The sequence below is a fragment of the Citrobacter portucalensis genome (assembly GCF_002042885.1).
Lineage (GTDB): Bacteria > Pseudomonadota > Gammaproteobacteria > Enterobacterales > Enterobacteriaceae > Citrobacter > Citrobacter portucalensis.
Genome location: NZ_MVFY01000003.1, coordinates 57,672 through 115,342, shown reverse-complemented (window position 1 = coordinate 115,342; position 57,671 = coordinate 57,672). Strand labels below are relative to the sequence as shown.

Sequence of the window (57,671 nt, the reverse complement as noted above, 5' to 3'; positions counted from 1 at the left end):
CTGGACAATAAAGCGGTGTTTGAAACGCCGATGACGCTGGTTCCCGGCACGCAGTTGCTGGAGAACATGAAATACATCTGGGTCAACGGTGTGGGCGTCAACAGCGCGCCGTTCTGGTTGATGATGCTTAACAGCTTCATCATGGCGTTCAGTATTACGGTAGGGAAAATCACCGTCTCCATGCTCTCCGCATTCGCCATCGTCTGGTTCCGTTTTCCGCTGCGCAACCTGTTCTTCTGGATGATTTTTATCACCCTGATGCTGCCGGTTGAGGTGCGAATCTTCCCCACCGTGGAGGTTATCGCCAACCTGAAAATGCTCGACAGCTATGCGGGTCTGACGCTGCCGTTGATGGCATCGGCTACTGCGACCTTCCTGTTCCGACAGTTCTTTATGACCCTGCCGGATGAGCTGGTTGAGGCCGCGCGAATTGACGGTGCGTCACCGATGCGTTTTTTCCGCGATATCGTACTACCACTGTCAAAAACCAATCTGGCGGCGCTGTTCGTTATCACCTTTATCTACGGCTGGAACCAGTATTTGTGGCCGTTGTTAATTATTACCGACGTCAATTTGGGCACTGCGGTGGCGGGTATCAAAGGCATGATTGCCACTGGTGAAGGCACCACCCAATGGAATCAGGTAATGGCAGCCATGCTGCTGACGCTTATCCCTCCGGTAATCATCGTGTTAGCCATGCAGCGTGCCTTCGTACGCGGTCTGGTCGATAGTGAGAAATAAAAATGGCTGGTTTAAAACTACAGGCAGTAACCAAAAGCTGGGACGGCAAAACCCAGGTGATTAAACCGCTGACGCTGGACGTCGCGGACGGGGAATTTATCGTGATGGTTGGCCCATCCGGCTGCGGAAAGTCTACGCTGCTGCGGATGGTGGCTGGGCTGGAGCGGGTGAGCGGTGGCGATATCTGGATTGATAATAAACGCGTCACCGAGATGGAGCCGAAGGATCGCGGCATTGCGATGGTCTTTCAAAACTACGCGCTCTACCCGCATATGAGCGTGGAAGAAAACATGGCCTGGGGGCTGAAAATCCGCGGGATGGGCAAGGAGCACATTGCTGAACGGGTAAATGAGGCGGCGCGTATTCTCGAGCTGGGTGAGCTGCTCAAACGTCGTCCGCGCGAACTTTCTGGCGGTCAGCGCCAGCGCGTAGCGATGGGGCGAGCGATTGTGCGTGACCCAGCGGTATTCCTGTTCGATGAGCCGCTTTCTAACCTCGATGCCAAGCTGCGCGTGCAGATGCGTCTGGAGTTACAACATCTGCATCGCCGCCTGAAAACCACTTCGCTATACGTGACGCACGACCAGGTTGAAGCGATGACCCTCGCCCAACGGGTGATGGTGATGAACAAAGGCATTGCCGAGCAGATAGGTACACCGGTTGAGGTGTATGAAAAGCCTGCCAGCCGCTTTGTGGCGAGTTTTATCGGCAGCCCGGCGATGAACCTGCTGGACGGGTGCATCAGTACCTCGGGCACCCATTTTGAACTGGAGGGCGGCATGACGCTACCCATCGGCAGAAGCGCGAGAGAGTCTATTGGGCGTAAAATGACGTTGGGTATCCGCCCAGAGCATATTGCGCTAAGCTCGCAGGCCGAAGGCGGCGTGCCGTTGGTTGTTGATACACTGGAAATGCTGGGCGCAGATAACCTGGCACACGGACGCTGGGGCGAGCAAAAGCTGGTGGTGCGACTGGCGCATCAGCATCGCCCAACGGCAGGCAGCACGCTGTGGCTGCATCTGCCGGAAAATCATCTGCATCTTTTTGATGGCGAAACAGGACAACGCGTATGAGTAACTGGCCTTACCCCCATATTGTCGCCCATCGTGGCGGCGGTAAGCTGGCCCCGGAAAACACCCTGGCGGCGATCGACGTGGGGGCGCGATACGGGCATACCATGATCGAGTTTGACGCTAAATTGTCGAAAGACGGTGAGATCTTCTTACTGCATGATGACAACCTGGAGCGAACCAGCAACGGCTGGGGCGTGGCAGGCGAGCTGAACTGGCAGGATTTATTGCGCGTGGACGCCGGCGGCTGGTTTAGCGGTGAGTTTAAAGGTGAACCGCTGCCGCTGCTCTCGCAAGTGGCCGAGCGCTGCCGTCAGCACGGTATGATGGCGAATATTGAAATTAAACCCACAACCGGCACCGGAACGTTAACCGGCAAAGTCGTGGCGCTGGCCGCGCGGGAACTGTGGGCGGGAATGACGCCGCCACTATTGTCATCCTTTGAAATTGATGCACTTGAAGCGGCGCAGCTGGCGGTACCTGAACTGCCGAGAGGCTTGCTGCTTGATGAATGGCGCGAGGACTGGCGCGAGCTGACCATGCGGCTTGGCTGCGTCTCTATTCATCTTAATCACAAAATGCTGGATGAAGCGCGTGTGGATGCGCTGCGCGATGCGGGGCTACGTATTCTGGTATATACCGTCAACCGACCCCAGCGCGCGGCGGAACTGCTGCGCTGGGGCGTGGACTGCATCTGTACCGATGCCATTGATACGATTGGTCCGGATTTCCAACCTTTTTAAGGCCCAATCGTTTTTAACGGAACGTTAGGCTGCGGCGTGCTGGAGGGCTTCAGCATGTCGCCGTTCTTTTTCTCTGACAGCATATGTTGCTTATTCAGAGAGCTGTCCGGGTTACGGGTTCCACTCAACATCCCACCGTTGCTGTTGGGCAGCATTTGCTGCTGGCTGGGATTCAACTCGCCTGGCTGAGACTGAAGGACCCGCTGGGAGTTGGTGTTAATTTGGTTTTCCAGATGCTGTTGCTGCATACGCGTCTGGGTTTGCAACTGTTGGTTGAGCATCCCTTTCTGCTGAATTTGCTGCGTTTGCATTTGGGTTTGCATACGCTGCTGACTCGGGATCTGATAACCGGGTTGGTTCGGGTTATTCATGGTGTTGATGGGCTGTGCAAAGCCTGCAAACGGCAACAGCATGGCTAAAAGTAAGAGTCGTTTCATCGCTTTTCTCCTCTCGGGGATCTCTTAAGTTTACTCCTTTCTCGCCGTTACGATGATTATTTCAGAGTTATGCACCAGGCTTAGTGGGGGCCGACCCCTATACATCTGGAGAATAACGATGATAAAACCGACGTTTTTACGCCGGGTAGCCATTGCTGCTCTGCTCTCAGGAAGTTGTTTTAGCGTTGCTGCCGCGCCGGCTGCGCCACCGCCGGTATCTTACGGAGTCGAGGAAGATGTGTTCCATCCCGTACGCGCTAAGCAAGGGATGGTGGCCTCCGTGGATGCTTTAGCTACCCAGGTTGGGGTGGACATTCTTAAACAGGGCGGGAATGCCGTTGATGCCGCCGTGGCCGTTGGCTATGCGTTGGCGGTGACGCATCCCCAGGCGGGCAATCTGGGCGGCGGTGGTTTTATGCTGCTGCGTACCAAAGACGGTAACACCACAGCGATCGATTTTCGTGAAATGGCGCCTGCTGGCGCGACCCGTGATATGTTCCTTGATGAGCAGGGCAACGCCGATGCGAAAAAGTCGCTGACGTCGCATCTGGCATCCGGTACGCCGGGTACCGTGGCGGGTTTCTCGCTGGCGCTGGAGAAATACGGCACGATGCCGCTGAACAAAGTGGTGCGCCCGGCGATGAAGCTAGCGGAAGAGGGCTTTGTGGTTAATGACGCGCTGGCCGACGATCTGAAAACCTATGGCAGCGAAGTGCTCCCTAATCACGAGAATAGCAAAGCCATTTTCTGGAAGGACGGCGAGCCGCTGAAAAAGGGCGACAAGCTGGTGCAAAAGAATCTGGCGAAAAGCCTGGAAATGATTGCCGAAAACGGCCCGGATGCGTTTTATAAAGGGGCGATTGCCGACCAGATTGCCGGGGAAATGCAGAAGAACGGCGGGCTGATGACCAAAGAGGATTTAGCCAGCTATAAAGCCGTGGAGCGCACGCCGATCAGCGGTGACTATCGCGGGTATCAGGTCTTCTCCATGCCGCCGCCGTCCTCTGGCGGTATTCACATCGTGCAGATCCTCAATATTCTCGAAAACTTCGATATGAAGAAGTACGGATTTGGCAGCGCCGATGCTATGCAGGTTATGGCTGAAGCGGAGAAATATGCTTACGCCGACCGTTCAGAATATCTGGGCGACCCGGATTTTGTGAAAGTGCCGTGGCAAGCGCTGACCAACAAAGCCTATGCTAAAACGCTTGCCGATCAGATTGATATCAACAAGGCTAAGCCTTCCAGCCAGATCAAACCGGGCAAACTCGCCCCGTATGAAAGCAACCAGACTACGCACTTCTCGGTAGTGGATAAAGACGGCAATGCCGTGGCGGTAACGTATACCCTGAATACCACCTTCGGGACCGGCATCGTGGCGGGTAACACCGGTATTCTGCTGAATAATGAAATGGACGACTTCTCCGCTAAGCCGGGCGTGCCGAACGTTTATGGACTGGTGGGCGGTGATGCCAACGCGGTTGGACCGAAGAAGCGTCCGCTGTCGTCGATGTCGCCGACTATCGTGGTAAAAGACGGGAAAACCTGGCTGGTTACCGGCAGCCCAGGTGGAAGCCGAATCATCACTACCGTATTGCAAATGGTGGTCAACAGCATTGATTTTGGGATGAACGTCGCCGAAGCGACCAACGCACCGCGCTTCCATCATCAATGGTTGCCGGATGAACTGCGCATCGAGAAGGGCTTCAGCCCGGATACAATCAAGCTGCTGGAGCAAAAAGGACAGAAAGTAGCGCTGAAAGAGGCGATGGGCAGCACGCAGAGCATTATGGTTGGACCGGATGGCGCACTGTATGGTGCTTCTGACCCGCGTTCCGTGGATGACTTAACGGCGGGGTACTGATTTTTGATTAATAGCCCGGTGTCAGGCACCGGGCGTTTTGTTGGCTATGCCGTGAGTAACCGCGCTGGATTATCAATACAGAGCTTGCGAAGAGTATCGTTGTCTACTCCACGGGCAGCCAGATAGGCGAGGAAAACATTCGGGACAAACCCCCAACCGTTCCCCCCATTTATTGCCCACATCTGTTTGAGAAAAACATCATGGCTTAAAACTATCTGATCGGCGTAACCCAGTTCAATCAGATGAGCTACCGCATCTGCGGTCTCCTGAACGCCTGGGGCGATACCTTCTTTAGGGAAAGTGATGTCCAGGCCAATCATGTCAAATTCAAGCCATACGCCACGGTCGAGCATTTTACGTTGATAGGCAACATCTTTTCCTGACGGGTCCGAGTGTGCCAGCGAAACTTTTGCCGGAGAGACGTTCATCTCTTCAAGGACAATATCCAGCACCTCATCACCCAGTCGCAGCCACCCTGGCATATGGATATTCATCGCCGTATGGGGATTATTACGTTGTGCCAGAGACGCTGCCCGCAGACTGTTACGCTCCGCTTGGGTAAATGCGGGTGACACGCCAATTTCACCGATCATACCGGCGCGAATATCTGTCTCGCCAATCCCTTGATTCAGTTCCTTATCAATCAGTGCGGCTAATGAATCGACAGGTTTATGGATCCTGGTGCTTTCAAACTTCTCCAGATAAGGTCCTGATGAAGCAACGATATTCAAACCGGTTTTTATTGCCACTTCCCGTAACGATGAGGCGTCCCGACCGATAGACTCAGAACCCGTCGCGTCGACAATCGTCCTGCCTCCTAGTGACATAAAATTATTGATTTCAAAGATGACATCATCAATCTCTTTTCTGTCCATGTTATCGGCGCAGCAGTATGGGTCGTGTTTCAGTCCCCACTGTAGGTCAGCACTGACTTTTTTTCCTACCAGTTGCTGTGAAAAAGCATAATGTGGTTCATCAACAACGGATGACAGATCGTTAAACAGATGCTCATGCGGGAGCGTTAGCCCCATATCAGTGTGCGCCACTGGGCCTGTCACGGTTTGCAGGAAACCTTTCATCCTGACACCTCCATTTTTTGCGCCATTTTGGATGCTCTGTATTCAGGAATGGTGGTAACAATTGCGCCCACTAACGCGAACAACGTGCCGATGATGGTGACCAGATAGACCGTATTGCCTAAGGATGGGATCAATTCATCAATCAATACCGACCCAAGCAACTGGCCTGCGGTAGATGCTACACCCAGCATTAGCAGACCTAAGCCTCTGACCAGAATCGCCATCAGCCCGATGGACAGCAGACCCAGCGGGCCACCGAGATACATCCACCACGTATCGGGTAACTGGACGGTGACATGGCCTAATGCGACACGTATTGCCAGTGCAGCGCCCAGCACACAAAAGCCGACAATGAAGTTCCAGGTAATGGAAACCAGCATAGAACCCGTGGCCTCGGCAACTTTGGCATTTCCAGCAGGCTGCCAGCCAGCGAGTAATCCTGCCAAAAATGGAAGGATAGCGAGCAGGATAAAGGAGGTTGAATGCCATTGTGGCGACACGACAAAAATCGTGGCGATAACCGCGAACAATGCGCCAGCAACGCGCCATGGGGTGAAGTATTTCTTCTCATCAACACCGACACCAAAACGGTCGCACAGCAGGCCGGAAAGGAGCAGGGCGGAAATTAATGCAGTTTGAAAGGTGGCCACGCCCAACGCGCTGGCAGATGCGCCTTCAGAAAATACGACCATCGCACCACATAATCCTGCAAACCAATTCCATAGCGGGATTTTTCTCTTTTTAATCAGCGTCGGGATCGAGGCGAATTGCTGGCGTGTTTCTTTACGCGCAATAATAATGAAAAACATGACGACCAGACCGCTGGCGAACGAGATTACTGCACAAGCATTACCATCTTGCAACCAGTGTCCCAATTGCCCATTAACGGCAGACTGCATTGGGGAAAGCATACCGGCTAAGATGGTTGCAAGCATCAGTAAGGGAGTTGAGTACTTATTTTTGTTCATACATCAATCCTTGTATTTTATAAAAGGAGTAACTTTCGTTACTCCATTGTTTTTTATTTTCTGGCGATGAATTGAAGCGTGTTAACCCACAGGTCGGTATAAAACGGCCAGGACATAAATTGCTGTGTTCCCCAGTGTGGCGAACAGTCGCTCATGAAGCAGGCGGTTTTACCCTGTTGGTATTCACCGAACACTAACAGCGGGTCATTATTTATTGTTAAAACGACATCGGCATCTTCTCTGGCGACAACCTGGTTATATCCAAGAAATACAGGGTAGTCTGAGAATCCGTTAACGACAGGATGTTCCGGGGAGATAGCCTCAGCGTAGATACCCTCTGGTTTTTCTACCCGGTCATCGCCGTCAAGCATAATAACTGGCAAAACCTCGGCAAGAATGGTGTTCTTGTAATTAGCCTTGGCCTCAATGCCCATAAATGACAGATAACCGCCAATCATGAGCAGACCACCACCATTTCTGACATACTCTTTAATTGATTCCAGAGCATTTGGCTTTATTTTTAGCTGATAGAACGTCTCGTTTTGCAACAGGAACGTATTGCTGCCGATATCGCTAATGACAATGACATCATAACGGTTTAGTTCATCAATGCTTTCTGGAAATGCAATTTGCACGGTGTGAGCCGGCATATAATCAATTTCTACACCACCTTTCTTTAAGCATTCAAGCAACCATGTAGCACCTTCTTCATATTTACTGGAGGTAAAACTGTCATAGCCTTTTGAATGAATCATGTGAATATGCCAGGATTCTCCAATAAAGAGCACCTTTAGTTTTTTCTGCGTATTGTTCATAGTCTGCTCCTTGATTTAGTGAGTAGAGATAGTTTGTTTGTAATGTGAGCCCTGAATGCGATGAAGAACGGATTCGTTTTCTGGCATGTCAGAGGCATTCGGTGTTTCAACAGCAAGCGAGGCGAATGCGCTGGCGTAGCACAATGCAGATGCCAGTGATTTTCCTTTAGCAAGGCCAGACGCGAGTGCGCCATTGAAGGCATCGCCAGCGCCAGCAGTATTTTTTACAACAGCCGGAAATGCCGGAGAATAGATGAATTGCGTTCCGTCATAAGCGAGAGAACCTTTGCTACCCAATGTGATAATGGTATTTTTGACGCCTTTCTGATGAATAATCTTTGCTGCACATTTGGCTGATTCAATATCGTTGACGGACATGTTTGCCAGCAGACCAGCTTCGGTTTCATTTGGCGTGATATAATCGATATCATCAATGATGGTATTAACCATTTCATTATATGGCGCTGGATTGATAATGACCGGGATATCATTTTTCTGCGCGAGGCGAATGGTTTGTTGAAGTGCCTCGTAATTTGTCTCCAGTTGTACGAGAACAATATCTGAATGAACGATGGCTTCTTTTTGTATGGTTATTTCATCAGGTGAAATTGTCATGTTAGCACCTGGATAGATAGCGATGACGTTATCCCCGGTATCTCCATTCACCATAATAGTCGCTGTACCTGTTTGTGTTTCTTTAGTCTGATAGATAACGCTGTTATGGATCTTTGATGAGTTTATAAAATTAATGGCGTAATCACTGAAATGGTCTGATCCTACTTTAGTAATAAAATGCACATCAGAATCGGCATAGCTTGCCGCTAATGCCTGATTGCATCCTTTACCTCCGGGCGAAAAAATAAATTTATCAGCAAGTAATGATTCGCCTGTCGAGGGTAGCCTCGGTAGGTAACTGATAATATCAACATTAAACGAGCCAATAACACATACATTATTCTTCATGGCAGAGAGACCTTTTTTTATTTTCTGCGCTGATTCATATTTTTCCAGCACATAAGCAATTTCGTTTTTTGCAACGTTATCAAGAGAGTCAAGGGTAATAAATGCACCACCATGACAGCGAGTGAGATATCCCTGCCCGGCAAGTTCATTGAGATCTGAGCGAATAGTTTCCTTTGTTACCTTGAGACTTTTCGCCAGATTTGAAACTTTTACAACTCCCGAAATACTGATTTCTTTCAATATTCTATGATGGCGTTCAAATTTCATTTTTTACCTCACCGTGGTTAAGTTAGTCCCAGGGGAAGTATATTGTTGTGATTGTCACCATAAAGTGATGGCAGAAACCAAAAAAAAACAAAAATGTAATATTAATATTATTAAAGTTACGAAAAATAGCGATGAAGATAGAAAGCTGAATAACCATATAATTCAGGTGGTTGTTAAGCCGAAACATGGCGGTGGGGGAAGGCGATAGGCTGTAATCAACAACTCTATGCCAGGACTGGATGGCGCTTCCGTTCTTGAATTTTTCGGTGGGATATAAAATAGATTGGCCTACAGCGTTCTGAACGATGTAGGCCTGACCGGTAGGTTATGGTGCATATCGCTGCAGTGATTCGGACCAGCGGAATATTTGGCTGCTTTTATCCTGTAGGCTAACGCGCTCTAAGTCATAAAATCCGTGCGTCTTTGCCGAGCGCATTTTGAGAATGTACTTACTTTCGCTGATGTCGTGCTGCCTTGTGCCGTCTTTATTCCAGTCTCCAGCAATGTCCGAATAGTAATAAACAAGGTCAGAAAACACGTTGATTATCTTGCTGTCTTTGATGGTGTAGAGTTCCAGCACTTCATAAAATGCGCCGCCGCCGGAATACGCATCAGAGTATCCACCCCGCACCCCGAATGCCAGGGTATCGGGTGCTATCCGGTACGGTGCCAGATCCAGCTTTGTATAATAAGCCAGCGGTCTGACGGACTCATCATCGCTCTCTTTTTCAGCGGCTTTATTCCACTCTGAGAGCTGGTTTAACGGTCTTTCCGAGCGTGCAATCGGCGTTAGCTGTGGATTCTGCCAGGAAAAAACGCCGAGATATAATTTATTAGCGCGCCCGTTGCTGTAGTTTTCCGGGCAGGTGTTATCCGCGTATTTATTTGCTTGCTCGGCGTCAGCCTTATTATCGGCAAAACAGGCAATGCCAATATATTTACCGTCTTTTCCCCAAGATTTAGCACCAGTCAGGATCAGGTTGTCAGGATCTTCATTCGGTGCAACCCAGGCAATCCACTGCTTTTCAGATAAGCCCTGAGGAAGCTCACCAAATCCTTTTGCAGGGGTTGCTCCTGCCATTTGCTCAGCAAAAATCTGTTTACCTTCAGTATGTTGGATAGCACTGGGTATGGAATCGAGATTTTGTACGGTAGTGGCAAAAGCAGGGGAGAGCGAGGCCAGCAAAACCAGGGGAAGAAACTTTTTCACTATTGCGTCCTTTCAATAATCAGGGCGATATGACTCGCCCTTAAATTTATTTCACGCGCGCCATAAAGTAGGCATCAACGTACTCACCGTTGCGCAGGCCGTATTTCTTACCGGTGCCTTCGATTTCAAAGCCGTACTTCTTATAGACTGCTACCGCAGGCTCATTATCAACAAATACCGTCAGCTCAATGCGCTCGACGCGCAGCCAGTTGTCGCACATGTCGATCATCGTACGAATCAGCGCGCTGGCAACGCCACGATTGTGCCACCTGCCATCCACGCAGATACCAAAATCGGCCACGTGGCTGCGGCGCGGGCGCTGCGCGACCTCAATACAGAGATGCCCCACGACGATATCGTCAATGCAGGCAACCAGCTGTTTGACACCGGCTTGCTCGGTTAGCCGCGCTTGCCACATTTCGAGGGAAGGATGAGGAACCTGTAGCGTATTGTGGTACACCTCCGGCTGGGCGTGGATCTGACGAATTGCGTCGTAATCTTTCGGTTCAGCGTGGCGTATCACTATCTCACTCATTCCTTATCTCCTGCAGGGTTAATTATGCATTTACACTCGCTGAGAAAGAAAAATCCGTCAACTGCATTTTTTTGCAAAAAGAAGTAGACAAGTGCGAATGAGAATGATTATTATTGCTCTGCATTCAGGGGAACCCCTACGGAGAACCTGAAAGCACGACATTGCTCACATTGCTTCCAGTATTACTTTAGCCAGCTTTTGCTGGCTTTTTTTTGGCTGGGTTTCGGGCTAGTTTGCTTGCCAGCTTAATCCCGGGCTGTGCTCGCAATCCTCACGTACTCTGTGTACGCTCCGGTTGCTGCGCGCAGGCCGTGAATAATCTGCCTACGCCACTTACGCCCGATCTTTTGGCTGTATAATGCGGTAGGCCGGATAAGGCAACGCCGCATCCGGCACGATGACAGGATGGATTCAGTCTCCAGCCGCTTTGCGCTATGGTGTAGACAATCACCTTCAAAAGGATCGTCTCATGACCTTACACTGCGCATTTATTGGTTTTGGTAAAAGCACCACCCGCTACCATTTGCCGTACGTCCTCAACCGCAAAAATAGCTGGCACGTCGCGCACATTTTCCGCCGCAACGCCAGGCCGGAAGAGCAGGCGCCGCAGTATTCGCATATTCACTTCACCAGCGACCTCGACGAGATCTTAAACGATCCACAGGTGAAACTGGTGATCGTCTGTACCCATGCTGACAGCCATTTTGAATATGCTAAACGCGCGCTGGAAGCGGGTAAAAATGTGCTGGTTGAGAAACCCTTCACGCCGACGCTTGCGCAAGCAAAAGAGCTGTTCGAACTGGCGCGAAGCAAAGGACTGACCGTTACGCCGTATCAGAATCGCCGTTTTGACTCCTGCTTCCTCACCGCGAAAAAAGCCATTGAGAGCGGCAAGCTCGGCAAGATTGTTGAGGTTGAAAGCCATTTCGATTACTACCGTCCTGAAGCAGAAACCAAGCCGGGACTGCCGCAGGACGGCGCGTTTTATGGTCTGGGCGTACACACCATGGATCAGATTATCTCGCTGTTCGGACGTCCCGATCATGTGGCCTATGACATCCGCAGCCTGCGCAACAAAGCGAACCCGGACGATACCTTTGAAGCGCAGCTGTTTTACGGCGACCTGAAAGCCATTGTTAAAACCAGTCATCTGGTGAAAATCGACTATCCGAAGTTTATCGTCCATGGCACCAAAGGCTCGTTTGTGAAGTACGGCATCGACCAGCAGGAAACCAGCCTGAAGGCCAATATCATGCCGGGTGAGCCAGGTTTCGCTGCTGATGATTCCATTGGGATGCTGGAGTACGTCAACGATGACGGCATCACGGTAAAAGAAGAGGTAAAGCCGGAAGTGGGGGATTACGGTCGCGTGTATGACGCGCTGTACCAGACGCTGACCACCGGTACGCCTAATTACGTCAAGGAATCTGAAGTTCTTACCAACCTGGAGATCCTCGAACGCGCCTTTGAACAGGCAACGCCTGCCACGATAACCCTCGCCAAATAGCCTGCACAGACTCCTCTGGGCTTGTTCATATTTTTTGAACAGAGGAGTCAATTTTCACCCTCTATGATCCCAGACGGATTGAGTCCACACTTACTCCATCGAAAACATCTGGGGGTGAACACAATGATCTACTTACGCAAAGCTAACGACCGTGGCCACGCTAATCATGGCTGGCTTGATTCCTGGCATACCTTCTCTTTTGCCAACTACTATGACCCGAACTTTATGGGGTTCTCGGCACTGCGCGTGATTAACGATGACGTGATCGATGCAGGTCAGGGATTTGGTACTCACCCCCATAAAGACATGGAAATCCTGACCTACGTGCTGGAAGGCGCGGTGGAGCATCAGGACAGCATGGGCAATAAAGAGCAGGTTCCGGCCGGTGAGTTTCAGATTATGAGCGCCGGGACGGGGATCCGTCACTCGGAGTACAACCCGAGCAATACTGAGAAGCTGCATCTGTATCAGATCTGGATCATGCCGCAGGAGAACGGTATTACACCGCGCTATGAACAGCGTCGTTTCGATGCCGCTCAGGGTAAACAACTGGTGCTGTCGCCGGATGCCCGTGATGGTTCACTGAAAGTGTACCAGGATATGGAGCTGTACCGTTGGGCGCTGGTCAAAGATGAGCAGTCGGTGCATCAGATTGCCGCGGAACGCCGCGTCTGGATCCAGGTGGTAAAAGGCAACGTGACGATTAACGGCACCAAAGCGACCACCAGCGACGGTCTGGCAATCTGGGATGAACAGGCAATTTCTATTCATGCCGACAGCGACAGTGAAGTGTTACTGTTTGACCTGCCGCCAGTCTAAAAATACACGTCATCCTTCAAGCCGCATCTGTGTTGGCTTTCCTCGCTCACCCCGGTCGCGTACTTAATGTACGCTCCCGGGGATTCACTGCGTCGCCGCCTTGATGCAACTCGAATGATTTTGTGTATTTATCACAATAAAAACTCCTTTTTTTCTCTGCAAAGGTTCACGCACGTCCGTGGTAAACTGGGAGAATCTATCCCTTTTTAACGCTTCAGGACGATGAAAAAGAAAAGACCCGTACTTCAGGATGTAGCCGACCGCGTGGGCGTGACCAAAATGACGGTCAGTCGCTTTTTGCGTAACCCGGAGCAGGTCTCCGTGGCGCTGCGGGGCAAAATTGCCGCTGCACTTGATGAGCTGGGTTATATTCCCAATCGCGCTCCTGATATCCTTTCTAACGCTACCAGCCGCGCTATCGGCGTGCTGTTACCGTCTCTCACTAACCAGGTTTTTGCTGAAGTGCTACGCGGCATTGAGGCTGTCACCGACGCCCATGGTTATCAAACGATGCTCGCGCACTACGGCTATAAGCCTGAGATGGAACAAGAGCGCCTGGAATCGATGCTGTCGTGGAATATTGATGGCCTGATCCTCACCGAACGTAGCCATACGCCCCGTACGCTGAAAATGATTGAAGTTGCCGGTATCCCGGTGGTTGAGCTGATGGACAGCCAGTCTCCGTGTCTGGATATCGCCGTCGGTTTCGACAACTTCGAAGCCGCGCGTCAGATGACTGCCGCTATTATCGCCCGCGGGCACCGTCATGTAGCCTATCTTGGCGCACGTCTTGATGAGCGTACTATCATCAAACAGAGAGGCTACGAGCAGGCAATGCGCGATGCCAACCTGGTGCCATACAGCGTGATGGTCGAACAGTCTTCTTCCTACTCCTCCGGTATTGAACTCATCCGTCAGGCGCGGCGTGAATACCCGCAGCTCGACGGCGTTTTCTGTACCAACGATGACCTGGCGGTAGGGGCGGCCTTCGAATGCCAGCGTTTAGGGCTGAAAATCCCGGATGACATGGCGATTGCCGGATTCCACGGTCACGACATCGGGCAGGTGATGGAGCCGCGTCTGGCGAGTGTGCTCACGCCACGTGAACGGATGGGCAGCATTGGCGCAGAACGCCTGCTGGCGCGCATTCGTGGTGAAGCAGTCACGCCTAAAATGTTAGATTTAGGTTTCACCTTGTCACCGGGCGGATCTATTTAAGCCAACAAGTTTGAAGTAGCTCACACTTATACACTTCGAGCACGAATGGATATTGCTTCTCTATTTATCCGGCTGGACAATGTTACCGATAACAGTTACCCGTAACAATTTCCTGATTCTTGTACCAGTGGGGGCAACGCTTTGAGCACGACTAATCATGATCACCACGTTTACGTTCTGATGGGCGTATCGGGCAGCGGTAAATCTGCTGTCGCCAGCGAAGTGGCGCATCAACTGCAGGCCGCGTTTCTTGATGGCGATTTTCTCCATCCGCGCAGCAACATCATGAAAATGGCTTCCGGTGAGCCACTCAACGATGACGACCGTAAACCGTGGCTACAGGCGCTGAATGACGCCGCTTTTGCGATGCAGCGTACCAATAAGGTTTCGCTGATCGTCTGTTCTGCCTTGAAAAAAGTATACCGCGACCAGTTGCGCGACGGTAACCCGAACCTCTCTTTCATTTATCTGAAAGGGGATTTTGACGTTATCGAAAGCCGTCTGAAGGCGCGTAAAGGCCACTTCTTCAAAACGCAGATGCTGGTTACCCAGTTTGAAGCGCTGGAAGAACCGGGTGCGAATGAAAACGATGTACTGGTGGTCGATATCGATCAACCACTGGACGGTGTGGTCGCCAGCACCATTGAGGTTATTAACCAAGGCAGTAAGTAGTGAGCACATTAACGCTTGTTTTAACAGCAGTAGGGTCCGTTTTATTACTGCTGTTTTTAGTGATGAAGGCGCGTATGCACGCCTTCGTTGCTTTGATGGTGGTATCCATTGGTGCAGGTCTCTTTTCCGGTATGCCGCTCGATAAAATCGCGGCGACCATGGAAAAAGGGATGGGAGGCACGCTCGGTTTCCTGGCGATTGTGGTGGCGCTGGGGGCGATGTTCGGCAAGATTTTGCATGAGACCGGCGCGGTCGATCAGATTGCCGTCAAAATGCTGAAATCCTTCGGTCATAGCCGCGCACATTACGCGATTGGCCTGGCCGGTCTGATTTGCGCGCTGCCGCTGTTCTTTGAGGTGGCGATTGTGCTGCTGATTAGCGTAGCATTCTCAATGGCGCGCCATACCGGTACTAACCTGGTTAAGTTGGTCATTCCGCTGTTTGCGGGCGTGGCGGCTGCCGCAGCGTTCCTGCTGCCGGGGCCTGCGCCGATGCTGCTGGCCTCTCAGATGCACGCCGACTTTGGCTGGATGATCCTGATTGGCCTGTGCGCCGCGATTCCGGGCATGATTATCGCCGGGCCGCTGTGGGGTAACTTCATCAGCCGTTACGTTGAGCTGCACGTACCGGAAGACATTACCGAGCCGCATCTGGGCGAAGGCAAAATGCCCTCCTTTGGCTTCAGCTTATCGCTTATCCTGCTGCCGCTGGTGCTGGTTGGTCTGAAAACCATCGCCGCACGCTTTGTTCCGGTCGGTTCTTCAACCTACGAATGGTTCGAGTTTATCGGTCATCCGTTTACCGCGATTCTGGTTGCCTGTCTGGTGGCGATTTACGGTCTGGCGGTGCGCCAGGGCATGCCAAAAGACCGCGTGATGGAAATCTGCGGCCATGCACTGCAGCCAGCGGGGATTATTCTGCTGGTGATTGGTGCTGGCGGCGTGTTCAAACAGGTACTGGTAGATTCCGGCGTTGGTCCTGCACTGGGCGAAGCGTTAACCGGTATGGGCTTGCCGATCGCTATCACCTGCTTCGTGCTGGCGGCGGCGGTGCGTATCATTCAGGGGTCCGCGACAGTGGCCTGCTTAACGGCGGTCGGTCTGGTGATGCCAGTGATTGAGCAACTGAACTACTCCGGTGCCCAGATGGCGGCGCTGTCTATCTGTATCGCGGGCGGCTCTATCGTGGTCAGCCACGTTAACGACGCTGGTTTTTGGTTGTTCGGTAAATTTACCGGCGCGACCGAAGCGCAAACGCTGAAGACCTGGACGATGATGGAAACCATCCTCGGTACGGTCGGCGCGATTGTCGGTATGATTGCTTTCCAGCTGTTGAGCTGATGGCATTGCCCGGTGGCGCTAGCGTTTACCGGGCCTGGAAACGAGCACATATCGACACCGTAGGCCGGGTAAGGCGAAGCCGCCACCCGGCTTTTTTACAGCACCATCACCCCATCCTCGGTTTTCAACCAACGCGGCGCTTTTAGCGTATCGGCGAAATAGCCCACTAAATCCTGCAGTAAATCACCCGCCACGCGTTCCATCTCGTCAGACAGCGTTTTACTCATCAGTAAATGCGTCAAAAGCTGGCAGTAACGCCCCATCTGATCTGGTTCGGGTTCAAAGAGGGGAGAGCGGGTCGGTAAGGTTTCTACCGTCAGGCTGGCCTGTAGATGCTGCGGTACAGGCTCCGTTAAGGTTGGTTGCAGTAGTGCCAGACAGGCCGACAGGCGCGCACAAATCGCCAGTTTTTCAACAGGGTCATGACATTCAACAAGCTCTTCGACAAAACGCTCACAGTTATCCGCCAGCTCGGTGAAGTCCGTGGCATGGCTAAAGGGCAGGGTAAATAAAGAGTGTGAAAAGAGAGGGGTCGTTGCCATAGGGCAGCCTCCGATGAGTGATTTTCATCCACCACTGGAGAGGCTAATCTCACTGGAGGTGGAGCCGAACAGGGTTAGCCTTACCGGCCTCATCGGATACCGGCGCGTCTTGCGACGCCCCCGCCCGGTCCACCATTGGAGTGTACCTAAGCGTGCGACACAAAAATACTTGCGTCACCGATGAAGGAGTTCAGAAGGCTAATTCTGGCACCTGATTTTGCAGGTGCAGCGAGAAGATAATGCTTATCCGTGATGCTGACAAGAGGGCATTCCGGAAGGCGCTTCGCAGAAATGAAAATACGTTTTCTCAGCGGTTTAAAAGCATAAGGAATACCTGGTATTACAGTGCAATGCCGTTCAGTTAAGCATGTAGGGTGAACATGTGATTATTGCTCAGGGTTCCGTTCACCTCAGTGGTGTCATTTCTCTGAAGCGCTGATGCCCGTGAACGTGCAAGGGAGGCTCACCGCCGCCTCCCTTGCAACCCAGGCTCCCGGCGGGAAAATCGTCGCTGCGCGAGTTATTCGTCTTATTCCGTCTGCCTGTCGGGTCGGGGCCGAGCCTGCATCCATGCAGGCCGTCCCCTCTGCCCGCGTCCCTGCGGGCAGACCCGGTCAGCCGTCAACACCTCATCGATTTTCAGCCGGACCAGGGTGTCGCTTCAGCGCTCTGGCTTTCAGCTATATCCGTTTTGCTGTTCACAGGTATTCAAGTAAAAGCTCAGGTGGTCAGGTGTGAGCTGGTCCGGCTGAAAATTGCCGACACGTTTCCGTAAGGCCGGGAGAACCCGCAGGGATGCGGGTTCAGGGCGCGTTTTGCATGGACGCTGCCTCGCGCCCGGCCCGGTAGCCTGGAGGAATAAGTGGAGGGAACCACGAAGTGGCAATTTTCCTGCCGGGAGCCGGGATTGCTAAGGGGGCTGCGTAGCCCCCTTAGCACGTTCACTGGTGACGAGATCTCAGAGAAGCAATGAGCATAACGTGAACGGAATCGTTCTCTGAAATGCCATGTTCTCCAGCTTCAAAACGGTTGCCCGGTGGCGCTTACGCTTACCGGGCCTACAAAATCAAAGAAAATACGGTTACCCCTTCATCCACATCCGCACGCCGTCGAGGAACATCTGGGTTGCCATCATCACCAGAATCAGCCCCATCAGGCGCTCCAGCGCGTTAACCCCTTTCTCTCCCAGCAGACGTAAAAACAGCGAAGACTGCAGCAAAATCACGAATGTACCGCCCCAGGCGATCAGCAGCGCAATCACCAGATGCCCCATCTGGTTTGGGTACTGATGCGACAACAGCATTAATGAGGCCAGGATTGTCGGACCGGCGACCAGCGGAATCGCCAGCGGTACGATAAATGGCTCTTCACCAGCCGGAAGCCCGGTGCTATTCCCGGTGGCGCTGGGGAAAATCATCTTAATGGCGATCAGGAACAAAATGATGCCCCCGGAGATCGATACGGTTTCTGCACGCAGGTTAAGAAATGCCAGAATTTTCTCGCCCGCAAACAGGAATATCAGCATCACCAACAGCGCAATAAACAGCTCGCGAATCATAATCGCGCGGCGACGTTTTGGTTCGGTATGTTTCAATACGGACATGAAAATGGGCAGATTTCCGAGCGGATCCATAATCAGGATCAATAAAACTGCCGCTGAAATGATTTCATTCATAACTCAAATTCCCTGATAATTACCGCGGACTTTCTGCTTGCTTGCGCAGCGGGATAAGTCGCATTACTGATGGCTTCGCTATCATTGATTAATTTCACTTGCGACTTTGGCTGCTTTTTGTATGGTGAAGGATAGGCCAGTAGGATACTGGTTAGCATACACAGCACACATCTCTGCAGGAAAAAACGCTATGAAAAATGTTGGTTTTATCGGCTGGCGCGGTATGGTCGGCTCTGTTCTCATGCAACGCATGGTTGAGGAGCGTGACTTCGACGCCATTCGCCCTGTTTTCTTTTCTACTTCCCAGCTCGGGCAGGCGGCACCGACGTTCGGTGGCACCGCGACCGGCACACTTCAGGACGCTTTTGATCTGGATGCGCTGAAGGCGCTCGATATCATCGTGACCTGTCAGGGCGGCGATTATACCAACGAAATCTATCCAAAGCTTCGTGAAAGCGGTTGGCAGGGTTACTGGATTGATGCAGCCTCTTCGCTGCGTATGAAAGACGATGCCATCATTATTCTCGATCCGGTTAACCAGGATGTCATCACCGACGGCCTGAACAAAGGTATTAAGACCTTTGTCGGCGGCAACTGTACCGTTAGCCTGATGCTGATGTCCCTCGGTGGCCTGTTTGCCAATGACCTGGTTGACTGGGTTTCCGTAGCGACCTATCAAGCGGCTTCCGGCGGCGGCGCGCGCCATATGCGTGAACTGCTGTCTCAGATGGGTCATCTGTATGGCCATGTGGCCGAGGAACTGGCGACCCCTTCCTCTGCTATTCTCGACATCGAACGTAAAGTGACGACCCTGTCCCGCAGCGGCGAACTGCCGGTTGATAACTTTGGCGTACCGCTGGCCGGTAGCCTGATTCCGTGGATCGACAAACAGCTCGATAACGGTCAGAGCCGTGAAGAGTGGAAGGGACAGGCGGAAACCAACAAAATTCTCAACACGTCTTCCGTGATCCCGGTTGATGGTTTGTGCGTGCGCGTCGGCGCGCTGCGCTGCCACAGCCAGGCGTTCACCATTAAACTGAAAAAAGATGTGTCTATTCCGACCGTGGAAGAACTGCTGGCGGCGCACAATCCGTGGGCCAAAGTTGTACCAAACGATCGGGATATCACCATGCGTGAGTTAACCCCGGCGGCCGTTACCGGCACGCTGACCACGCCAGTAGGCCGTCTGCGTAAGCTGAACATGGGACCGGAGTTCCTGTCAGCCTTTACCGTGGGCGACCAGTTGCTGTGGGGTGCTGCGGAGCCATTGCGCCGTATGCTACGCCAATTGGCGTAATAGTTTGTTAACGATCAAGGGGTGAGGAATCACCCCTTTTTTTGCGTAATACAGGAGTAAGCGCAGATGTTTCATTTTTTACCAGGAGTAAGATAAAGCATTGGCTATTCTTTAAGGGTGACTTAGTACCGGAGGTATTAAGTTGTTGCCTGAAGGTGGGACGACGCAGAGAGGATGCACAATTGTGCTGCGCCGTTCAGGTCAAAAAAAGTGTCACTACCTGATGTCGAAAATCAGTTGGAAGGGGTGACGCCATAAAACAGGATGACAACCATGTCCGTTCGTATCGATAGAGACGTGATTAATGCGCTAATTGCAGGCCATTTTGCGGATCCTTTTTCCGTACTCGGTATGCACCAAACTGATGCTGGACTTGAAGTCCGCACCCTATTACCTGACGCCACCGAAGTGTGGGTGATCGAACCCAAAACCGGACGCAAAGTCGGCAAGCTGGATTGCCTCGACTCTCGCGGTTTTTTCTGTGCTGTACTTCCCCGCCGTAAAAATTTCTTTCGCTATCAGTTGGCCGTTGTCTGGCATGGACAGCAGAATCTGATTGATGACCCTTATCGTTTTGGCCCGCTGATCCAGGATATGGATGCCTGGCTGTTATCTGAAGGTACGCACCTGCGACCTTATGAAACGCTGGGTGCGCATGCGGATACCATGGATGGCGTAACCGGTACGCGCTTCTCAGTCTGGGCACCTAACGCTCAACGCGTGTCAGTGGTTGGGCAGTTCAACTACTGGGATGGTCGTCGCCACCCGATGCGCCTGCGCAAAGAAAGCGGTATTTGGGAGCTGTTTATCCCCGGTGCGCAGCATGGTCAACTGTATAAATACGAGATGATCGATGCGAACGGTAAGCTGCGAATCAAAGCGGACCCTTACGCCTTCGAAGCGCAAATGCGTCCGGAAACCGCGTCGCTTATCTGTGGTCTGCCGGAAAAAGTAGTGCAAAGCGAGGCGCGCAAAAAAGCCAACCAGTTTGATGCACCGATCTCTATCTATGAAGTTCACCTGGGGTCATGGCGTCGTCATACCGATAACAACTTCTGGCTGAGCTACCGCGAGCTGGCGGATCAGTTGGTGCCGTACGCCAAATGGATGGGCTTTACCCACCTCGAACTGTTGCCGATTAACGAGCATCCGTTCGACGGTAGCTGGGGCTACCAGCCTACCGGCATGTATGCGCCGACCCGTCGCTTCGGGACGCGCGATGATTTCCGTTATTTCGTGAATACCGCGCATCAGGCGGGGCTGAACGTTATTCTCGACTGGGTGCCGGGCCACTTCCCGTCGGACGACTTTGGTTTGGCTGAGTTTGATGGCACCAACCTGTATGAACACAGCGACCCGCGCGAAGGATATCACCAGGACTGGAACACGCTGATCTACAACTATGGTCGCCGTGAAGTCAGCAACTACCTGGTGGGCAACGCCCTGTACTGGATTGAACGCTTTGGTATTGACGCGCTGCGCGTGGATGCCGTGGCGTCGATGATTTATCGCGACTACAGCCGCAAAGAAGGGGAATGGATCCCAAACGAATTTGGTGGTCGTGAAAACCTCGAAGCCATTGAATTTTTGCGCAATACCAACCGCATTCTTGGCGAGCAGGTGCCTGGTGCGGTGAGCATGGCGGAAGAGTCGACCGACTTTGCCGGCGTTTCAAGACCACAGGATATGGGCGGTTTAGGGTTCTGGTATAAGTGGAACCTCGGCTGGATGCACGACACGCTGGACTACATGAAGCTGGATCCGATTCATCGTCAGTACCATCACGACAAGCTGACCTTCGGCATGCTGTACAACTACACCGAAAACTTTGTCCTGCCGCTGTCGCATGATGAAGTGGTACACGGTAAAAAATCCATTCTCGATCGCATGCCGGGAGACGCATGGCAGAAGTTTGCCAACCTGCGCGCCTACTACGGCTGGATGTGGGCCTTCCCGGGCAAGAAACTGCTGTTTATGGGCAACGAGTTTGCGCAGGGACGTGAATGGAACCATGACGCCAGCCTCGACTGGCACCTGCTGGAAGGTGGCGATAACTGGCACCACGGCGTACAGCGTCTGGTGCGCGATCTGAACCACACCTACCGTCATCACAAAGCGCTGCACGAGCTCGACTTTGACGCCTATGGCTTTGAGTGGCTGGTGGTAGATGACAACGAACGTTCGGTGCTGGCTTTCGTGCGTCGTGACAAGGTCGGCAATGAAATCATCGTGGTCAGCAACTTTACGCCTGTGCCCCGCCACGGCTATCGCTTCGGTATCAATCAGCCAGGCAAATGGCGTGAGATCCTCAATACCGACTCGATGCATTACCACGGTAGCAATACCGGCAACGGCGGTGCGGTGCACAGCGATGAAATCGCCAGCCATGGTCGTCAGCACTCACTGAGCCTCACGTTACCGCCGTTGGCAACGATCTGGCTGGTTCGGGAGGGGTAATGACGCAACTGGCAACCGGCAACGCCACCCCCCATGGTGCAACGTATGACGGCCATGGTGTCAATTTCACACTCTTCTCAGCCCACGCTGAACGCGTTGAATTATGCGTATTCGATGAGCAAGGGTGCGAACTTCGCTATGACCTGCCGGGGCGTAGCGGTGATGTCTGGCACGGCTATCTGGCCAACGCCCGGCCCGGTCTGCGCTATGGCTATCGTGTTCATGGCCCATGGCAACCGCAGCAGGGCCACCGGTTTAATCCGGCCAAGCTGCTGCTTGACCCTTGCGCCCGTCGGGTGGATGGCGAGTTAAAAGATAACCCGCTGCTGCACGGTGGGCTAAATGAACCGGATCATCATGATAATGCCACCATCGCGCTGAAGGGCGTGGTGGTGTCCGATCATTATGACTGGGAGGATGATACCCCGCCGCGCACGCCGTGGGGCAATACCGTGATTTACGAAGCGCATGTCAAAGGGTTGACATATTTGCATCCTGAGCTGCCGGAAGAGATTCGCGGAACCTACAAAGCGCTGGGCCATCCAGTGATGATCGATTACTTCAAGCGCCTCGGCATTACCGCGCTGGAGCTGCTGCCGGTGGCGCATTTTGCCAGCGAACCACGGCTTCAGCGGCTGGGGCTGTCGAACTATTGGGGCTACAACCCGGTAGCGATGTTTGCACTGCATCCGGCCTATGCCTGTTCGCCGGAGAGTGCGCTTGATGAGTTTCGCGACGCGGTAAAAGCGCTGCACAAAGCGGGGATTGAGGTCATTCTCGATATCGTTTTGAACCACAGCGCCGAACTGGATCTCGAAGGCCCCGTCTTCTCGCTGCGCGGAATTGATAACCGTAGCTATTATTGGATCAGGGACGATGGTGATTACTACAACTGGACCGGTTGTGGGAACACCCTCAATCTGAGCCATCCGGGCGTTGTGGAATACGCATGTGAATGCCTGCGCTACTGGGTTGAAACCTGCCATGTGGATGGTTTTCGTTTTGATTTGGCTTCCGTCATGGGGCGTACACCTGCGTTTCGTCAGGATGCGCCACTGTTTACCGCGATCCAAAACTGTCCGCGGCTCTCACGCGTTAAGCTGATTGCGGAACCGTGGGATATTGGTGAAGGCGGGTATCAGGTGGGGAATTTCCCCCCGCCGTTTGCCGAGTGGAATGACCATTTCCGCGATGCGACCCGACGCTTCTGGCTCCAGCGTAATCTCTCGTTGGGTGAGTTTGCCGGGCGTTTTGCCGCATCAAGCGACGTGTTTAAACGCGATGGTCGCAAGCCCAGCGCGACGGTCAATCTGGTGACTGCGCACGACGGTTTTACGCTACGCGACTGTGTGTGCTTCACAAATAAGCACAATGAAGCGAATGGTGAGGAAAATCGCGACGGCACTAGCAATAACTACAGCGACAATCATGGTAAAGAAGGATTAGGCGGCACGCTGGACCTGATTGAGCGGCGGCGCGACAGCATTCATGCGCTGTTATCCACGCTGTTGCTCTCCCAGGGGACGCCGATGTTGCTGGCGGGCGATGAGCATGGTCATAGCCAGCACGGCAACAATAACGCTTACTGCCAGGATAACGCCCTGACTTGGCTGGACTGGCAGCAGGCAAACAGCGGACTAACCACATTTACCGCTGCCCTGATCCATCTTCGCCAGCAAATTCCTGCACTAACGGGTGATCGCTGGTGGGAAGAGGGCGATGGCAATGTTCGTTGGCTGAATAAGTACGCACAACCCTTAAGTGCGGATGAGTGGCAAAACGGCCCGAGGCAGATGCAAATCCTGCTTTCAGACCGTTTTCTGATTGCAATAAATGCCACGCTTGAGGTGACAGATATCGTTTTACCTGAAGGGGAATGGTGCGCCGTTCCCCCATTTGCCGGAGAGGATAATCCGGTGCTTACGGCTGTCTGGCAGGGACCTGCGCACGGACTGTGTGTGTTCCAGAGAAGATAAAAAAGGAGTTAGTCATGGTGAGTTTAGAGAAGAACGATCGTGTAATGTTGGCGCGCCAGCTGCCATTAAAATCTGTTGCCCTGATCCTGGCCGGTGGCCGCGGTACCCGCTTAAAAGATTTAACCAACAAACGTGCCAAACCTGCTGTGCACTTTGGCGGTAAGTTCCGCATTATCGATTTTGCCTTATCCAACTGTATTAACTCCGGGATCCGCCGTATTGGCGTGATCACCCAGTACCAGTCCCACACGCTGGTGCAGCATATTCAGCGCGGCTGGTCGTTCTTTAGCGAAGAGATGAACGAGTTTGTCGATCTGCTGCCTGCCCAGCAGAGAATGCAGGGTGAAAACTGGTATCGCGGTACGGCGGATGCGGTGACCCAAAACCTGGACATCATTCGACGCTATAAAGCGGAATATGTGGTGATCCTCGCGGGCGATCATATCTACAAGCAGGACTACTCACGCATGCTTATCGACCACGTCGAGAAAGGCGCGCGTTGCACCGTGGCCTGTATGCCAGTGCCTATTGAAGAGGCCAGCGCGTTTGGCGTAATGGACGTGGACGACAGCGACAAAATTATCGAGTTTGTTGAAAAACCCGCTAACCCGCCAGCCATGCCAGGCGACCCGACCAAATCTCTTGCCAGTATGGGGATCTACGTTTTCAACGCCGATTATCTGTATGAATTGCTGGCGGAAGATGACCTCGATGAAAACTCCAGTCACGATTTCGGTAAAGACATTATCCCGAAAATCACCGAAGCTGGCATGGCGTATGCACATCCATTCCCGTTGTCCTGCGTGCAGTCTGACCCGGAATCCGAGCCGTACTGGCGTGACGTGGGTACGCTGGAAGCCTACTGGAAGGCGAACCTCGATCTGGCTTCGGTGACGCCTGAACTGGACATGTACGACCAGGACTGGCCAATCCGTACGCACATGGAATCGCTGCCACCGGCGAAATTTGTTCAGGACCGTTCCGGCAGCCACGGAATGACGCTGAACTCGCTGGTTTCTGGCGGATGCATAATTTCAGGTTCGGTGGTGGTGCAGTCCGTTCTGTTCCCGCGAGTGCGGGTGAATTCATTCTGTAACATTGATTCGGCAGTGTTGTTACCTGAAGTGTGGGTGGGACGTTCGTGCCGCTTACGTCGTTGCATTATCGACCGCGCCTGCGTTATTCCCGAAGGCATGGTGATTGGTGAAAACGCGGAAGAAGATGCGCGTCGTTTCTACCGTTCAGAGGAAGGTATTGTGCTGGTCACGCGTGAAATGCTACGCAAACTGCAGATCAAACAGGAGCGATAATGCAGGTTTTACACGTTTGTTCAGAGATGTTCCCCCTGTTAAAAACCGGGGGACTGGCGGATGTTATTGGGGCGTTACCCGCAGCGCAAATAGCGGACGGCGTGGATGCCCGCGTGCTGCTCCCGGCGTTTCCTGATATCCGTCGCGGCATTCCCGATGCGCAGGTTGTAACGCGTCGGGATACCTTCGCCGGACGTATCACGCTGCTGTTCGGGCATTTCAACGGCGTGGGTATTTACCTGATTGACGCGCCGCATCTCTATGACCGCCCCGGTAGCCCGTATCACGACACTAACCTGTTTGCGTATACCGATAACGTGCAGCGTTTTGCATTGCTGGGCTGGGTTGGCTGTGAAATGGCCTGTGGCCTTGACCCATTCTGGCGCCCGGATGTGGTGCATGCGCACGACTGGCATGCGGGTCTGGCTCCGGCGTATCTGGCGGCGCGCGGCCATCCGGCGAAATCGGTGTTCACCGTCCACAACCTGGCGTATCAAGGCATGTTTTATGCAAAGCATATGGATGACATCCAATTGCCATGGTCGTTCTTTAATGTGCACGGACTGGAGTTTAACGGGCAGATTTCGTTTTTGAAGGCAGGATTGTACTACGCCGACCACATTACGGCGGTCAGTCCGACATACGCACGGGAAATTACCGAGCCGCAGTTTGCCTACGGCATGGAAGGTCTGTTGCAGCAGCGTCATCGTGAAGGCCGTCTTTCCGGCGTGCTGAACGGCGTTGATGAAAAAATCTGGAGCCCGGAAACCGATCTCCTGCTGGCATCGCGATATACGCGCGACACGCTGGAGGAGAAGGCAGAAAACAAACGTCAGCTTCAGATAGCGATGGGACTTAAGGTCAACGATAAAGTACCGCTGTTTGCCGTGGTGAGCCGTCTGACCAGTCAAAAAGGGCTGGATCTGGTGCTGGAAGCGCTGCCGGGGTTGTTAGAGCAGGGTGGACAGTTGGCATTGCTAGGCGCGGGCGATCCGGTATTACAGGAAGGATTCCTCGCCGCGGCGGCGGAACATCCAGGACAGGTGGGTGTGCAGATCGGCTATCACGAAGCCTTCTCGCACCGCATCATGGGTGGGGCCGATGTGATATTGGTTCCCAGCCGTTTTGAGCCGTGTGGCTTAACGCAGTTGTATGGACTGAAGTACGGCACGCTGCCGCTGGTGCGGCGCACCGGTGGGCTGGCTGATACAGTCTCTGACAGTTCGCTGGAAAACCTGGCGGACGGTATCGCCAGTGGGTTTGTATTTGAAGATAGTAATGCCTGGTCGCTGTTACGCGCGATCCGGCGTGCTTTCGTATTGTGGTCCCGGCCTTCGCTTTGGCGGTTTGTACAACGTCAGGCCATGACCATGGATTTTAGCTGGCAAGTCGCGGCGAAGTCATACCGTGAGCTTTACTATCGCTTGAAATAGATATCCAGGAATCACCTATATGAATGCTCCATTTACTTATGCATCGCCCACACTCAGCGTAGAGGCACTTAAGCATTCTATTGCCTATAAGCTGATGTTCACGATTGGTAAGGACCCGGTCATTGCCAATAAACATGAGTGGCTGAACGCCACGTTGTTCGCGGTGCGCGACCGTCTCGTGGAGCGCTGGCTGCGTTCTAACCGTGCGCAATTATCTCAGGAAACTCGTCAGGTCTATTACTTGTCTATGGAGTTTCTGATTGGCCGCACGCTTTCCAATGCACTGTTATCGCTGGGCATTTATGACGATGTCAAAAATGCGCTGGAAGGTATGGGGTTGGATCTTGAAGATCTGATCGACGAAGAAAACGACCCGGGTCTTGGCAATGGCGGTCTCGGGCGCCTGGCGGCCTGCTTCCTGGACTCTCTGGCAACGCTGGGATTGCCGGGACGCGGTTACGGTATTCGTTATGACTACGGTATGTTCAAGCAGAACATTGTTGATGGCCGCCAGAAAGAGTCGCCGGACTACTGGCTGGAATACGGTAACCCGTGGGAATTCAAACGCCACAACACGCGCTACAAAGTGCGTTTTGGCGGGCGTATTCAGCAGGAAGGTAAGAAAACGCGCTGGATAGAAACCGAAGAGATCCTCGCGGTCGCCTACGACCAGATTATCCCCGGCTACGACACCGACGCCACCAACACGCTGCGTCTGTGGAATGCCCAGGCCAGTAGCGAGATTAATCTCGGTAAATTTAACCAGGGCGACTACTTTGCGGCTGTGGAAGATAAAAACCACTCCGAGAACGTCTCCCGCGTACTGTACCCGGACGACTCCACCTATTCAGGACGCGAGCTGCGGTTGCGCCAGGAGTATTTCCTGGTCTCCTCTACGGTGCAGGACATCCTGAACCGTCATTATCAGCTGCACAAAACCTACGACAATCTGGCGGATAAAATCGCCATTCACCTCAACGATACCCATCCGGTGCTGTCGATCCCTGAGCTGATGCGCTTACTGATCGATGAGCATAAGTTCAGTTGGGACGATGCGTTTGAGGTCTGCTGCCAGGTCTTCTCGTATACCAACCACACCTTGATGAGCGAAGCGCTGGAGACCTGGCCTGTCGATATGCTGGGCAAAATTTTGCCGCGCCATCTGCAAATCATCTTTGAAATCAACGACTACTTCCTGAAGACGTTGCAGGAACAGTATCCAAACGATACTGCTCTGCTGGGGCGGACGTCGATTATCGATGAATCAAACGGCCGTCGTGTGCGTATGGCATGGCTGGCGGTGGTAGTGAGCCACAAGGTTAACGGCGTTTCCGAGCTGCACTCCAACCTGATGGTGCAGTCGCTGTTTGCTGATTTTGCGAAGATTTTCCCGACTCGTTTTTGCAACGTCACCAACGGCGTGACGCCGCGCCGCTGGCTGGCGCTGGCTAACCCGTCGCTCTCTGAAGTGCTGGATGAGAACATTGGTCGCACCTGGCGAACCGATCTCAGCCAGCTCAGCGAGCTTGAGCAGCACTGCGATTACCCACTGGTAAATCAGGCGGTGCGCCGCGCGAAGCTGGAGAATAAAAAGCGTCTGGCCACGCTCATCGCCCAGCAACTGAACGTGGTGGTGAACCCGAAATCGCTGTTTGATGTGCAGATAAAGCGTATTCACGAATACAAACGCCAGTTGATGAACGTGCTGCATGTGATCACCCGCTACAACCGCATTAAGGCCGATCCTGACGCTGAGTGGGTGCCGCGTGTGAATATCTTCGCCGGTAAAGCGGCTTCTGCTTATTACATGGCGAAACACATCATTCACCTGATCAACGACGTCGCGAAAGTGATCAACAACGATCCGCAAATTGGCGACAAGCTGAAAGTGGTGTTTATCCCCAACTACAGCGTCAGCCTGGCGCAGGTGATTATTCCAGCTGCCGACCTTTCTGAACAGATTTCTCTGGCCGGGACCGAAGCCTCCGGTACCAGTAATATGAAATTTGCTCTTAACGGTGCGCTGACCATCGGGACGCTGGACGGTGCCAACGTTGAGATGCTGGAGCATGTGGGCGCAGAAAATATCTTTATCTTTGGTAATACGGCGGAAGAAGTCGAGGCTTTACGCAGCCAGGGCTACAAGCCGCGTGAGTATTACGAGAAAGACGAAGAGCTGCACCAGGTGCTGACGCAGATCGGCAGCGGCGTATTCAGCCCTGAGGAGCCGGGACGCTATCGCGACCTGGTGGATTCGCTGATTAACTTTGGCGACCACTATCAGGTTCTGGCGGATTATCGCAGCTACGTGGATTGCCAGGATAAGGTTGATGAACTGTATCGTCACCCGGAAGAGTGGACCACCAAGTCGATGATTAATATTGCCAACATGGGGTACTTCTCGTCGGACAGGACGATCAAAGAGTACGCCGAAAACATCTGGCATATTGATTCGGTGCGGTTGTAACACACGATGCCGGGGGCGCTTCGCTTGCCCGGCCTACGTTTATGCACTCTTGTAGGCCGGATAAGGCGCTAGCCGCATCCGGCATTTTTATCAGGACGCCAGCGACAGCTGGTGCTTCTCAATGTACTCCGCCAGCCACTGGGTCATACGCGACTGCTGCTCAGCATTCAGCCACATACCTTCTTTCGTGCGACGCCACAACGCATCTTCCGCACGACGAACCCATTCATGATCGACCAGATATTTCAGTTCGGCCTCATAAAACTCATGGCCAAAGTCTTCACCTAACTCGGCAAGCGAGGTGGCTTCGCCGATAACCCATTCGGTGTTGCTGCCGTAGGTGCGAGAATAATGGCGTGCCAGCGACTCGGTCAGGAACGGGTAGCGACGGCGCAGTTTGGCCGCGTAATCTTCGCGATCGCCGCCAATGTCACCGCCTGGCAGAATGCACTCTTTCGTCCATGCCGGACCAATTCCTTGGTAGTACGATGCCAGTTTTTCCATCGCGTGCTCAGCCAGCTTACGATAGGTGGTCAGCTTACCGCCAAAGACCGACAGCAACGGCGCTTTGCCGTTTTCGTCGTGGATATCCAGCGTGTAATCACGGGTGATCGCCTGCGGTGAGTCAGACTCGTCATCGCACAGCGGACGCACGCCCGAGTAAGTCCAGACGATATCATCACGACCCAGTTGTTTCTTAAAGTGTGCGTTGTAGACCTTCAGCAGGTAATTGATTTCGCTTTCATCAATTTTCACTGCTTTCGGATCGCCTTTGTATTCAACGTCTGTCGTCCCGATGATCGAGAATTCGTCCATCCATGGGATAACAAACACGATACGCTTATCTTCGTTCTGCAGAATATAAGCTTGCTTCTGGGTATGTACGCGCGGCACTACGATGTGGCTGCCTTTAATCAGGCGAATGCCGTACGGTGATGGCAGGTGCATACCGTCGTCGAAGAACTCTTTCACCCACGGACCGGTGGCGTTGACCAGGCCACGCGCCTGCCAGGTGTATTTTTTGCCGGTATCGATATCTTCAGCTTCAACAATCCACAAACCATTTTCACGGCGAGCAGAAGTGGCGCGAGTGCGGGTTAATACTTCTCCGCCTTTACGTACAACCATTTGGGCGTTTGCCAAAACCAGTCGCGCATCGTCTACCCAGCAGTCAGAATATTCGAAACCGCGCACAATCTCAGGTTTCATTACGGAATCTGCGCCAAAACGCAAACCGGTAGAACTTGGCAAACTAGTGCGTTTGCCCAGATGATCGTACATAAACAAACCAATGCGGATCATCCACGCCGGACGCAGATGCGGGCGGTGGGGCAGACGAAAACGCATCGGGAAGGCGATATGCGGTGCCATTTTCAACAGCACTTCACGTTCGGCCAGCGCTTCGCTTACCAGACGAAATTCGTAGTGTTCCAGGTAGCGCAGGCCACCGTGGATGAGTTTGGAGCTAGCGGAAGAGGTGGCGCAGGCTAAATCCTGCGCTTCCAGCATCAGCACGGATAAACCGCGTCCAGCGGCATCTGCCGCGATACCGGCACCGTTGATGCCTCCACCTATCACAATCAGATCTTTGGTTTCCATGCTGGCCTCTCGCACTTTCGTTATAGCTCATTAATGTTCGTTATCGAGCATAATAGCAAAGAATCGCGCCATTGGTAACATCGGATAAACAATTTACAGTGATACATATAACATTATGGCGTTTAACTGCCGTCGGGACGTACACTAAGCAGTAACATGTCCGAAAAGCATCACCTGCCATATAAAGAAGAGAGAGCAATGGATCAGTTTGAATGTATTAATGTCGAAGAAGCGCATCAGAAGCTGCATCAGGGGAGCGCGGTGTTAGTGGATATCCGTGATCCGCAAAGCTATGCCATGGGTCATGCCCCGCAGGCGTTTCATCTGACGAACGACACGCTGGGGTCATTTATGCGCGAGCATGATTTCGACACCGCCGTGTTGGTGATGTGTTATCACGGCAACAGCAGTAAAGGCGCGGCGCAATATCTTCTTCAGCAAGGCTATGACGCGGTTTACAGCGTTGATGGCGGCTTCGACGCCTGGCATCGACATTTTCCGGCAGAAGTGGCATACGGTTCGTAAGCTAACAAAGATGCAGCCTGAAACGGGCAGGATATATATACTGTCCTCTTTTGTGTGGAATAAGCGACAGCAACCATGTTGATGATTACCTCTTTTGCTAACCCCCGCGTGGCGCAGGCATTTGTTGATTATATGGCGACACAGGGCGTTATCCTGACGATTCAACAACATCAGCAAACGGATGTCTGGCTGGCGGATGAGTCCCAAGCCGAGCGCGTGCATGCTGAACTGGCGCGATTTCTGGAGAATCCGGGCGATCCGCGCTACCTAGCGGCAAGCTGGCAGTCGGGTCAGACCGACAGCGGTCTGCACTACCAGCGTTATCCGTTCCTGGCCACATTGCGCGAACGCGCAGGCCCGGTAACCTGGTTGGTAATGGCCGCGTGTGTGCTGGTGTTTATCGCGATGAACGTGCTGGGCGACCAGGCGGTGATGCTCTGGCTGGCATGGCCGTTTGACCCTTCGCTGAAATTTGAATTCTGGCGTTATTTCACCCACGCTTTTATGCACTTCTCGCTGATGCATATTCTGTTCAACCTGTTGTGGTGGTGGTATCTCGGCGGTGCGGTTGAAAAGCGTCTGGGCAGTGGAAAACTGATTGTTATTACCGTGATCAGCGCACTATTGAGCGGCTATGTTCAGCAGAAATTTAGCGGCCCGTGGTTTGGTGGACTGTCTGGCGTGGTATATGCGCTGATGGGCTACGTGTGGTTGCGCGGCGAGCGCGATCCGCAAAGCGGTATTTTCCTGCAGCGTGGTTTGATTATCTTTGCTTTGATCTGGATTGTTGCCGGCTGGTTTGATCTATTCGGCATGTCGATGGCGAATGGCGCTCATATCGCCGGATTGGCAGTGGGTCTGGCAATGGCGTTTGCCGATACGATGAATGTGCGGAAACGAACTTTGTAGGCCGGATAAGCGTTAGCGCATCCGGCAAAATTTCAGGGAACACTAATGAAGCAAACACAACGACATGACGCGATCATCGAGCTGGTAAAAAAACAGGGATACGTCAGTACTGAAGAGCTGGTGGAGCATTTCTCCGTCAGCCCGCAGACGATTCGCCGCGATCTTAACGATCTGGCCGATCAGAACATGATTTTGCGCCATCACGGCGGCGCGGCGCTGCCATCCAGCTCGGTCAACACCCCGTGGCATGACCGTAAAGCGACGCAGACGGCGGAAAAAGAGCGCATTGCCCGCAAAGTTGCCACGCAAATCCCGAACGGCTCAACGCTGTTTATTGATATCGGAACCACGCCGGAAGCGGTGGCTCACGCGCTGCTTAATCACAGCAATTTACGCATTGTGACCAACAACCTCAATGTGGCGAACACGCTGATGGCGAAAGAGGATTTCCGCATAATCCTCGCCGGTGGTGAACTGCGTAGCCGCGACGGCGGTATTATGGGCGAAGCGACCCTCGACTTTATTTCTCAGTTCCGTCTGGACTTCGGTATCTTAGGGATCAGCGGCATCGACAGCGATGGTTCTCTGCTGGAGTTTGATTATCACGAGGTTCGCACCAAACGCGCGATCATTGAGAATTCACGGCATGTGATGCTGGTGGTGGACCACTCGAAGTTTGGGCGTAACGCGATGGTGAATATGGGCAGCATCAGCATGGTGGATGCGGTGTATACCGACACGCTGCCGCCTGCTGGTGTGATGCAGGTGATTGCTGACCATCATATCCAGTTAGAGCTGTGCTAAGGTAATTCCAGGCCTGATAAGCGTTGCGTATCAGGCATTAACTAAACGCCGTACCCCATCATCTTCAGCAGCTTCTGCGCATGTTGCACCGCATCCTGGCGATGTGCGACGCCGAGCTTTTGGTACAAATTGCGGATGTGCGTCTTGATGGTCGTTGCCGCGACGGCGAGCTCACCGGCGATCTGCTCGTTGCTGTAGCCTGAATAAATCAGTCCCAGAACCTGCCATTCGCGCTGGGTCAGCGGGCTGGTGCGGATAAGCTCTGGCACTTCCGGGTGAGTAAGCAGACGCTCAACGAATCCTTCATCGAAGTGGGCAAATTTATGGCGGTGGTGCTGGTTAATCTCACGCAAAATGCGCTGGGCGCGGTGCTGATCGAGTTCCGGTAAGGTATTGAGCTGAATCAGCTGACGCAGTTGTTGCGCCATGGCCTCGCCTTCGATAACAAAGTGGCTGATAAACCCGGTACGGTTCGCCAGCTGTAGGGCGTCGAGTAACACACGCTGGGCGTCATTTTTGCGCCCTGCCTGCCAGTAGAGCTGATTAAGCAGCAACAGGTTGCGGTTCAGATCGCTCATCAGGCGCAGGTTGCGCGCATTTTCATTCAACTCTTCCAGCACAATCTCAGCCGGTTCAAACTCGCCGAGCAGGATTTGTGCACGAGCGATGTTGCGCCACTGGCTTTGCAGGAAGTGGTTATTGGCGAATTCTGGTTTCGGCGTGTGGCGCAGCCAGTTGGCGGCCGAGTTTTTGTCGCCCACCATTTGCCAGTAAATCACCCGCACCTTATCGGCGTTGGAGATCCAGTCGCTGTGATAGTGACCGTTGCCCAACAGGTTTTCCAGACGGTTGAGCAGGCTGCGAGCGTTATCGAGATCGCCCCGTGCCAGTGAACACTGAACCAGCAACGCCAGACACTGTAGCTGTTGCTGCGGCTGGAAAGTGGAAAGCAGTTCAATACCGCTACGGGCAGAAGCTTCTGATTCATCCAGACGCGCCCATGCCCACAGTAGCTGCGCGCGAATACGTACCAGGAATTCGTGCATCGGCAGCTGTTCCAGGTGCTGTTCTTTGATCAGCTGGAACGCTTTTTCCTGAGTTTCCCAGGCGGCCTGTAAAAAGCCCTGGGCAAACAAAATTTCGCTTTGCTGGATAAGGCTCCACAGCGCGTAATGCCAGACGTCATGATGACGCGCCATTTGCTCGGTTTGCTGCATTAACGCCAGAGAGCGCGTGAGATCGCCCTTACAGTGCAGGACTTCGCCGTGCACCGAGGTAGCGACGATCCGGCTATAGAACCAGGCGATGGGTAACTCATCCAGCGCCAGTTTCGCCAGGCGTTCGGCTTCGTCAGGGTTGCCGTCGTTAATCGCTACCTGCGCCCGTAAAGCGTTGAATTCGGCGTGCAGTGTTGGCTCCATGTCGCCTTTCATTTCCTGCTCTGCGCGCGCCAGCAAGGTGTTAACCTCTCCGTAGCGGTGCTGGCTTTGCATCAGCCAGGCTTGCAACAGAACCAGACGCGGATTTTCCAGCAGGCTTTCCCACGGCAGGGCTTTCAGCGACTCTTCCAGTAACGTCAGCTCGCTATGGTTAAACAGTCCCCACGCATGATTAAGCAGGATATCGCGCAGCATATGGGCGTCGCCGGCCGCCAGCGCGTGGTGGATAGCTTCGCTGGGGAAGCCTTGCGCCATCCAGCTTTCAGCTGCGGCGCGGTGTATTTCGGGCAGTTCGTTCGCCAGCTCCCATTGGCAGCGCTGGCGTAAAAAGCTGCCAAACAGCGGGTGATAGCTGAACCACTCGCCAACGTCATCCATTCGCTGCAGGAATAACCCCTGGCGCTCAATTTCTTCCAGCCGCATCTGGCCGTTTTCTTCCCCGGTAACGCGGACGATTAGCGCATCGTTCATGGAACGCAGAATGGCGCTTTTCAGCAGGAAGTGACGGGTGCCGAGGTCAACGCTGTCCAGCACTTCATCAACCAGGTAATCAGATAAATGGCTGGCGTTGATCCCGGCGAGGCGACGTGCCGACTGGTGAGCAGAGTTATTGTTCTGGCGGGCGGAAAGGGCGATCAGTTGTAACGCTGTGGCCCAGCCAGCAACGTCATCACACATCCGGCTGCTTTCAGCCGCTTCAATGGGGGAGGACAAACGTCGGTCGAAAAATTGTTTGGCTTCCTGATGGTTAAAGGCTAACTGTTGGCTGCCTATCTCCAGCAGTTGATCGCGTACCCGCAGGTTGGCAATACCCAACTGCGGCAGGTTGCGCGACAGCACGACCAGCGTGAGGTTCTCAGGCTGATGACGCAGGAAGAAACGCATCGCTTCGTGAATGGCCGGATTAGAGATCAGATGATAATCATCTACTACCAGGTAGAGCGGGCGGTGCCACTCGGCCAGTTCGATAAATAGCTGGGCAAACAGTGACGTCAGGCTGGCATACTGACGTTTTTGCACCATCGCTTCACTGGTGGTGCAGTGTCCACCTGTTGCCTGTTGGATAGCGGCGATCAGATAACTGGCAAAGCGCTCTTGCTGATTATCGCCCTCATCCAGAGAATACCAGCCTAAATCATTTTTCCCTGCCGCCCATTGTGAAACCAGCGTCGTTTTTCCATAACCAGCAGGACTTGTTATCAGGGCAAGCCTGAAATTGTTCGCGCCGGAAAGTTTAGCCAACAGGCGCTCACGAACCACCGTATGGTCGAGTCGAACCGGACGACTTAATTTAGACGGAATCAACATAAGTTAGTCACTTCACTGTGTGAAAATAGGGAAGAATGATTTTTTTTGCGCTTCGTAATTAATAGATATAAGGTCGGCCAGATTGGTGTTTTATGCAAGCTAAGCGGACTTTTTGTGTGTCTGATTTTGCACTATGTCACAAATCTATACATCTATTGCAATAAATGCTTTAAAGAGTCGCAACAGGCGTGGCGACTGGATCCGTTGTAATTTTGACTGTGTCGAAAAATCCCTCTCTTTTTATATGGTTACTCAAATAGCTAATGAATATCACCGAATTTTGTGGCCGACTTAAAAGTTTTATGTGAACTATCTTATCCGGCACAGATATTTCAGGTTAGAAACTATTTCCCTATTTACACATTGTTTCTCATCGTCATATCGCTATTTGATATTGTCGATTAATCCTTTGTTACTAATGCGTCATCCGAAGAGCGTTATGCGGGGGGGTTCGCGAATTTACGGGCAATTACCTCCCCTTTAAGTGGTGACGATCACACTTTTATGCTCATCCCCGCTCCTCCTCCCTCCCTAATCCGTGCCAGGATGAGGAATGTCAACAACGAGCCAGGCAAACTAGCGATAACGTTGTTTTATTACCTAAGGATCTGGAACCCCTATGTCACAGCCTACTTTCAACAAAGATCAATTTCAGGCTGCCCTGACGCGTCAGTGGCAGCGCTTCGGTTTACTGTCGGCTCAAGAAATGACGTCGCGCCAGTGGTGGCAGGCAGTGAGTGGGGCGTTGGCTGAGTTACTCAGCGCCCAGCCTGCGGCGAAACCGGCAAAAAATCAGCGTCACGTTAACTACATCTCGATGGAGTTTTTGATTGGTCGCCTGACCGGCAACAATTTACTCAACCTCGGCTGGTATCAGGCGGTGAGCGATGAGCTGAAAGCGCATGACGTCAACCTGACTGATCTGCTGGAAGAAGAGATCGATCCGGCGTTGGGTAACGGTGGATTGGGACGCCTGGCGGCCTGCTTCCTTGATTCGATGGCGACAGTCGGCCAGTCGGCGACTGGCTATGGCCTCAACTACCAATACGGCCTGTTCCGTCAGTCGTTTGCCGATGGCCAACAGATGGAAGCCCCGGATGACTGGCATCGTGGCAGCTACCCGTGGTTCCGTCACAACGAGGCGCTGGATGTGCAGGTTGGGATTGGCGGCAAGGTCACCAAAGAAGGGCACTGGGAGCCAGGGTTTACTATCACCGGCCAGGCCTGGGATCTGCCGGTTCTCGGTTACCGTAACGGCGTAGCGCAACCGCTGCGTCTGTGGCAGGCCAGCCATGCGCACCCGTTTAACCTGACCAAATTTAATGACGGCGATTTCCTGCGCGCAGAACAGCAGGGCATCGACGCTGAAAAACTGACGAAAGTGCTGTACCCGAACGATAACCACACCGCGGGTAAAAAGCTGCGCCTGATGCAGCAGTACTTCCAGTGCGCCTGCTCCGTAGCCGACATTCTGCGCCGCCATCATCTGGCAGGGCGTAAGCTGCACGAACTGGCTGATTACGAAGTTATTCAACTTAACGATACTCACCCGACTATCGCGATCCCTGAACTGCTACGCGTGCTGATTGATGAGCACCAGATGAGCTGGGACGATGCGTGGGCGATTACCAGCAAGACCTTCGCTTACACCAACCACACCCTGATGCCGGAAGCGTTAGAGTGCTGGGATGAGAAACTGGTGAAAGCACTCCTGCCGCGCCACATGCAAATCATCAAAGAGATTAACGACCGCTTTAAGACGTTGGTTGATAAAACCTGGCCGGGTGATGCTGAAGTCTGGGCGAAGCTTGCAGTGGTGCACAATAAACAGGTGCGTATGGCCAACATGTGTGTGGTCAGCGGTTTTGCGGTCAACGGCGTGGCGGCGCTGCACTCCGATCTGGTGGTGAAAGATCTGTTCCCGGAATATCACCAGCTCTGGCCGAACAAATTCCATAACGTCACTAACGGGATTACTCCGCGTCGCTGGATTAAGCAATGCAACCCGGCGCTTGCCGCACTGCTGGATAAATCGCTGAAAAAAGAGTGGGCTAACGACCTCGACCAGCTGATTAACCTGGAAAAATACGCGGACGATGCGAAGTTCCGTCAGCAGTATCGTGACATCAAGCTGGCGAACAAAGAGCGTCTGGTGAAGTTTATTAAAGCGCGTACCGGTATTGAAATAACGACTAACGCTATCTTTGATATTCAGATTAAACGTCTTCATGAGTACAAGCGCCAGCACCTGAATCTGCTGCATATTCTGGCGTTGTACAAAGAAATCCGTGAGAACCCGCAGGCAGATCGCGTGCCGCGCGTATTCTTGTTTGGCGCAAAAGCTGCTCCGGGTTACTACCTGGCGAAAAATATCATCTTCGCCATCAACCAGGTTGCACAAACCATCAATAACGACCCGACAGTCGGCGACAAGCTGAAGGTCGTCTTCCTGCCGGATTATTGTGTCTCGGCGGCGGAAATGCTGATTCCGGCGGCGGACATCTCTGAGCAGATTTCAACCTCAGGGAAAGAGGCTTCCGGCACCGGTAACATGAAGCTGGCGCTGAACGGTGCGTTAACCGTAGGTACGCTGGATGGCGCAAACGTCGAAATCGCCGAGAAGGTGGGTGACGAGAATATCTTTATCTTTGGTCATACCGTGGAAGAGGTGAAGGCGCTCAAAGCCAAAGGCTACGACCCGGTGAAATGGCGTAAAAAAGACAAAGTGCTGGATGCTGTCCTGAAAGAGCTGGAAAGCGGGAAATACAGCGATGGCGACAAGCATGCCTTTGACCAGATGCTGCACAGTATCGGCAAGCAGGGCGGGGACCCGTATCTGGTGATGGCGGACTTCGCGGCCTACGTTGAAGCTCAGAAGCAGGTTGACGTGTTGTATCGTGACCAGGACGCCTGGACCCGGGCGGCGATTCTGAATACCGCGCGTTGCGGCATGTTCAGCTCGGATCGCTCCATCCGCGATTATCAGGCTCGTATCTGGCAGGCGAAACGTTAAGGAATCGCGATGGAAAGCAAACGTCTGGATAATGCCGCGCTGGCGGCGGGGATCAGCCCCAATTACATTAATGCCCACGGTAAACCGCAGTCTATTGGCGCCGAAACCAAACGGCGTTTGCTTGACGCCATGCATCGCACCACCGCTGCCACTCAGGTGGCGGTAACCCCGGTGCCGAATGTCATGGTCTATACCGCTGGCAAGAAAATGCCGCTGGCGGTTGAGGGAAACGGAGAGTTTAACTGGCTGCTGACCACCGAAGAGGGCGTGCAGCACAAAGGGCATGCCGTCGGTGGTAAATCTTTTAACCTTCCGGCGAAGCTGCCGGAGGGGTATCACACGTTGACCCTGACCCAGGGCGAGCTGCGTTCCCATTGTCGTATCATCGTGGCACCAAAGCGCTGCTATGAACCGCAGGCGTTGTTAGCCGGGCAGAAGCTGTGGGGCGCATGTGTTCAGCTCTACACCTTGCGATCGGAAAAGAACTGGGGGATTGGCGATTTCGGCGATCTCCGCACCATGCTGGTGGATGTGGCGCAACGCGGCGGCGCGTTTATCGGGCTTAATCCGATTCACGCGCTGTATCCGGCGAATCCGGAGAGTGCCAGCCCGTACAGCCCGTCGTCTCGTCGCTGGTTGAACGTTATTTATATTGATGTAAACGCCGTAGATGATTTCCGTCTGAGTAAAGAGGCGCAGGCGTGGTGGAAGAAACCCGCGACTCAGCAAGCTCTGCAACGCGCCCGCGATGCCGAGTGGGTTGATTATTCTGCTGTTACCGCACTGAAGATGACGGCGCTACGTATGGCGTGGAAAAGCTTCTCTGCGCGTGATGATGAGCAGATGGCGGCATTTCGCCAGTTTGTGGCTCAGGAAGGGGATAGCCTCTACTGGCAGGCGGCCTTTGATGCGCTGCATGCGCATCAGGTGAAAGAGGACGCATTGCGCTGGGGCTGGCCGGTGTGGCCAGAAGCTTTTCAGTCAGTGGACTCGCCAGAGGTAAAACGCTTCTGCGAAGAACATCGTGATGACGTAGATTTCTACCTGTGGTTGCAGTGGCTGGCGTATACCCAGTTTGCTGACTGCTGGAAAACCAGCCAGGGCTTTGCAATGCCAATAGGGCTGTATCGCGACCTGGCCGTTGGCGTGGCCGAAGGCGGGGCGGAAACCTGGTGCGACCGCGAGTTGTATTGCCTGAAAGCTTCAGTTGGCGCGCCGCCGGATATTCTCGGTCCGCTTGGGCAAAACTGGGGACTGCCGCCGATGGATCCGCACATCATCACGGCACGCGCCTACGAACCGTTTATCGAACTGCTGCGCGCCAATATGCAGAATTGCGGCGCGTTGCGTATCGACCATGTCATGTCGATGCTGCGTCTGTGGTGGATCCCTTACGGTGAAACAGCCGATCACGGTGCCTACGTGCATTATCCGGTCGACGATCTGCTGTCAATTCTGGCGCTGGAGAGTAAACGTCATCACTGCATGGTGATTGGTGAAGATCTGGGTACCGTGCCGGTGGAGATCGTCAGCAAGCTGCGTGACAGTGGCGTCTACTCCTACAAAGTGCTTTATTTTGAGAATGACCATGAGAAAAACTTCCGTGCGCCGAAAGCGTACCCGGAACAATCAATGGCAGTCGCGGCGACGCATGACCTTCCTACGCTTAAAGGTTATTGGGATAGCGGCGATCTGACGCTGGGTAAAGCACTGGGCCTGTATCCGGATGAAGTCGTGCTGCGCGGGTTGTATCAGGACCGGGAACTGGCGAAACAGGGGCTGCTGGACGCGCTGCACAAATACGGCTGCCTGCCAAAACGTGCCGGTCACAAGGCGTCCCTGATGTCGATGACGCCGATTCTGAATCGCGGCATGCAACGCTACATCGCTGACAGCAACAGTGCGCTATTGGGCCTGCAACCGGAAGACTGGCTGGATATGGCTGAGCCGGTCAACATTCCGGGGACCAGCGACCAGTACAAAAACTGGCGGCGAAAACTCACCGCCACGCTGGAGCAGATGTTTGCCGATGAGGGCGTGAATAAGCTGATTAAGGATTTGGATAAGCGGCGAAAAGCGGCCGCGAAGAAGAAGTAAGAAAGCCGGGGATTTCCCCGGCTTTTTTATGGTGATGGCTCGTAGCACGTAGGCCTGATAAGCGTAGCGCCATCAGGCTCAGTTTTATCAGACCACCATACCCAGCAGCAGACACCCTACCAGACCGCAGACGGAGATAATGGTTTCCAACATTGACCATGACTTGATGGTTTCACCGATGGTCAGGTTGAAGTACTCCTTGAACAGCCAGAACCCAGGATCGTTCACGTGGGAGAAGATGACGGAACCGGAACCAACCGCAATAACCATCAGCTCAGGGCTTACGCCGGTCGTTGCAATCAGCGGTGCCACAATCCCACCTGCAGTAATCGCTGCAACGGTTGCGGAACCCAGTGCGATACGCAGTACTGCAGCGATAGACCATGCCATCAGCAGCGGAGAAACGTTAGAGCCGTGCATCATTGAAGCGATGTATTTGTCTACGCCGCTATCAACCAGAACCTGTTTGAAGGCACCGCCACCACCGATGATCAACAGCATCATCGCGATGATTTTGATTGAGGACACCAGCGTGTCGTTAATCTGATCCATCGAACGTCCGCGGTTCAGACCAAAAGTGAACATCGCAATCAGCACCGCAATCAGCGTTGCCATGACCGGGTCACCGAGGAATTCTGCAACCGTCAGGAAAGCATGGCCTTTCGGCAGAATCATCTCCGCCACGGCGCGCATTGCCATCAGGATAACCGGGACCAGAGAGGTCCAGACGCTGACGCCAAAGCCTGGCATCTCTTCTTCAGTGAAGGTTTTTGCGCTGTACAGACCTTCCGGGATTGGCTTATCGATGCCTTTCAGGAAACGCGCGTATACCGGACCGGCGAGAATAACGGTCGGGATTGCCAGAATCGTACCAAACAGCAGAGTTTTACCCATATCTGCGTGGAAAATGGTGGCAATAGCGGTTGGACCCGGGTGCGGCGGCAGGAAGCCGTGAGTAACGGACAGCGCAGCCGCCATCGGCACACCAACGTACAGCAGCGGGATGTTAGCAGCGGCAGCAATGGTGAATACCAGCGGCAGCATCAGCACGAAGCCGACTTCGTAGAACAGGGCAAAACCGACGGTGAAGCCGGTTAATACCACCGCCCACTGAATGTGTTTTTTGCCGAATTTAGCAATCAGCGTGGTTGCGATGCGCTGTGCGCCGCCGCAGTCCGCCAGCATTTTGCCCAGCATGGCGCCAAAACCCATAATCAGGGCGAGGCTGCCAAGGGTTCCGCCGACGCCGGCTTTAATCGAACCGATGACTTTATCCAGTGGCATCCCTTGCATCAATCCGACAGCAAGCGCCACCAGGACGAGAGCGATGAAGCCGTTCATTTTGAAACGGATCATCAGGAGGAGTAACAAGATTACACCGATAGCAACGATGACTAATGGCATGATTTACCTGGCCTTTACTTTGTTATGGGTAACGTCAGTGTTTAGATGACAAATTCCGATTGTCCCGACCGGGAACAGAGTATTCTCAGCACCAATGCTGGTTGCCTTCAAAACTAATCAGTTTAACTGGCTATTATGTGTGTGTTAGGTGCTGACACGAATGATACGGGTAACATGCTACGCTTGAAAATCACCTGGACAGGCAAAATTTAAAATATGAGAAGCTGGTCAAATTATGCGGGGGATTGTTGCAGGATAAATGCGAAGAAATGTTGGGGTGTAAGCCGGAGACCGCGATTACGCTACCACCCAGCATTAATGCCCGATAGCGACGCGGGTGCGTCTTATCGGGCCTACGGATACTCTACAGGTTCGGGCGTTAGTAGTAAGAGTGCTCGCCGCGCTGGTGTTCGGTTAAATCGCGAACGCCTTTCAGTTCAGGGAATTCAGCCAGCAGCTGTTTCTCGATACCTTCTTTCAGCGTTACATCTACCATTGAACAGCCGTTACAGCCGCCGCCAAACTGCAGAATGGCGTAGCCTTCATCGGTGATTTCCATCAGAGAGACACGACCACCGTGGCCAGCCAGCTGTGGGTTGATCTGCGATTGCAGCATGTACTCCACGCGTTCCATCAGCGGCGCATCATCGGCAACTTTACGCATTTTGGCGTTTGGTGCTTTCAGGGTCAGCTGGGAGCCTAACTGGTCGGTAACGAAATCGATTTCTGCATCTTCCAGATACGGTGCGCTCAGTTCATCAACATATGCGGTCAGCAGGTCAAATTTAATGGCGGTGTCGGTTGCTTCCACGGCGTCCGGCGGACAATAAGAAACGCCGCATTCAGCGTTAGGCGTGCCGGGATTAATCACAAATACGCGGATTTGTGTCCCTTCTTCCTGATTTGCCAGCAGTTTGGCAAAGTGCGCTTGTGCAGCATCGGAAATATGGATCATAGTAATGGCCTAATAGTTGACTATTTTACTTGGTTATAATACGCCCATCATCGAGGCTCTACAAGGTTCGACACAGGCACCATACCTGGACAGTCGCCGCGCCGTTGCGTAAAAGCAGCTGCGCGATTTCCGCGACGGTACTTCCGGTAGTGACGACATCATCCACAATAACCATATGGAGTCCCTGCACCGGCAATTCAAGGCGAAAGGCATTTTTCAGGTTACGTTTACGTAATCGGGCGCTGAGATGGTGCTGTGTGGCGGTTGCCCGAACCCGCGAGATGGTCCGGCTGTCCCAGTCGCAACCCAGCCAGCGTGCCAGCGGACGGCACAGTAAATCGCTCTGATTAAACCCTCTGCGCCAGTGTCGACGTTGCCAGAGCGGGACGCTGACCAGCCTGTCCGGTAGAAGAAGGCCGCTGGCGCGCCGGGCCTGTAGTACCTCCAGCAATAGCAAACGTGAAAGAGCTGAGGCTGTTTCGCTGCGTCGTGAAAACTTGAGCTGGTGGATAAGCCCGCTCAACGGCGGAACATAGCCGCTGACGGTAACCAGTCTCTGCCACGGCGGCGGTTTTTGCAGGCAGCGCCCACAGGGAATGACGGTATGAGCGGCAGGGAGTCCACATTGAGGGCACAGGCTGGCGTGTTGACGCGTTGCCCGCGTACAGACTGAGCAGATCCCCCAATGCCCTAACGTCAGGGGCATTCGGCATAGCCAGCACAATCCCGGTACTGTTAGCATAGATGCATCCTTTCAGGCTAAAAGAGAACAATAACTGATGAATGACATCTGGTGGCAGACCCAGGGTTCGGGAAATTGCCATCTTGTGCTGCTGCACGGATGGGGACTGAATGCGCAAGTGTGGCATTGCATAAGCGAGGAACTGAGCTCGCATTTTACGCTGCATCTTGTCGACTTACCGGGATTTGGTCGTAGCCAGGGTTTCGGTGCAATGTCACTGGAAGAGATGGCTGAGCGAGTATTGAAACAGGCACCGGAGAAAGCTATCTGGCTCGGCTGGAGTCTGGGCGGGCTGGTCGCGAGTCAGGTGGCGTTAACGCATCCTGAGCGTGTTCAGGCGCTGGTGACCGTCGCGTCTTCTCCTTGCTTTAGCGCGCGGGATGAGTGGCCGGGAATCAAGCCAGAGGTGCTGGCAGGTTTCCAGCAGCAGCTGAGCGAAGATTTCCAGCGTACGGTGGAGCGTTTTCTGGCATTGCAAACGATGGGCACAGAAACTGCGCGTCAGGATGCGCGAGCGCTGAAGAAAACGGTACTGGCTTTACCCATGCCGGACGTCGAGGTGCTCAATGGTGGACTTGAGATCCTGAAAACGGTCGATCTGCGAGAACCGCTGTGCGCGGTGGAAATGCCTTTCCTGCGGTTGTACGGCTATCTTGACGGGCTGGTGCCGCGCAAAGTCGTCCCAATGCTGGATGCACTGTGGCCGCAGAGCGAGTCTTTGGTGTTTGCCAAAGCGGCGCATGCGCCGTTTATCTCGCATCCCGCCGAATTCTGTGCAGCGCTTGTGGCGTTAAAACAGAAACTATAAATTTGATGTGTTGCCCGGTGGTGCCATGCTCGCCGGGCCTGAGATTAATGGCTGCGCGTAGCCAGATCCTCAGCGGTCAGGCCAGTAATTCTGAAGATGGTTAGTGGGTCTATACCATCAGCCTGCATAGTTGATGCAATACGTAATGCTTCCTCTCGTTTGCCTTGTTGCAGACCCGTTTGTAACCCTTCTTGCAACCCTTTCCTATGGCCTTCCTGAAGACCATTTAGGTGCCCTTCCTGTCGTAATCTTTCGGCGATAGTCATCAACATGTCCTTATGTTGGGGTAAACGTTCGGCGACTTCATGAAGAAACTCGCCAAAATGTGTGGTGTTACCGGCCTGCATTAAATAATTAAACAAGGCTTTCAACTGGTTGTCATTAGCGTGTCCTTTAACAAGCAGGATGGCCAGTTTTTCTACCAGCCCCATCAAATCGCGTTTACGAATATGCTTTTGGATGAGCTCCAACAGCGCCATCCGGCGATGCTGCATAATCTCGTCATCGGGCACAACGGTGATATCGATCAGTGGAAACGCGGTGCTATACCTGAGAAAAAAGATGACGAGACTCTACTTCCCAGGTTACCAGTAATCATCCACGAATTAATAACGATGCGTGGCTGGCTGGAGGATAGATCTTTTTTGCTGAAATAATGAAATCTGTGTGGAATCCATTACGAAAAAAAGCCGGATATCAGCGTAAACGCGCTATCCGGCCTGGATGTTTGCATCATTTGTAGGCCGGATAAGCGTAGCGCCATCCGGCAAAGAGCATCTGATTAGCGTAAAGCCCACCACTCGCGCAGGCAGGCTTTACCTTCCGGGCAACTTTTGCAGCTTCCGGAAAGACACCCGTCGGCATCTTCCTGAATCCGCACCGCTTTGCCCATCTTTTCTAACTGATTCAGCATGGCGTCAATCATGGGCTGCGGGGTATGCAGCGTGTGGCTAATTTGTGTCGCCTCCATGCGCCCCCGCAAAGCCAGTAAATCACGAACCTGAATAAGCGATGCCATTGTCGATAACCTCAGTGGCAATCGCCAGTCGTGCTGGAACAGCAGGAACTCGCCGTCCTGTTGGTTGCCAGCAGTGCGAGGTCCACGCGGCTGCGAGCTCGACGCAGCAGGCCCAGCAGCACGATGTTAAACAGGATGACCGCTAAAATGCACACCAGGCTGTAGGTCGGGTGCTCTTTGTAGCTGACCGTCTGATAAAACAGCGTCGACAGAGAGTAGGCGATATTCAGGCCCCACAGAATCGAGAAGCTCATCCAGCCACGGCTGGATTCACGTGCGATAGCGCCCATCACTGAAATGCACGGTACATACAGCAGAACAAAGATCAGGTAGCTGTACGCGGCGGCGGCGCTGCCAAATTTCTCGCCCATCACGCCCATTGCACCGGTAGCCATTTCACCGTCGCCCTTGCTGGCTTCGATAGGGTTAGCCAGCACGCTCAGGCTGAAAGTGTCTTTCAGGCTTTGCCAGGTTTCATCTACCGCGCCGAGCAGCTCGTCACCGAGGTGGAAATCTGCCGGGTTGAACTCTTCTTCCTGAATGTTTTCTGCGGTATAGAGCGTGTTCAGCGTACCGACAACCACTTCTTTCGCCATCGCGCCGGTGAACAGACCTACGGTTGCCTGCCAGTTATCTTCGTGAACACCAATCGGTTTGAAGACTGGGGTAATGACGCGGCTAACGGAAGCCAGAGCAGAGTCGTTGATGTTGTCGACGATTTTCCCGCTCAGTGAGAAGCTGTTAAACGCGCTGAGGAAAATGCTGACGATGATGATGACTTTACCTGCACGCAGAACGAAGCCTTTCAGACGTTGCCAGGTTTGAATGATCAGACTCTTAATGTGCGGTACGTGATATACCGGCAGCTCCATCACGAACGGCGTTGCTTCGCCACGCATGATGGTGTGTTTGAGCATCAGGCCAGTCAACACCGCCATGACGATACCCAGTACGTACAGCGAGAAGACCGCCAGCGCGCCGTTCTGACCAAAGAAAGCCGCGGCAAAGACGGCGAAAATCGCCAGACGTGCGCCGCAGGACATAAATGGCGCCATCATGATGGTCATCAGACGCTCACGCGGGGCATCCAGCGTACGTGCGCCCATCACTGACGGTACGTTACAGCCAAAGCCGACGATCAGCGGGACGAACGATTTGCCCGGCAGTCCCAGCGCCTGCATTAGACGGTCCATCACAAATGCGGCGCGCGCCATGTAGCCGGAGTCTTCAAGGAAGGAGAGGAACAGATACATCATGCCGATTTGCGGTACCAGCGGCAGCACGGTGTTAATCCCGCCGCCAAGGCCCTGGGCCAGGAAGATGGTCAGCCAGTCCGGGAAATGCAGCGTATAGCCAATCCACTGAATACCATGGATAAAGAGTGCCACGGATCCAACATCAAACAACGGCTGCAGCGCGCCGCCAATGTTGATGGCAAGCAGGAACATCAGGTACATCACGAACAGGAAAATCGGCAGACCGAGGAAGCGGTTGAGGATAATTTTATCTACCGCGGTGGTGAAACGGCTCGGCTCTGCCGTCAGGGTATTACTGACGGTATCGCAGATAGCGGCAATGCACTGGTAACGTGCATCGGCAATATGTAGCGCCGGGTCGTCCATTGTCTCACTCAGGCGAGCAACAGCGGCATCAAGGTTTTGTGCTGCATCACCGGCGTAAGCACGGCTGTAGATATCGCCTTCGAGCATCTGCAGGCCTAGCCAGCGGCGCTGTTTAAGCGGCATATCTTTGGCCATTGCGTCGGCGAGGGAATCAGCTTCTTGCAGCAGCGGCTGGGCATAATGGACCAGCTCAACGGTGTCGTTTTCTTTGTAGCGATCGATCGCCAGCTTCAGTGCTTCAATGCCGCGGGCGCGGGTGGAAACCAGTGGAACCACCGGACAGCCAAGACGAGCGGAGAGGGCGTCGATATCGATACGGATTTGCTGTTTCTCAGCAATATCTAACATGTTCAGTGCGACGATACAGGGAATACCCAGCTCAAGCAGTTGCAACGTCAGGTAGAGGTTGCGTTCAAGGTTTGAAGCATCGACCACGTTGATCAAGAGATCCGCGTCGCCGCTTAAAATATAGTGACAGGCAATCTGCTCATCGAGAGAGGTTTGGGATGAGATTGTCGTCAGAGAATAGGTGCCGGGTAAATCGACCAGCGTGACCTGGTGGTCCGTCGTGGCGAAATGGCCTTCTTTACGCTCAACGGTAACGCCAGCCCAGTTGCCTACACGCTGGCGCGCGCCGGTGAGCTGGTTGAATAAAGTTGTCTTGCCGGAATTAGGATTACCAATTAAACCAATGGTTAGTTTTTTCATTTTTATAGACTCACTGTATTAACAGGAAACCGCTTCCACTTCTAATAACGCCAGATCCTTCTTACGCAATACCAGACTTACGCGACGCGTTTCGATATGGATAGGATCGCCGAGCGGGGCGACGCGTACCACGTTGAAGGATGAGCCGGGTAGCATGCCAAGTGACAACAGTTTCTGACGATAAGCCGGGCTGATTTCACGGGCAAAACCGGTAATTTTCCACGCACTGTCAGGAGTGAATTGCATAGGGACCTACTTATATCTCGCTAACTGGATGATAACCTCATGGGGCGACAGGGCGGCATGAGACCAGATGATTAGCCAACGTAAGGAAAGAGTAAATAATCAACAAATCAATGATAATGAGAATGGTTTCTATCATCAATAGAATAAGTGTGACGGAATGTACAATTAGATAATAATTTGAGCCAATTTTGATATTCCTCAATATTTATTCTGGTTGGAAACGAGTGATTAGCGGAAGTAATTATTGGAGATCTTAATGTTTAATTAAGGTTTCATCTGTTAATGAAGTGATAAATATATTGTGGTGCAACGCGGGGCATAGATTAAATATGCCGGATGACGACGCTCATGCGCCTTATCCGGCCTACAAATTAATTGTGATAACCTGGCCGGACAGGGCGTTTACACCACCATCCGGCACACGGTTTAAACTTAGCGTTTTTTACCCATTGCCGCAGCCAGCGCATCCATCATCGCGCTGTTGCCCGCAGGCTGTGCGTCACGGCCACGCGGTTTCGCGGCTTTTGGCGTCGGGCGATTACCCTGAGCGCGATCGTTATTCCCGCCGCCGCGACGCGCATTGGTTTCACCCGGCTGCTCGTCCAGACGCATGGTCAGCGCGATACGCTTACGTTGCAGGTCCACTTCCAGCACTTTCACCTTCACAATGTCGCCTGCTTTCACCACGGTGTGCGGATCTTCGACGAACTTATTCGACAGCGAAGAGATATGCACCAGACCATCCTGATGAACGCCGATATCAACAAACGCGCCGAAGTTGGTGACGTTGGTGACTGCCCCTTCCAGAATCATTCCCGGCAGCAGATCGTTCATGGTTTCTACACCATCGGCAAACTGCGCGGTTTTAAATTCAGGACGCGGATCGCGGCCCGGCTTTTCCAGCTCTTTGATGATGTCGGTGACGGTCGGCACCCCGAAGCGTTCGTCGGTAAAATCAGCGGCTTTCAGATTACGCAGTTCGCTGCTGTTACCCATCAGGTCACGCAACGATTGCTCGGTGGCGGCCAGAATGCGTTCCACAACCGGATAAGCTTCCGGGTGAACGGTTGAGGCATCCAGCGGGTTATCGCCGTGGTTGATACGCAGGAAGCCCGCGCACTGTTCAAAGGCTTTAGGCCCAAGACGGCTGACTTTTAAAAGTTGCTGACGGTTCTGGAATTGACCGTTCTCATCACGCCAGGCAACGATATTCTGCGCCATCATGCGCGTCAGACCAGCAACACGGGTCAGCAGCGGTACGGAGGCGGTATTCAGATCGACGCCGACGGCGTTCACGCAGTCTTCCACCACCGCATCCAGCTTACGCGCCAACTGAGTCTGGCTTACGTCGTGCTGATACTGGCCCACACCGATAGATTTCGGATCGATTTTCACCAGCTCAGCCAGCGGATCCTGCAGACGACGGGCGATAGACACCGCACCGCGCAGCGAAACGTCGAGGTCCGGGAACTCCAGCGCCGCCAGCTCGGAAGCAGAGTAAACCGATGCCCCAGCTTCACTGACGATCACTTTCTGCGCGGTCACTTGCGGGAATTGCTTTTGCACGTCGAGGAAGAAACGCTCGGTTTCGCGCGACGCCGTACCGTTACCAATCGCCACCAGTTCAACGTTGTGTTTTTCACACAGCGCCGCAACGGCAACGGCGGCTTTGGCGGCCTGACCGGTATGCGGATAAATGGTATCGGTCGCGACCAGCTTGCCGGTACCGTCAACCACTGCCACTTTTACACCGGTACGCAGACCTGGATCGAGGCCCATGGTGGCGCGCAGCCCGGCCGGAGCGGCCATCAGCAGGTCATGCAGGTTACGGGCAAAGACGTTGATAGCTTCATCTTCCGCACGTTCGCGCACGGTACCCATCAGCTCCGTTTCGAGGTGCATCAGCACTTTGATGCGCCAGGTCCAGCTAACCACGCCTTTACGCCAGCTGTCTGCTGGGGCGTTGTTCAGGCGTAGTCCCAGGTGATCCCGGATAATCTGCTCGCCGTGGCTCTCTTTTGGTGGCTCATCGAATTGCGGATCGGCATTCAGTGAAAGTTGCAACACGCCTTCGTTACGGCCACGGAACATGGCCAGCGCACGGTGGGAGGGCACGGAAGAAATCGGTTCGTGGTGATCGAAGTAGTCGCGGAACTTAGCGCCTTCCTCTTCTTTACCGCTTACCACGGTGGCGACCAGGTGGGCGTTTTTCCACAGATAATCACGTACTTTCGCCAGCAGAGCAGCGTCTTCAGCGAAGCGCTCCATTAGAATGTAGCGCGCGCCGTCGAGGGCGGCTTTGGTATCCGCCACGCCGTTTTCGGCGTTGAGATATTTTGCGGCTTCCGTTTCCGGGTCGTGAGACGGTTCGTTCCACAACAGGTCTGCCAGCGGCTCCAGCCCGGCCTCAATGGCGATCTGCCCACGGGTGCGGCGCTTAGGTTTGTACGGCAGATAGAGGTCTTCGAGTTCGGTCTTACTTAACGTGCCGTTGATCGCTTTCGCCAGATCGTCGGTCAGTTTGCCTTGCTCGCCGATAGATTTCAGGATTGCCTGACGGCGGTCTTCCAGTTCACGCAGATATCCCAGACGGGTTTCCAGATTACGCAGTTGCGTATCGTCCAGACCGCCGGTGATTTCCTTACGATATCGTGCGATAAACGGCACGGTGTTCCCTTCGTCAAGCAGGCGAACGGCAGCTTCTACCTGTTCAGCACGAGCCTGAATTTCACCTGCGATAATGCGGCAGAAAGAATCATTCATCATGGATAGCTTCGTCTATAGGATAAAAAATCAGGGGATAGTTATACGGATTGACTGGCAAAAATGCCAGCCATCTGCCGGGGCTTCGGATTGTTCCGGTCTCACTTCACGTATTCAATCTCATTCACGTACCAGTTGGCTTCGCCACCTGGGGTGTTTACTACTGCGAGATCGCCGACCTCTTTTTTCAAAAGCGCCCGCGCCATTGGTGAGTCGATTGAGATGTAATCCTTACGACCGAAGATCTCATCGTAGCCAACAATACGGAATTTGCGGATGTCGCCATCGTCATTTTCAATCTCAACCCATGCGCCAAAGAAGACTTTGCCTTCCTGCTGCGGGGAGTAATCGACGATTTTTAGATTCTCCATGCACTTGGTCAAATAACGGACGCGGCGGTCGATCTCACGCAGGCGCTTTTTATTATACTGGTAGTCGGCATTTTCGCTGCGGTCACCCAGACTTGCGGCCCAGGTAACTTTTTTGGTGACTTCCGGGCGCTCTTCACGCCAGAGATAATTCAGCTCTTGTTTAAGTTTTTCATACCCTTCACGGGTTATCAGGGGCGTTTTCATCTTATTGTTTTACCTTCGACTCTGTGATGATGCGCACAATTAGTATTACGTGAGCATATCAACAGAATAAATAATGTATTGCGAGAAACATTGTATACTTAAGCTGCTGTTTAATATGCTTTGTAACAATTTAGCCTGGAATTCATACCAGAATTCGCTGGTGACTCACGTTAGCTTTCTTAAGAATATACACTTAATTGTTGCGAACCTTTGGGAGTAATAACAATGCAAGAGAACTATAAGATTCTGGTGGTCGATGACGACATGCGCTTGCGTGCGCTTCTGGAGCGTTATCTGACCGAGCAGGGCTTCCAGGTTCGAAGCGTCGCAAACGCTGAGCAGATGGATCGTCTGCTGACCCGTGAGTCCTTTCACCTGATGGTACTGGATTTAATGCTGCCGGGAGAAGATGGCCTGTCTATTTGCCGTCGCCTGCGCAGCCAGAGCAACCCGATGCCGATCATTATGGTCACAGCGAAGGGTGAAGAAGTTGACCGTATCGTAGGGCTGGAAATCGGCGCCGACGATTACATCCCGAAACCGTTTAACCCGCGTGAGCTGCTGGCACGTATTCGTGCAGTCCTGCGTCGTCAGGCGAATGAACTGCCGGGCGCACCTTCTCAGGAAGAAGCGGTTATCGCTTTTGGTAAGTTCAAACTGAACCTCGGTACGCGTGAAATGTTCCGCGAAGATGAGCCGATGCCGCTCACCAGCGGGGAATTTGCGGTACTGAAAGCGCTGGTAAGCCACCCGCGCGAGCCGCTGTCCCGCGACAAGCTGATGAACCTCGCCCGTGGTCGTGAATATTCCGCGATGGAACGTTCTATCGACGTCCAGATCTCCCGTCTGCGCCGCATGGTGGAAGAAGATCCGGCTCATCCACGCTACATTCAGACCGTATGGGGTTTGGGCTACGTCTTTGTTCCGGACGGTTCTAAAGCATGAGGCGAATGCGCTTCTCACCACGAAGTTCGTTTGCCCGCACGTTATTGCTCATCGTCACCTTGCTGTTTGCCAGCCTGGTGACGACATACCTGGTAGTGCTGAACTTCGCGATTCTGCCGAGCCTCCAGCAGTTTAATAAGGTCCTGGCGTACGAAGTTCGTATGCTGATGACCGATAAACTGCAACTGGAGGACGGTACGCAACTGGTGGTGCCGCCCGCATTCCGCCGGGAAATTTATCGTGAGCTGGGTATTTCTCTCTATTCCAACGAGGCTGCTGAAGAGGCCGGACTGCGTTGGGCGCAACACTATGAATTCTTAAGCCATCAGATGGCGCAGCAGCTGGGTGGCCCAACGGAAGTCCGCGTTGAGGTAAACAAAAGCTCGCCGGTCGTGTGGCTGAAAACCTGGCTGTCGCCCAATATCTGGGTACGCGTGCCGCTTACAGAAATTCATCAGGGTGACTTCTCGCCGCTGTTCCGCTATACGCTAGCGATTATGCTGCTGGCTATCGGTGGGGCGTGGCTGTTTATCCGTATCCAGAACCGGCCATTGGTGGATCTTGAACATGCGGCGCTGCAGGTGGGGAAAGGTATCATTCCGCCGCCGTTGCGTGAGTATGGCGCTTCAGAGGTGCGCTCCGTAACCCGAGCCTTTAACCATATGGCCGCGGGCGTGAAGCAGCTGGCCGATGACCGTACGCTGTTAATGGCGGGCGTGAGCCACGATTTACGTACCCCGCTGACGCGTATTCGTCTGGCGACGGAAATGATGGGCGAAGAGGACGGTTATCTTGCGGAGTCCATCAATAAGGACATCGAAGAGTGTAACGCCATCATCGAGCAGTTCATCGATTACCTGCGTACCGGTCAGGAGATGCCAATGGAGATGGCAGATCTGAACTCGGTGCTGGGTGAAGTGGTGGCGGCAGAAAGCGGCTACGAACGTGAAATCGAAACTGCGCTGCTGCCGGGCAGCATTCAGGTGAAGATGCACCCGCTGTCGATCAAGCGTGCGGTTGCCAATATGGTGGTTAATGCCGCCCGCTACGGCAACGGCTGGATTAAGGTCAGTAGCGGAATGGAGCAACATCGCGCCTGGTTCCAGGTGGAAGATGATGGTCCGGGCATCAAGCCGGAGCAGCGTAAGCACCTGTTCCAGCCGTTTGTCCGCGGCGACAGCGCGCGCAGTACCAGCGGTACGGGCCTGGGACTAGCGATTGTGCAGCGTATTATTGATAACCATAACGGTATGCTGGAGATTGGTACCAGTGAACGCGGTGGGCTGTCGATTCGTGCATGGCTTCCGGTTCCCTTCACTCGCGCGCCGGGCAACACGAAAGACGCATAACAAAGAGAGGCGAAATGCCTCCCTTTTTGTTTGCGGGATAGGCCGTAAAATAACGGACTTAAATTGCTTTTAATTGATTAATTATAAAAGGATTTCTTTGAATTAATAAAAGCAGTTTTCTGGGTGCTCCTGTGGGCTGGCGTCGTTTCGTTTCCCAGCTTTTAACCAGGTCATAACTCACGCCAACGGCGATGGCAAAATCCTGTTGGCGTAACCCTGTTGCTTCGCGGATGGCTTTAACATCAATTTCGCTAAAGGTATGTACATGTTCAGGCTTAGGTGTTTCTTCACCCTTCTCTATACGCACCATTTCTTCTGCACTGGCCAGCAAATCGGCAAATAATTCGTCTTTCATTTTGGCCTCACCACACCGGATAGCGGTGTCCTGATGATTAAAATTCCCATGATTAAATCAGCATATTGGATAAGTGCATTAAAACTCTTTTTTGCTCTTCGGTTAAATCATCCTGTTCATTTTTAGGATAGAGCAAAGCGAGATAGATTCGACCTTTGCGCGTCACGTTGTAATAAATAACCCTAATACCGCTGCGTTTGCCCATACCAGAGCGGCTCCAGCGAATTTTTCTGAATCCACCTGTACCAGCGATAGTATCTCCAGCCTCAGGGTTCTCTATAAGCGTCTCTTGAAAGGCGCGAAACTCATCGTCAGGCAAAAGTAACGGACGGCGTTTACTAAATCCTTGTAGCTCAATAAATGTGAACATAGCGCGTCCTGCGCATGGGGTTGATAGTACAGATTATAGGTGTACGGAGTACATTTTAAAAGATAGACACAATAAAAAACCCCTTATCCTCTCGGATAAGGGGCTATATAACGAATCAAAAATTACAGCTTCGGTCCGGCGCTAACCAGCGCTTCACCTGCAGGGGTATCGGTATATTTCTCGAAGTTCTCGATAAACAGTTTCGCCAGTGCATTGGCTTTTTCCTGCCACTGCTCCGGAGATGCGTAGGTATTACGCGGATCGAGAATGCGAGTGTCCACACCCGGCAGCTCGGTCGGGATAGCCAGGTCAAACATCGGCAGACGGAACGTTTCCGCGTCATCCAGCGAACCGTTCAGGATGGCGTCGATAATCGCACGGGTATCTTTGATAGAGATTCGCTTGCCGGTACCGTTCCAGCCTGTGTTAACCAGATACGCCTGTGCACCTGCCGCCTGCATACGTTTCACCAGCACTTCTGCGTACTGCGTTGGGTGCAGAGACAGGAATGCTGCGCCGAAGCAGGCAGAGAAGGTTGGGGTCGGTTCGGTGACGCCGCGTTCGGTACCGGCCAGTTTGGCGGTGAAGCCAGACAGGAAGTGGTACTGCGTTTGGTCTGCTGTCAGGCGAGAAACCGGCGGCAGCACGCCAAATGCGTCGGCAGTCAGGAAAATTACTTTGGTAGCATGACCCGCTTTTGACACCGGCTTAACGATATTATCGATGTGATAAATCGGGTAGGAAACGCGGGTGTTCTCAGTTTTTGAACCATCATCGAAATCGATGGAACCATCTTCGCGCACGGTGACGTTTTCCAGCAGCGCGTCACGACGGATCGCGTTGTAGATTTCCGGCTCGGCATCTTTAGACAGTTTGATTGTCTTCGCGTAGCAACCGCCTTCGAAGTTAAACACACCGTCGTCATCCCAGCCGTGTTCGTCATCGCCAATCAGGCGACGTTTCGGGTCGGTGGACAGCGTGGTTTTACCGGTGCCGGACAGGCCAAAGAAGACTGCCACATCACCTTTTTCCCCGACGTTAGCCGAGCAGTGCATGGAGGCAATGCCTTTCAGCGGCAGCAGGTAGTTCATTACGGAGAACATACCTTTCTTCATTTCGCCGCCGTACCAGGTGCCACCAATCAACTGGATACGCTCAGTCAGGTTGAAAGCCACGAAGTTTTCGGAGTTCAGCCCCTGCTCTTTCCACTGCGGGTTGGTGCATTTAGCGCCGTTCATCACGATGAAATCAGGTTTGAAATCAACCAGCTCTTCGTCGCTTGGGCGGATGAACATGTTTTTGACAAAATGCGCCTGCCAGGCAACTTCGGTAATGAAGCGCACGGAAAGACGGGTATCGGCGTTAGCGCCGCAGAAAGCATCAATGATAAACAGGCGCTTGCCGGAAAGTTGCTGGGTGACTAATCCTTTCAGATGCTGCCAGGTTTCCGGGGAGAGCGGTTTGTTGTCGTTCTTACCTTTACCTTTGTCGGACCACCACAGCGTGTCGCGCGTGGTGTCGTCACGGACAATGTACTTATCCTTTGGCGAACGTCCGGTAAAGATACCGGTATCAACGGCAACGGCGCCCAGATTCGTTAACACGCCACGTTCATAACCTTCCAGGTTTGGATCAAGTTCTTCCTGGAAAAGCGTGTCGTAGTCTGGATTGTAAACGATATCCTGAACGTCATTGATACCATAAGCCTTGAGATCTTGCGGGGTTAAACTGTTGTTCACACGCATTTCACTGCTCCTTAGCCAATATGTATTACCTGGAATAGTAAGGTTTTTTAGGGATTGTTAACCGCGACAAGGCTCATAGATTTACGCATCCGGGAAAATCACGGGCGACCGAATGCGCTGCGACTCCTGTCACAAAGAGGCAGATATTATGGCAGGAAACCCTTTTTTGTTGTGGAAAATGTTCTTAAAACGTTAATGGAGAGTGTTTTTGGCGGGAATCTTGTGAGTGTAATCGCATTCACGCAAGAAATGAGCGTTGGTTATACATAAACAATATCGATTCACTTCCCGTCGTCGTGGTCTGAAATCGCTCTATCAATGCTCAAAATTGTGAAGTTGATGCGATAATTAGCTTTTCCCTTCATTCTGGATACTGACATGGATAGTGCTGAAATTTCACGTACGACGCGTTGGGGCATGATATTCATCGGCCTGTTGCAGGGGACATTATGCTATCTGCTGATGACATATCTGGCGCCCCATAATGACGGCTGGCTGTTTTATGGCATGCCTGCGACGATTGCGATCACCTCGGCACTTTTGCTTACTGTTGTTTCTTTCAAACAACGCGCGCTGTGGTACTGGATGGCGCTGATCTTTGTTGTGGTGCTGGCGATGAGCGTCTGGCTAAAGTGGCAAGTCGAGGACAGTGATAAGTGGCGGCAACATGAAGTTTTTATGTTCTACGGTTGGCGCTTACTGCTGATGGCGATGCTTGCTTTGCCCTGGATTCAGTACTCGCTTCATGTCTCTCGTGAGCAGGCGCGCTACCCGCATTTTTATCGGCAATTGTGGCTTAATGCGTTGACGTTGCTGATTGTCTTTGTCGCCAACGGTTTGTTCTGGCTGGTGCTCCTGCTATGGAGCGAGATGTTTAAGCTGGTCGGTATTCCCTTCTTCAGCACGCTCTTCTTTGATACCGACTGGTTTGGCTATGTGGCCTTTGGTCTGATTACCGCACTGGCAG

At 53.1% G+C, this 57,671-nt stretch carries 46 protein-coding genes and 2 pseudogenes (2 of these 48 cut by a window edge); 24 read left to right on the top strand and 24 right to left on the bottom strand.

Annotation, left to right across the window (positions count from 1 at the left end; translation table 11 throughout):
- The 3 genes in view from ugpE to ugpQ are tightly spaced (at most 2 nt apart) and all read left to right on the top strand, a layout consistent with a single transcriptional unit that may run on beyond the window.
- A protein-coding gene (gene ugpE / locus BZK40_RS05610; RefSeq protein WP_003023450.1) for a sn-glycerol-3-phosphate ABC transporter permease UgpE crosses the window boundary here: on the top strand, window positions 1-741 show its 3' portion. It extends 105 nt beyond the left edge of the window; 741 of the gene's 846 nt are visible here — the last part of the coding sequence; its start codon lies off the left edge, out of view; it ends in the stop codon at window positions 739-741.
- Window positions 742-743: 2 nt separating this feature from the next.
- On the top strand, window positions 744-1,814 hold the full coding sequence (locus tag BZK40_RS05605; RefSeq protein ID WP_008786359.1) for a sn-glycerol-3-phosphate import ATP-binding protein UgpC: 1,071 nt from the start codon (window positions 744-746) through the stop codon (window positions 1,812-1,814).
- Window positions 1,811-2,554: a glycerophosphodiester phosphodiesterase gene (ugpQ, locus tag BZK40_RS05600; RefSeq protein ID WP_079934304.1), complete on the top strand. Its 744-nt coding sequence runs from the start codon at window positions 1,811-1,813 to the stop codon at window positions 2,552-2,554. The genes BZK40_RS05605 and ugpQ overlap by 4 nt, the downstream gene beginning before the upstream one ends.
- On the opposite strand, the gene BZK40_RS05595 is transcribed toward ugpQ, so the two are convergent.
- On the bottom strand, window positions 2,551-2,991 hold the full coding sequence (locus tag BZK40_RS05595) for a DUF2756 family protein (protein ID WP_048215386.1): 441 nt from the start codon (window positions 2,989-2,991) through the stop codon (window positions 2,551-2,553). The genes ugpQ and BZK40_RS05595 overlap by 4 nt on opposite strands.
- A 118-nt stretch (window positions 2,992-3,109) precedes the next feature.
- Between BZK40_RS05595 and ggt the strand changes: the two genes are divergently transcribed.
- The gene (gene ggt / locus BZK40_RS05590) at window positions 3,110-4,855 is read left to right on the top strand and encodes a gamma-glutamyltransferase (RefSeq protein WP_003827593.1); all 1,746 of its coding nucleotides are present in this window, start codon (window positions 3,110-3,112) and stop codon (window positions 4,853-4,855) included.
- Window positions 4,856-4,899: 44 nt separating this feature from the next.
- Here ggt and BZK40_RS05585 read toward each other — a convergent pair whose 3' ends face one another.
- From BZK40_RS05585 to yhhY, 6 genes are all read right to left on the bottom strand, one after another.
- Complete coding sequence (locus BZK40_RS05585) at window positions 4,900-5,934, bottom strand: phosphotriesterase family protein (protein WP_079934303.1); 1,035 nt, start codon at window positions 5,932-5,934, stop codon at window positions 4,900-4,902.
- Entirely contained in the window at window positions 5,931-6,902 is a 972-nt protein-coding gene (locus tag BZK40_RS05580; protein WP_079934302.1) for a DMT family transporter, read from the bottom strand. The genes BZK40_RS05585 and BZK40_RS05580 overlap by 4 nt, the downstream gene beginning before the upstream one ends.
- A gap of 53 nt (window positions 6,903-6,955) precedes the next feature.
- Window positions 6,956-7,717 carry a glutamine amidotransferase gene (locus BZK40_RS05575; protein WP_079934301.1) on the bottom strand — a complete coding sequence of 254 codons (762 nt, stop codon included), beginning with the start codon at window positions 7,715-7,717 and terminating at the stop codon, window positions 6,956-6,958.
- A 15-nt stretch (window positions 7,718-7,732) separates the two neighbouring features.
- On the bottom strand, window positions 7,733-8,947 hold the full coding sequence (locus BZK40_RS05570; RefSeq protein ID WP_079934300.1) for a PfkB family carbohydrate kinase: 1,215 nt from the start codon (window positions 8,945-8,947) through the stop codon (window positions 7,733-7,735).
- 325 nt (window positions 8,948-9,272) lie between these two features.
- The gene (locus BZK40_RS05565) at window positions 9,273-10,157 is read right to left on the bottom strand and encodes a hypothetical protein (RefSeq protein WP_079934299.1); all 885 of its coding nucleotides are present in this window, start codon (window positions 10,155-10,157) and stop codon (window positions 9,273-9,275) included.
- A gap of 46 nt (window positions 10,158-10,203) precedes the next feature.
- Complete coding sequence (gene yhhY, locus BZK40_RS05560) at window positions 10,204-10,692, bottom strand: N-acetyltransferase (RefSeq protein WP_008786353.1); 489 nt, start codon at window positions 10,690-10,692, stop codon at window positions 10,204-10,206.
- A gap of 469 nt (window positions 10,693-11,161) precedes the next feature.
- Between yhhY and BZK40_RS05555 the strand changes: the two genes are divergently transcribed.
- The 5 genes from BZK40_RS05555 (at window position 11,162) to gntU (ending at window position 16,248) form a co-directional block, all read left to right on the top strand.
- Window positions 11,162-12,199, top strand: coding sequence for an oxidoreductase (locus BZK40_RS05555; RefSeq protein WP_071446689.1), 1,038 nt, complete (start codon window positions 11,162-11,164; stop codon window positions 12,197-12,199).
- A gap of 123 nt (window positions 12,200-12,322) precedes the next feature.
- Window positions 12,323-13,018 (top strand): quercetin 2,3-dioxygenase, encoded by a 696-nt coding sequence (yhhW, locus tag BZK40_RS05550; RefSeq protein ID WP_003023472.1) that lies wholly within the window; start codon window positions 12,323-12,325, stop codon window positions 13,016-13,018.
- Between the two features lie 222 nt (window positions 13,019-13,240).
- Window positions 13,241-14,236, top strand: a complete 996-nt coding sequence (gene gntR, locus BZK40_RS05545) for a gluconate operon transcriptional repressor GntR (protein ID WP_008786351.1) — start codon at window positions 13,241-13,243, stop codon at window positions 14,234-14,236.
- Between the two features lie 141 nt (window positions 14,237-14,377).
- On the top strand, window positions 14,378-14,908 hold the full coding sequence (gntK, locus tag BZK40_RS05540) for a gluconokinase (protein ID WP_003023475.1): 531 nt from the start codon (window positions 14,378-14,380) through the stop codon (window positions 14,906-14,908).
- Window positions 14,908-16,248, top strand: a complete 1,341-nt coding sequence (gene gntU / locus BZK40_RS05535) for a gluconate transporter (protein WP_003827609.1) — start codon at window positions 14,908-14,910, stop codon at window positions 16,246-16,248. Before gntK ends, gntU begins: the two co-directional genes overlap by 1 nt.
- Here the strand turns inward: gntU and BZK40_RS05530 are convergent.
- The 3 genes and pseudogenes from BZK40_RS05530 to yhgN form a co-directional block, all read right to left on the bottom strand.
- A pseudogene (locus tag BZK40_RS05530) lies at window positions 16,171-16,350 on the bottom strand (MarC family protein); the annotation flags it as partial. The gene gntU and the pseudogene BZK40_RS05530 sit on opposite strands and share 78 nt — an antisense overlap.
- Window positions 16,344-16,790, bottom strand: a complete 447-nt coding sequence (locus BZK40_RS05525; RefSeq protein ID WP_079934298.1) for a hypothetical protein — start codon at window positions 16,788-16,790, stop codon at window positions 16,344-16,346. The gene BZK40_RS05525 and the pseudogene BZK40_RS05530, both read right to left, overlap by 7 nt.
- Before the next feature lie 1,081 nt (window positions 16,791-17,871).
- Complete coding sequence (gene yhgN / locus BZK40_RS05510) at window positions 17,872-18,465, bottom strand: NAAT family transporter YhgN (RefSeq protein WP_003023480.1); 594 nt, start codon at window positions 18,463-18,465, stop codon at window positions 17,872-17,874.
- Window positions 18,466-18,655: 190 nt separating this feature from the next.
- Here yhgN and asd point away from each other — a divergent pair, with 190 nt between their 5' ends.
- From asd to glgP, 6 genes are all read left to right on the top strand, one after another.
- Window positions 18,656-19,762, top strand: coding sequence for an aspartate-semialdehyde dehydrogenase (gene asd / locus BZK40_RS05505; RefSeq protein WP_003827614.1), 1,107 nt, complete (start codon window positions 18,656-18,658; stop codon window positions 19,760-19,762).
- A 273-nt stretch (window positions 19,763-20,035) separates the two neighbouring features.
- On the top strand, window positions 20,036-22,219 hold the full coding sequence (gene glgB / locus BZK40_RS05500) for a 1,4-alpha-glucan branching enzyme (protein WP_079934296.1): 2,184 nt from the start codon (window positions 20,036-20,038) through the stop codon (window positions 22,217-22,219).
- Entirely contained in the window at window positions 22,219-24,195 is a 1,977-nt protein-coding gene (gene glgX / locus BZK40_RS05495) for a glycogen debranching protein GlgX (RefSeq protein WP_079934295.1), read from the top strand. Before glgB ends, glgX begins: the two co-directional genes overlap by 1 nt.
- A gap of 14 nt (window positions 24,196-24,209) precedes the next feature.
- On the top strand, window positions 24,210-25,505 hold the full coding sequence (gene glgC / locus BZK40_RS05490; protein WP_006687433.1) for a glucose-1-phosphate adenylyltransferase: 1,296 nt from the start codon (window positions 24,210-24,212) through the stop codon (window positions 25,503-25,505).
- Window positions 25,505-26,938: a glycogen synthase GlgA gene (glgA, locus tag BZK40_RS05485; RefSeq protein WP_003827622.1), complete on the top strand. Its 1,434-nt coding sequence runs from the start codon at window positions 25,505-25,507 to the stop codon at window positions 26,936-26,938. Before glgC ends, glgA begins: the two co-directional genes overlap by 1 nt.
- Window positions 26,939-26,957: 19 nt before the next feature.
- The gene (gene glgP / locus BZK40_RS05480; protein WP_048215392.1) at window positions 26,958-29,405 is read left to right on the top strand and encodes a glycogen phosphorylase; all 2,448 of its coding nucleotides are present in this window, start codon (window positions 26,958-26,960) and stop codon (window positions 29,403-29,405) included.
- 90 nt (window positions 29,406-29,495) lie between these two features.
- Here glgP and glpD read toward each other — a convergent pair whose 3' ends face one another.
- Window positions 29,496-31,004: a glycerol-3-phosphate dehydrogenase gene (gene glpD / locus BZK40_RS05475; protein ID WP_008786343.1), complete on the bottom strand. Its 1,509-nt coding sequence runs from the start codon at window positions 31,002-31,004 to the stop codon at window positions 29,496-29,498.
- Window positions 31,005-31,202: 198 nt separating this feature from the next.
- Here glpD and glpE point away from each other — a divergent pair, with 198 nt between their 5' ends.
- From glpE to BZK40_RS05460, 3 genes are all read left to right on the top strand, one after another.
- Window positions 31,203-31,529, top strand: coding sequence for a thiosulfate sulfurtransferase GlpE (gene glpE / locus BZK40_RS05470; protein ID WP_003827629.1), 327 nt, complete (start codon window positions 31,203-31,205; stop codon window positions 31,527-31,529).
- A gap of 75 nt (window positions 31,530-31,604) precedes the next feature.
- Window positions 31,605-32,438, top strand: a complete 834-nt coding sequence (glpG, locus tag BZK40_RS05465) for a rhomboid family intramembrane serine protease GlpG (RefSeq protein WP_032945236.1) — start codon at window positions 31,605-31,607, stop codon at window positions 32,436-32,438.
- Between the two features lie 45 nt (window positions 32,439-32,483).
- A complete protein-coding gene (locus tag BZK40_RS05460) occupies window positions 32,484-33,242 on the top strand; it encodes a DeoR/GlpR family transcriptional regulator (RefSeq protein ID WP_003023499.1) in 759 nt (252 codons plus the stop codon).
- A 41-nt stretch (window positions 33,243-33,283) separates the two neighbouring features.
- Here BZK40_RS05460 and malT read toward each other — a convergent pair whose 3' ends face one another.
- On the bottom strand, window positions 33,284-35,989 hold the full coding sequence (gene malT, locus BZK40_RS05455; RefSeq protein WP_032945235.1) for an HTH-type transcriptional regulator MalT: 2,706 nt from the start codon (window positions 35,987-35,989) through the stop codon (window positions 33,284-33,286).
- A gap of 619 nt (window positions 35,990-36,608) precedes the next feature.
- Here malT and malP point away from each other — a divergent pair.
- On the top strand, window positions 36,609-39,002 hold the full coding sequence (gene malP, locus BZK40_RS05450) for a maltodextrin phosphorylase (RefSeq protein WP_079934294.1): 2,394 nt from the start codon (window positions 36,609-36,611) through the stop codon (window positions 39,000-39,002).
- Window positions 39,003-39,011: 9 nt separating this feature from the next.
- Window positions 39,012-41,099: a 4-alpha-glucanotransferase gene (gene malQ, locus BZK40_RS05445; RefSeq protein ID WP_008786338.1), complete on the top strand. Its 2,088-nt coding sequence runs from the start codon at window positions 39,012-39,014 to the stop codon at window positions 41,097-41,099.
- An 87-nt stretch (window positions 41,100-41,186) separates the two neighbouring features.
- Here malQ and gntT read toward each other — a convergent pair whose 3' ends face one another.
- The 3 genes from gntT to gntX all read right to left on the bottom strand — a co-directional run bounded on the left by gntT (window position 41,187) and on the right by gntX (window position 44,200).
- Window positions 41,187-42,503, bottom strand: coding sequence for a gluconate transporter (gene gntT, locus BZK40_RS05440; RefSeq protein WP_003023507.1), 1,317 nt, complete (start codon window positions 42,501-42,503; stop codon window positions 41,187-41,189).
- 379 nt (window positions 42,504-42,882) lie between these two features.
- The gene (nfuA, locus tag BZK40_RS05435; RefSeq protein ID WP_003023509.1) at window positions 42,883-43,458 is read right to left on the bottom strand and encodes a Fe-S biogenesis protein NfuA; all 576 of its coding nucleotides are present in this window, start codon (window positions 43,456-43,458) and stop codon (window positions 42,883-42,885) included.
- A 58-nt stretch (window positions 43,459-43,516) separates the two neighbouring features.
- The gene (gene gntX / locus BZK40_RS05430) at window positions 43,517-44,200 is read right to left on the bottom strand and encodes a DNA utilization protein GntX (RefSeq protein ID WP_079934293.1); all 684 of its coding nucleotides are present in this window, start codon (window positions 44,198-44,200) and stop codon (window positions 43,517-43,519) included.
- 37 nt (window positions 44,201-44,237) lie between these two features.
- Between gntX and bioH the strand changes: the two genes are divergently transcribed.
- Window positions 44,238-45,008: a pimeloyl-ACP methyl ester esterase BioH gene (gene bioH, locus BZK40_RS05425; protein WP_008786336.1), complete on the top strand. Its 771-nt coding sequence runs from the start codon at window positions 44,238-44,240 to the stop codon at window positions 45,006-45,008.
- A gap of 44 nt (window positions 45,009-45,052) precedes the next feature.
- Here the strand turns inward: bioH and BZK40_RS05420 are convergent.
- The 6 genes and pseudogenes from BZK40_RS05420 to greB all read right to left on the bottom strand — a co-directional run.
- Window positions 45,053-45,556: pseudogene (locus BZK40_RS05420) on the bottom strand (Rpn family recombination-promoting nuclease/putative transposase); the annotation flags it as partial.
- Between the two features lie 233 nt (window positions 45,557-45,789).
- On the bottom strand, window positions 45,790-46,026 hold the full coding sequence (gene feoC, locus BZK40_RS05415) for a [Fe-S]-dependent transcriptional repressor FeoC (protein ID WP_003023516.1): 237 nt from the start codon (window positions 46,024-46,026) through the stop codon (window positions 45,790-45,792).
- Window positions 46,027-46,037: 11 nt separating this feature from the next.
- Window positions 46,038-48,356: a Fe(2+) transporter permease subunit FeoB gene (gene feoB, locus BZK40_RS05410; protein WP_003827652.1), complete on the bottom strand. Its 2,319-nt coding sequence runs from the start codon at window positions 48,354-48,356 to the stop codon at window positions 46,038-46,040.
- Between the two features lie 18 nt (window positions 48,357-48,374).
- Complete coding sequence (gene feoA / locus BZK40_RS05405; protein ID WP_003023519.1) at window positions 48,375-48,602, bottom strand: ferrous iron transporter A; 228 nt, start codon at window positions 48,600-48,602, stop codon at window positions 48,375-48,377.
- Between the two features lie 432 nt (window positions 48,603-49,034).
- Window positions 49,035-51,368, bottom strand: a complete 2,334-nt coding sequence (locus BZK40_RS05400) for a Tex family protein (RefSeq protein ID WP_079934291.1) — start codon at window positions 51,366-51,368, stop codon at window positions 49,035-49,037.
- Between the two features lie 98 nt (window positions 51,369-51,466).
- The gene (gene greB / locus BZK40_RS05395; RefSeq protein ID WP_079934290.1) at window positions 51,467-51,940 is read right to left on the bottom strand and encodes a transcription elongation factor GreB; all 474 of its coding nucleotides are present in this window, start codon (window positions 51,938-51,940) and stop codon (window positions 51,467-51,469) included.
- A 225-nt stretch (window positions 51,941-52,165) separates the two neighbouring features.
- On the opposite strand from greB, the gene ompR reads away from it, so the two are divergent.
- Together ompR and envZ are read left to right on the top strand one after the other, a co-directional pair.
- A complete protein-coding gene (ompR, locus tag BZK40_RS05390; protein WP_001157751.1) occupies window positions 52,166-52,885 on the top strand; it encodes an osmolarity response regulator transcription factor OmpR in 720 nt (239 codons plus the stop codon).
- On the top strand, window positions 52,882-54,234 hold the full coding sequence (envZ, locus tag BZK40_RS05385) for a two-component system sensor histidine kinase EnvZ (protein WP_003827658.1): 1,353 nt from the start codon (window positions 52,882-52,884) through the stop codon (window positions 54,232-54,234). The genes ompR and envZ overlap by 4 nt, the downstream gene beginning before the upstream one ends.
- Before the next feature lie 58 nt (window positions 54,235-54,292).
- Here the strand turns inward: envZ and nadS are convergent, their stop codons facing one another.
- The 3 genes from nadS to pckA form a co-directional block, all read right to left on the bottom strand.
- Window positions 54,293-54,589: a NadS family protein gene (gene nadS, locus BZK40_RS05380; protein ID WP_048236945.1), complete on the bottom strand. Its 297-nt coding sequence runs from the start codon at window positions 54,587-54,589 to the stop codon at window positions 54,293-54,295.
- 52 nt (window positions 54,590-54,641) lie between these two features.
- Window positions 54,642-54,959, bottom strand: a complete 318-nt coding sequence (locus BZK40_RS05375) for a type II toxin-antitoxin system RelE/ParE family toxin (RefSeq protein WP_047408175.1) — start codon at window positions 54,957-54,959, stop codon at window positions 54,642-54,644.
- 122 nt (window positions 54,960-55,081) lie between these two features.
- Window positions 55,082-56,704: a phosphoenolpyruvate carboxykinase (ATP) gene (gene pckA / locus BZK40_RS05370; RefSeq protein WP_003023529.1), complete on the bottom strand. Its 1,623-nt coding sequence runs from the start codon at window positions 56,702-56,704 to the stop codon at window positions 55,082-55,084.
- A 378-nt stretch (window positions 56,705-57,082) separates the two neighbouring features.
- On the opposite strand from pckA, the gene BZK40_RS05365 reads away from it, so the two are divergent.
- Window positions 57,083-57,671, top strand: the start of a protein-coding gene (locus BZK40_RS05365) for a DUF4153 domain-containing protein (RefSeq protein ID WP_079934289.1). The gene runs 1,130 nt beyond the window's last position; only the first 589 of its 1,719 coding nucleotides appear in the window; its start codon is at window positions 57,083-57,085; its stop codon lies beyond the right edge, outside the window.

Bases quoted from the DNA above. Each gene is read 5' to 3' on its own strand.
- gntT (WP_003023507.1), bottom strand. From the start codon at position 42,503: ATGCCATTAGTCATCGTTGCTATCGGTGTAATCTTGTTACTCCTCCTG.
- BZK40_RS05585 (WP_079934303.1), bottom strand. From the start codon at position 5,934: ATGAAAGGTTTCCTGCAAACCGTGACAGGCCCAGTGGCGCACACTGAT.
- BZK40_RS05375 (WP_047408175.1), bottom strand. From the start codon at position 54,959: ATGTTCACATTTATTGAGCTACAAGGATTTAGTAAACGCCGTCCGTTA.
- glpG (WP_032945236.1), top strand. From the start codon at position 31,605: ATGTTGATGATTACCTCTTTTGCTAACCCCCGCGTGGCGCAGGCATTT.
- BZK40_RS05605 (WP_008786359.1), top strand. From the start codon at position 744: ATGGCTGGTTTAAAACTACAGGCAGTAACCAAAAGCTGGGACGGCAAA.
- pckA (WP_003023529.1), bottom strand. From the start codon at position 56,704: ATGCGTGTGAACAACAGTTTAACCCCGCAAGATCTCAAGGCTTATGGT.
- malQ (WP_008786338.1), top strand. From the start codon at position 39,012: ATGGAAAGCAAACGTCTGGATAATGCCGCGCTGGCGGCGGGGATCAGC.
- yhgN (WP_003023480.1), bottom strand. From the start codon at position 18,465: ATGAATGAAATCATTTCAGCGGCAGTTTTATTGATCCTGATTATGGAT.
- glpD (WP_008786343.1), bottom strand. From the start codon at position 31,004: ATGGAAACCAAAGATCTGATTGTGATAGGTGGAGGCATCAACGGTGCC.
- BZK40_RS05525 (WP_079934298.1), bottom strand. From the start codon at position 16,790: ATGGCAACGACCCCTCTCTTTTCACACTCTTTATTTACCCTGCCCTTT.
- ugpQ (WP_079934304.1), top strand. From the start codon at position 1,811: ATGAGTAACTGGCCTTACCCCCATATTGTCGCCCATCGTGGCGGCGGT.
- glgA (WP_003827622.1), top strand. From the start codon at position 25,505: ATGCAGGTTTTACACGTTTGTTCAGAGATGTTCCCCCTGTTAAAAACC.
- glgP (WP_048215392.1), top strand. From the start codon at position 26,958: ATGAATGCTCCATTTACTTATGCATCGCCCACACTCAGCGTAGAGGCA.
- BZK40_RS05595 (WP_048215386.1), bottom strand. From the start codon at position 2,991: ATGAAACGACTCTTACTTTTAGCCATGCTGTTGCCGTTTGCAGGCTTT.
- glgC (WP_006687433.1), top strand. From the start codon at position 24,210: ATGGTGAGTTTAGAGAAGAACGATCGTGTAATGTTGGCGCGCCAGCTG.
- yhhW (WP_003023472.1), top strand. From the start codon at position 12,323: ATGATCTACTTACGCAAAGCTAACGACCGTGGCCACGCTAATCATGGC.
- nadS (WP_048236945.1), bottom strand. From the start codon at position 54,589: ATGAAAGACGAATTATTTGCCGATTTGCTGGCCAGTGCAGAAGAAATG.
- nfuA (WP_003023509.1), bottom strand. From the start codon at position 43,458: ATGATCCATATTTCCGATGCTGCACAAGCGCACTTTGCCAAACTGCTG.
- feoB (WP_003827652.1), bottom strand. From the start codon at position 48,356: ATGAAAAAACTAACCATTGGTTTAATTGGTAATCCTAATTCCGGCAAG.
- malP (WP_079934294.1), top strand. From the start codon at position 36,609: ATGTCACAGCCTACTTTCAACAAAGATCAATTTCAGGCTGCCCTGACG.
- glgB (WP_079934296.1), top strand. From the start codon at position 20,036: ATGTCCGTTCGTATCGATAGAGACGTGATTAATGCGCTAATTGCAGGC.
- bioH (WP_008786336.1), top strand. From the start codon at position 44,238: ATGAATGACATCTGGTGGCAGACCCAGGGTTCGGGAAATTGCCATCTT.
- BZK40_RS05575 (WP_079934301.1), bottom strand. From the start codon at position 7,717: ATGAACAATACGCAGAAAAAACTAAAGGTGCTCTTTATTGGAGAATCC.
- BZK40_RS05460 (WP_003023499.1), top strand. From the start codon at position 32,484: ATGAAGCAAACACAACGACATGACGCGATCATCGAGCTGGTAAAAAAA.
- BZK40_RS05400 (WP_079934291.1), bottom strand. From the start codon at position 51,368: ATGATGAATGATTCTTTCTGCCGCATTATCGCAGGTGAAATTCAGGCT.
- gntX (WP_079934293.1), bottom strand. From the start codon at position 44,200: ATGCTAACAGTACCGGGATTGTGCTGGCTATGCCGAATGCCCCTGACG.
- asd (WP_003827614.1), top strand. From the start codon at position 18,656: ATGAAAAATGTTGGTTTTATCGGCTGGCGCGGTATGGTCGGCTCTGTT.
- BZK40_RS05570 (WP_079934300.1), bottom strand. From the start codon at position 8,947: ATGAAATTTGAACGCCATCATAGAATATTGAAAGAAATCAGTATTTCG.
- ggt (WP_003827593.1), top strand. From the start codon at position 3,110: ATGATAAAACCGACGTTTTTACGCCGGGTAGCCATTGCTGCTCTGCTC.
- gntR (WP_008786351.1), top strand. From the start codon at position 13,241: ATGAAAAAGAAAAGACCCGTACTTCAGGATGTAGCCGACCGCGTGGGC.
- envZ (WP_003827658.1), top strand. From the start codon at position 52,882: ATGAGGCGAATGCGCTTCTCACCACGAAGTTCGTTTGCCCGCACGTTA.
- BZK40_RS05555 (WP_071446689.1), top strand. From the start codon at position 11,162: ATGACCTTACACTGCGCATTTATTGGTTTTGGTAAAAGCACCACCCGC.
- ompR (WP_001157751.1), top strand. From the start codon at position 52,166: ATGCAAGAGAACTATAAGATTCTGGTGGTCGATGACGACATGCGCTTG.
- malT (WP_032945235.1), bottom strand. From the start codon at position 35,989: ATGTTGATTCCGTCTAAATTAAGTCGTCCGGTTCGACTCGACCATACG.
- glgX (WP_079934295.1), top strand. From the start codon at position 22,219: ATGACGCAACTGGCAACCGGCAACGCCACCCCCCATGGTGCAACGTAT.
- BZK40_RS05580 (WP_079934302.1), bottom strand. From the start codon at position 6,902: ATGAACAAAAATAAGTACTCAACTCCCTTACTGATGCTTGCAACCATC.
- feoC (WP_003023516.1), bottom strand. From the start codon at position 46,026: ATGGCATCGCTTATTCAGGTTCGTGATTTACTGGCTTTGCGGGGGCGC.
- yhhY (WP_008786353.1), bottom strand. From the start codon at position 10,692: ATGAGTGAGATAGTGATACGCCACGCTGAACCGAAAGATTACGACGCA.
- greB (WP_079934290.1), bottom strand. From the start codon at position 51,940: ATGAAAACGCCCCTGATAACCCGTGAAGGGTATGAAAAACTTAAACAA.
- feoA (WP_003023519.1), bottom strand. From the start codon at position 48,602: ATGCAATTCACTCCTGACAGTGCGTGGAAAATTACCGGTTTTGCCCGT.
- glpE (WP_003827629.1), top strand. From the start codon at position 31,203: ATGGATCAGTTTGAATGTATTAATGTCGAAGAAGCGCATCAGAAGCTG.